Origin of the sequence: Amycolatopsis sp. NPDC088138 (assembly GCF_044741685.1) — a bacterium.
Taxonomy (GTDB): domain Bacteria; phylum Actinomycetota; class Actinomycetes; order Mycobacteriales; family Pseudonocardiaceae; genus Amycolatopsis.
This window is the reverse complement of the sequence record NZ_JBIUTB010000012.1, coordinates 1-56630: the sequence shown is the minus strand read 5'-3', so window position 1 is coordinate 56630 and position 56630 is coordinate 1. Positions and strand designations below refer to the sequence as shown.

52 protein-coding genes, 1 rRNA gene and 2 pseudogenes (1 of these 55 running past the window's edge) are annotated in these 56630 nt (G+C 71.8%); 22 read left to right on the top strand and 33 right to left on the bottom strand.

The genetic code is table 11. The annotated features are described in order from the left end of the window. Window positions 1-227, top strand: partial view of a hypothetical protein gene (locus tag ACIOD2_RS48755; protein ID WP_400552867.1) — the end only. Its footprint begins 1075 nt before the window's first position; the window shows 227 of its 1302 coding nt (coding positions 1076-1302); its start codon lies beyond the left edge, outside the window; its stop codon occupies window positions 225-227. A 226-nt stretch (window positions 228-453) separates the two neighbouring features. Here the strand turns inward: ACIOD2_RS48755 and ACIOD2_RS48750 are convergent, their stop codons facing one another. After that, on the bottom strand, window positions 454-1071 hold the full coding sequence (locus ACIOD2_RS48750; protein WP_400552865.1) for a TetR/AcrR family transcriptional regulator: 618 nt from the start codon (window positions 1069-1071) through the stop codon (window positions 454-456). A 67-nt stretch (window positions 1072-1138) separates the two neighbouring features. On the opposite strand from ACIOD2_RS48750, the gene ACIOD2_RS48745 reads away from it, so the two are divergent. The 3 genes from ACIOD2_RS48745 to ACIOD2_RS48735 are packed head-to-tail and all read left to right on the top strand — an operon-like array spanning window position 1139 to window position 3453. Continuing rightward, a complete protein-coding gene (locus ACIOD2_RS48745; RefSeq protein WP_400552863.1) occupies window positions 1139-1765 on the top strand; it encodes an MSMEG_1061 family FMN-dependent PPOX-type flavoprotein in 627 nt (208 codons plus the stop codon). 3 nt (window positions 1766-1768) lie between these two features. Next, window positions 1769-2659: a PDR/VanB family oxidoreductase gene (locus tag ACIOD2_RS48740; protein WP_400552861.1), complete on the top strand. Its 891-nt coding sequence runs from the start codon at window positions 1769-1771 to the stop codon at window positions 2657-2659. Further along, a complete protein-coding gene (locus ACIOD2_RS48735; protein WP_400552860.1) occupies window positions 2659-3453 on the top strand; it encodes a siderophore-interacting protein in 795 nt (264 codons plus the stop codon). Before ACIOD2_RS48740 ends, ACIOD2_RS48735 begins: the two co-directional genes overlap by 1 nt. Here ACIOD2_RS48735 and ACIOD2_RS48730 read toward each other — a convergent pair. Next, window positions 3420-4199 carry a DUF4184 family protein gene (locus tag ACIOD2_RS48730; RefSeq protein ID WP_400552859.1) on the bottom strand — a complete coding sequence of 260 codons (780 nt, stop codon included), beginning with the start codon at window positions 4197-4199 and terminating at the stop codon, window positions 3420-3422. The two genes, ACIOD2_RS48735 and ACIOD2_RS48730, sit on opposite strands and share 34 nt — an antisense overlap. Window positions 4200-4283: 84 nt before the next feature. On the opposite strand from ACIOD2_RS48730, the gene ACIOD2_RS48725 reads away from it, so the two are divergent. From ACIOD2_RS48725 to ACIOD2_RS48715, 3 genes are all read left to right on the top strand, one after another. Continuing rightward, window positions 4284-5156 (top strand): helix-turn-helix domain-containing protein, encoded by an 873-nt coding sequence (locus tag ACIOD2_RS48725; RefSeq protein ID WP_400552857.1) that lies wholly within the window; start codon window positions 4284-4286, stop codon window positions 5154-5156. Between the two features lie 74 nt (window positions 5157-5230). Then, window positions 5231-7000 carry a maleylacetate reductase and hydroxyquinol 1,2-dioxygenase domain-containing protein gene (locus tag ACIOD2_RS48720; RefSeq protein WP_400552856.1) on the top strand — a complete coding sequence of 590 codons (1770 nt, stop codon included), beginning with the start codon at window positions 5231-5233 and terminating at the stop codon, window positions 6998-7000. After that, window positions 6997-8742, top strand: coding sequence for an FAD-dependent oxidoreductase (locus ACIOD2_RS48715; RefSeq protein WP_400552854.1), 1746 nt, complete (start codon window positions 6997-6999; stop codon window positions 8740-8742). Before ACIOD2_RS48720 ends, ACIOD2_RS48715 begins: the two co-directional genes overlap by 4 nt. Window positions 8743-8886: 144 nt before the next feature. Here the strand turns inward: ACIOD2_RS48715 and ACIOD2_RS48710 are convergent, their stop codons facing one another. Next, window positions 8887-9789 carry a peptidylprolyl isomerase gene (locus ACIOD2_RS48710; protein ID WP_400552852.1) on the bottom strand — a complete coding sequence of 301 codons (903 nt, stop codon included), beginning with the start codon at window positions 9787-9789 and terminating at the stop codon, window positions 8887-8889. Between the two features lie 98 nt (window positions 9790-9887). Between ACIOD2_RS48710 and ACIOD2_RS48705 the strand changes: the two genes are divergently transcribed. After that, entirely contained in the window at window positions 9888-10520 is a 633-nt protein-coding gene (locus ACIOD2_RS48705; RefSeq protein ID WP_400552850.1) for a hypothetical protein, read from the top strand. Here the strand turns inward: ACIOD2_RS48705 and ACIOD2_RS48700 are convergent. The 6 genes from ACIOD2_RS48700 to ACIOD2_RS48675 form a co-directional block, all read right to left on the bottom strand. Beyond that, the gene (locus tag ACIOD2_RS48700) at window positions 10517-11932 is read right to left on the bottom strand and encodes a M1 family metallopeptidase (RefSeq protein ID WP_400552848.1); all 1416 of its coding nucleotides are present in this window, start codon (window positions 11930-11932) and stop codon (window positions 10517-10519) included. The two genes, ACIOD2_RS48705 and ACIOD2_RS48700, sit on opposite strands and share 4 nt — an antisense overlap. A gap of 104 nt (window positions 11933-12036) precedes the next feature. After that, window positions 12037-15981, bottom strand: coding sequence for a Pls/PosA family non-ribosomal peptide synthetase (locus ACIOD2_RS48695; RefSeq protein ID WP_400552846.1), 3945 nt, complete (start codon window positions 15979-15981; stop codon window positions 12037-12039). Between the two features lie 364 nt (window positions 15982-16345). Beyond that, window positions 16346-17815, bottom strand: a complete 1470-nt coding sequence (der, locus tag ACIOD2_RS48690; protein WP_400552844.1) for a ribosome biogenesis GTPase Der — start codon at window positions 17813-17815, stop codon at window positions 16346-16348. Window positions 17816-17831: 16 nt separating this feature from the next. Beyond that, complete coding sequence (locus ACIOD2_RS48685; RefSeq protein WP_400552842.1) at window positions 17832-18491, bottom strand: lysophospholipid acyltransferase family protein; 660 nt, start codon at window positions 18489-18491, stop codon at window positions 17832-17834. After that, the gene (cmk, locus tag ACIOD2_RS48680) at window positions 18488-19192 is read right to left on the bottom strand and encodes a (d)CMP kinase (RefSeq protein WP_400553064.1); all 705 of its coding nucleotides are present in this window, start codon (window positions 19190-19192) and stop codon (window positions 18488-18490) included. Before cmk ends, ACIOD2_RS48685 begins: the two co-directional genes overlap by 4 nt. A gap of 465 nt (window positions 19193-19657) precedes the next feature. Then, window positions 19658-20254, bottom strand: coding sequence for a TetR/AcrR family transcriptional regulator (locus tag ACIOD2_RS48675; protein ID WP_400552840.1), 597 nt, complete (start codon window positions 20252-20254; stop codon window positions 19658-19660). A gap of 91 nt (window positions 20255-20345) precedes the next feature. Between ACIOD2_RS48675 and ACIOD2_RS48670 the strand changes: the two genes are divergently transcribed. From ACIOD2_RS48670 to ACIOD2_RS48650, 5 genes are read left to right on the top strand one after another with little or no spacing between them, the layout of a single operon-like run. Then, window positions 20346-20714: a DUF4267 domain-containing protein gene (locus tag ACIOD2_RS48670; RefSeq protein WP_400552838.1), complete on the top strand. Its 369-nt coding sequence runs from the start codon at window positions 20346-20348 to the stop codon at window positions 20712-20714. 36 nt (window positions 20715-20750) lie between these two features. Continuing rightward, window positions 20751-21233, top strand: a complete 483-nt coding sequence (locus ACIOD2_RS48665; RefSeq protein ID WP_400552837.1) for a cation:proton antiporter regulatory subunit — start codon at window positions 20751-20753, stop codon at window positions 21231-21233. 7 nt (window positions 21234-21240) lie between these two features. Further along, window positions 21241-22434, top strand: a complete 1194-nt coding sequence (locus tag ACIOD2_RS48660; RefSeq protein ID WP_323325838.1) for a cation:proton antiporter — start codon at window positions 21241-21243, stop codon at window positions 22432-22434. A 1-nt stretch (window position 22435) separates the two neighbouring features. After that, complete coding sequence (locus tag ACIOD2_RS48655; protein ID WP_400552835.1) at window positions 22436-23044, top strand: hypothetical protein; 609 nt, start codon at window positions 22436-22438, stop codon at window positions 23042-23044. Beyond that, window positions 23026-23163, top strand: a complete 138-nt coding sequence (locus ACIOD2_RS48650; protein ID WP_400552834.1) for a hypothetical protein — start codon at window positions 23026-23028, stop codon at window positions 23161-23163. Before ACIOD2_RS48655 ends, ACIOD2_RS48650 begins: the two co-directional genes overlap by 19 nt. Here the strand turns inward: ACIOD2_RS48650 and ACIOD2_RS48645 are convergent. Then, a complete protein-coding gene (locus tag ACIOD2_RS48645; RefSeq protein WP_400552832.1) occupies window positions 23160-25022 on the bottom strand; it encodes a Xaa-Pro dipeptidyl-peptidase in 1863 nt (620 codons plus the stop codon). The two genes, ACIOD2_RS48650 and ACIOD2_RS48645, sit on opposite strands and share 4 nt — an antisense overlap. A 66-nt stretch (window positions 25023-25088) precedes the next feature. Here ACIOD2_RS48645 and ACIOD2_RS48640 point away from each other — a divergent pair, with 66 nt between their 5' ends. After that, complete coding sequence (locus tag ACIOD2_RS48640; RefSeq protein ID WP_400552830.1) at window positions 25089-25904, top strand: SAM-dependent methyltransferase; 816 nt, start codon at window positions 25089-25091, stop codon at window positions 25902-25904. Here the strand turns inward: ACIOD2_RS48640 and ACIOD2_RS48635 are convergent. From ACIOD2_RS48635 to xerD, 6 genes are all read right to left on the bottom strand, one after another. Next, window positions 25883-26635: a pseudouridine synthase gene (locus ACIOD2_RS48635; RefSeq protein ID WP_400552829.1), complete on the bottom strand. Its 753-nt coding sequence runs from the start codon at window positions 26633-26635 to the stop codon at window positions 25883-25885. The two genes, ACIOD2_RS48640 and ACIOD2_RS48635, sit on opposite strands and share 22 nt — an antisense overlap. After that, window positions 26622-27455 (bottom strand): SMC-Scp complex subunit ScpB, encoded by an 834-nt coding sequence (gene scpB, locus ACIOD2_RS48630; RefSeq protein ID WP_400553063.1) that lies wholly within the window; start codon window positions 27453-27455, stop codon window positions 26622-26624. The genes ACIOD2_RS48635 and scpB overlap by 14 nt, the downstream gene beginning before the upstream one ends. A gap of 71 nt (window positions 27456-27526) precedes the next feature. After that, window positions 27527-28486 carry a segregation and condensation protein A gene (locus tag ACIOD2_RS48625; protein WP_400552827.1) on the bottom strand — a complete coding sequence of 320 codons (960 nt, stop codon included), beginning with the start codon at window positions 28484-28486 and terminating at the stop codon, window positions 27527-27529. After that, window positions 28486-28902 (bottom strand): cobyrinic acid a,c-diamide synthase, encoded by a 417-nt coding sequence (locus ACIOD2_RS48620; RefSeq protein WP_400552826.1) that lies wholly within the window; start codon window positions 28900-28902, stop codon window positions 28486-28488. The genes ACIOD2_RS48625 and ACIOD2_RS48620 overlap by 1 nt, the downstream gene beginning before the upstream one ends. Continuing rightward, window positions 28899-29870, bottom strand: coding sequence for a ParA family protein (locus ACIOD2_RS48615; RefSeq protein WP_400552824.1), 972 nt, complete (start codon window positions 29868-29870; stop codon window positions 28899-28901). The genes ACIOD2_RS48620 and ACIOD2_RS48615 overlap by 4 nt, the downstream gene beginning before the upstream one ends. A gap of 146 nt (window positions 29871-30016) precedes the next feature. Continuing rightward, window positions 30017-30919 carry a site-specific tyrosine recombinase XerD gene (gene xerD / locus ACIOD2_RS48610; RefSeq protein WP_400553062.1) on the bottom strand — a complete coding sequence of 301 codons (903 nt, stop codon included), beginning with the start codon at window positions 30917-30919 and terminating at the stop codon, window positions 30017-30019. Window positions 30920-31028: 109 nt separating this feature from the next. Between xerD and ACIOD2_RS48605 the strand changes: the two genes are divergently transcribed. Beyond that, complete coding sequence (locus ACIOD2_RS48605; protein WP_400552822.1) at window positions 31029-31559, top strand: DUF1707 domain-containing protein; 531 nt, start codon at window positions 31029-31031, stop codon at window positions 31557-31559. A 79-nt stretch (window positions 31560-31638) separates the two neighbouring features. On the opposite strand, the gene ACIOD2_RS48600 is transcribed toward ACIOD2_RS48605, so the two are convergent. From ACIOD2_RS48600 to ACIOD2_RS48585, 4 genes are all read right to left on the bottom strand, one after another. Next, window positions 31639-32268, bottom strand: coding sequence for an NUDIX domain-containing protein (locus ACIOD2_RS48600; RefSeq protein ID WP_400552820.1), 630 nt, complete (start codon window positions 32266-32268; stop codon window positions 31639-31641). Then, window positions 32265-33965: a CTP synthase gene (locus tag ACIOD2_RS48595; RefSeq protein ID WP_400552819.1), complete on the bottom strand. Its 1701-nt coding sequence runs from the start codon at window positions 33963-33965 to the stop codon at window positions 32265-32267. The genes ACIOD2_RS48600 and ACIOD2_RS48595 overlap by 4 nt, the downstream gene beginning before the upstream one ends. Before the next feature lie 79 nt (window positions 33966-34044). Next, window positions 34045-35205, bottom strand: a complete 1161-nt coding sequence (locus ACIOD2_RS48590; RefSeq protein WP_400552817.1) for an acyltransferase — start codon at window positions 35203-35205, stop codon at window positions 34045-34047. A 214-nt stretch (window positions 35206-35419) separates the two neighbouring features. Continuing rightward, complete coding sequence (locus ACIOD2_RS48585; protein ID WP_400552815.1) at window positions 35420-36751, bottom strand: PLP-dependent aminotransferase family protein; 1332 nt, start codon at window positions 36749-36751, stop codon at window positions 35420-35422. Between the two features lie 63 nt (window positions 36752-36814). Between ACIOD2_RS48585 and ACIOD2_RS48580 the strand changes: the two genes are divergently transcribed. After that, complete coding sequence (locus ACIOD2_RS48580; protein ID WP_400552814.1) at window positions 36815-37429, top strand: DJ-1/PfpI family protein; 615 nt, start codon at window positions 36815-36817, stop codon at window positions 37427-37429. Here ACIOD2_RS48580 and ACIOD2_RS48575 read toward each other — a convergent pair. Further along, window positions 37399-38109: a GntR family transcriptional regulator gene (locus ACIOD2_RS48575; RefSeq protein WP_400552812.1), complete on the bottom strand. Its 711-nt coding sequence runs from the start codon at window positions 38107-38109 to the stop codon at window positions 37399-37401. The two genes, ACIOD2_RS48580 and ACIOD2_RS48575, sit on opposite strands and share 31 nt — an antisense overlap. A gap of 128 nt (window positions 38110-38237) precedes the next feature. Between ACIOD2_RS48575 and ACIOD2_RS48570 the strand changes: the two genes are divergently transcribed. The 5 genes and pseudogenes from ACIOD2_RS48570 (at window position 38238) to ACIOD2_RS48550 (ending at window position 43787) form a co-directional block, all read left to right on the top strand. Then, window positions 38238-39659 carry an NCS1 family nucleobase:cation symporter-1 gene (locus tag ACIOD2_RS48570; RefSeq protein WP_400552810.1) on the top strand — a complete coding sequence of 474 codons (1422 nt, stop codon included), beginning with the start codon at window positions 38238-38240 and terminating at the stop codon, window positions 39657-39659. Further along, a pseudogene (locus ACIOD2_RS48565) lies at window positions 39656-39886 on the top strand (aspartate/glutamate racemase family protein); the annotation flags it as partial. The gene ACIOD2_RS48570 and the pseudogene ACIOD2_RS48565, both read left to right, overlap by 4 nt. A gap of 138 nt (window positions 39887-40024) precedes the next feature. Further along, a pseudogene (locus ACIOD2_RS48560) lies at window positions 40025-40501 on the top strand (aspartate/glutamate racemase family protein); the annotation flags it as partial. A 98-nt stretch (window positions 40502-40599) separates the two neighbouring features. After that, window positions 40600-41871, top strand: a complete 1272-nt coding sequence (locus tag ACIOD2_RS48555; protein WP_400552808.1) for an alginate lyase family protein — start codon at window positions 40600-40602, stop codon at window positions 41869-41871. A 206-nt stretch (window positions 41872-42077) separates the two neighbouring features. After that, window positions 42078-43787, top strand: a complete 1710-nt coding sequence (locus ACIOD2_RS48550) for a glycosyl hydrolase family 18 protein (protein ID WP_400552806.1) — start codon at window positions 42078-42080, stop codon at window positions 43785-43787. An 87-nt stretch (window positions 43788-43874) separates the two neighbouring features. On the opposite strand, the gene ACIOD2_RS48545 is transcribed toward ACIOD2_RS48550, so the two are convergent. The 4 genes from ACIOD2_RS48545 to ACIOD2_RS48530 all read right to left on the bottom strand — a co-directional run bounded on the left by ACIOD2_RS48545 (window position 43875) and on the right by ACIOD2_RS48530 (window position 48257). After that, window positions 43875-44825, bottom strand: a complete 951-nt coding sequence (locus tag ACIOD2_RS48545) for a copper transporter (protein ID WP_323325802.1) — start codon at window positions 44823-44825, stop codon at window positions 43875-43877. Further along, complete coding sequence (gene steA, locus ACIOD2_RS48540; RefSeq protein ID WP_400552804.1) at window positions 44822-46006, bottom strand: putative cytokinetic ring protein SteA; 1185 nt, start codon at window positions 46004-46006, stop codon at window positions 44822-44824. The genes ACIOD2_RS48545 and steA overlap by 4 nt, the downstream gene beginning before the upstream one ends. A gap of 86 nt (window positions 46007-46092) precedes the next feature. Beyond that, window positions 46093-47268 carry a DUF1266 domain-containing protein gene (locus tag ACIOD2_RS48535; protein WP_400552802.1) on the bottom strand — a complete coding sequence of 392 codons (1176 nt, stop codon included), beginning with the start codon at window positions 47266-47268 and terminating at the stop codon, window positions 46093-46095. Then, on the bottom strand, window positions 47265-48257 hold the full coding sequence (locus ACIOD2_RS48530; RefSeq protein WP_400552800.1) for a zinc-binding alcohol dehydrogenase family protein: 993 nt from the start codon (window positions 48255-48257) through the stop codon (window positions 47265-47267). Before ACIOD2_RS48530 ends, ACIOD2_RS48535 begins: the two co-directional genes overlap by 4 nt. A gap of 67 nt (window positions 48258-48324) precedes the next feature. Between ACIOD2_RS48530 and ACIOD2_RS48525 the strand changes: the two genes are divergently transcribed. Continuing rightward, window positions 48325-48771, top strand: a complete 447-nt coding sequence (locus tag ACIOD2_RS48525; RefSeq protein ID WP_400552798.1) for a MarR family winged helix-turn-helix transcriptional regulator — start codon at window positions 48325-48327, stop codon at window positions 48769-48771. Here the strand turns inward: ACIOD2_RS48525 and ACIOD2_RS48520 are convergent. The 8 genes from ACIOD2_RS48520 to rrf form a co-directional block, all read right to left on the bottom strand. Continuing rightward, window positions 48746-48907: a hypothetical protein gene (locus tag ACIOD2_RS48520; protein ID WP_400552796.1), complete on the bottom strand. Its 162-nt coding sequence runs from the start codon at window positions 48905-48907 to the stop codon at window positions 48746-48748. The two genes, ACIOD2_RS48525 and ACIOD2_RS48520, sit on opposite strands and share 26 nt — an antisense overlap. Window positions 48908-48986: 79 nt before the next feature. Further along, window positions 48987-50765, bottom strand: a complete 1779-nt coding sequence (gene recN, locus ACIOD2_RS48515; protein WP_400552795.1) for a DNA repair protein RecN — start codon at window positions 50763-50765, stop codon at window positions 48987-48989. A 99-nt stretch (window positions 50766-50864) separates the two neighbouring features. Then, complete coding sequence (locus ACIOD2_RS48510; RefSeq protein WP_400552793.1) at window positions 50865-51791, bottom strand: NAD kinase; 927 nt, start codon at window positions 51789-51791, stop codon at window positions 50865-50867. Continuing rightward, window positions 51788-52621 (bottom strand): TlyA family RNA methyltransferase, encoded by an 834-nt coding sequence (locus ACIOD2_RS48505; protein WP_400552791.1) that lies wholly within the window; start codon window positions 52619-52621, stop codon window positions 51788-51790. The genes ACIOD2_RS48510 and ACIOD2_RS48505 overlap by 4 nt, the downstream gene beginning before the upstream one ends. A gap of 4 nt (window positions 52622-52625) precedes the next feature. Then, window positions 52626-52823: a hypothetical protein gene (locus ACIOD2_RS48500; RefSeq protein WP_323325788.1), complete on the bottom strand. Its 198-nt coding sequence runs from the start codon at window positions 52821-52823 to the stop codon at window positions 52626-52628. A 17-nt stretch (window positions 52824-52840) separates the two neighbouring features. Beyond that, window positions 52841-53830 (bottom strand): HAD-IIA family hydrolase, encoded by a 990-nt coding sequence (locus ACIOD2_RS48495; RefSeq protein WP_400552789.1) that lies wholly within the window; start codon window positions 53828-53830, stop codon window positions 52841-52843. Continuing rightward, on the bottom strand, window positions 53823-56441 hold the full coding sequence (locus ACIOD2_RS48490) for a hypothetical protein (protein WP_400552788.1): 2619 nt from the start codon (window positions 56439-56441) through the stop codon (window positions 53823-53825). Before ACIOD2_RS48490 ends, ACIOD2_RS48495 begins: the two co-directional genes overlap by 8 nt. 95 nt (window positions 56442-56536) lie before the next feature. Then, window positions 56537-56630: ribosomal RNA gene (gene rrf, locus ACIOD2_RS48485) — 5S ribosomal RNA — on the bottom strand; the annotation flags it as partial.

The window sequence follows — 56630 nt, the reverse complement described above, 5'->3', positions numbered from 1 at the left end:
GCGCGGCTTACCACGGCGTCTTCCGGACGTGCGCGGACGGGCTCGACGTCCGCCGGGCCCACACCCTCATCCGGGGAAGCCACAGCATGGAGGCCGAGCGTTACACCGGCGGAGGCCGCTGGGAACCCACGACGTTGCTGCGCAGCCTCGAGACCGGCGGCTGGTCGGACGAGGAACTCCCGGTCAGCTGGGAGGAAGCGGAAATGATCATGAAGCTGCTCGACTGACGCACAGGCGGTGGTGCCGGGCCCGCCCCGTGCGAGCCCGGCACCTCTCCCCGTTCGCCCTCGAGCCCCCCGGCCCGTCGAGGACGTGCACGACGCTCCCTCGCGTGCACCGGGGAAACCTCCGCCGCCCGGCCGCGTGACGCCGGGGCGGCGCCCGGTCCCCCGCGCGGAGGACGACGAAAGTCTTGTACGCCGTTCACCCGCCGCGACGACGCCGCGCTCGCGGTCACCCCCTGACGTAGCGGGTCAGCATCGCGACCAGCTCGTTCTCCAGCTTCCCGAGGTCCACCGGCTCGTGGTCGGCCACGAGCTGGTGGATGACCAGCTCGGCCGTCGTGACGATCAGCCGGGCCGCGGTCTCCGTGTCGGTGACCCGGACCTCGGGGTGGTCGTCCAGCAGCTCCCGCATGTAGGCGACCAGGTTCTTCTTGAGCAGCTCGACCCGCTCGAGCACGTCGGTCGACTTCGGGGCCTGCTCCAGCAGCACCCGCAGCAGCCGCGGCTCGTCGAGGTGGCTTTCGATCGCGCCGCGGACGAAGAGGCGGAAGATCTCCTCGATCGGGCCGGGCAGCTCCTCGCGCTGGACCCGTTCGGCGATCGCCGCGCCGTCGTCGAGGTGGCGGACGAGCAGCTCGGCGAGGATCGCGTCCTTGTTCGGGAAGTACTGGTACAGCGAGCCGATGGAGATCCCGGCCCGCTCGGCGATGCGGTTGGTGGTGCCCGCGGCGTACCCGTGCTCGCCGAAAACGTGAGCAGCCGCGGTCAGGATCCGCTGCCGGGTCAGCTCGGCGCGGACCTGACGCGGCTGTTTACGTGGCTGGATGCGGCGCTGGTCCGACGGCACGGCGCTCCCCTCCGCGCGCCTCGAAAGCGAGTAGCGCAAGACCTGAGTATTTGCTCATAATTGTGGCATGACCAGCACAGATACGCTGCACCGAGTCTCCATGGCCGAGGTGCGGGCCCGGCTGGGCGACCCCGAGCCGATGATCGAGGCCAAGGTCGGCGACCACGTCGACAAGCACGCCCGCCGCTTCATCGCCCACTCCCCCTTCCTCACGCTGGCCACCGCCGACGCGGCGGGCCGCGCCGACTGCTCGCCCCGCGGCGACTACCCCGGCTTCGTGAAGGTCCTCGGCGAGCGCACGCTCGCCATGCCCGACCGCACCGGCAACAAGATCGCCGACTCGTTCCGCAACATCGCCGAGAACGACGGCGTCGGCATGCTGTTCTTCGTCCCCGGCATGCGCGAAACCCTGCGGGTCAACGGCCGCGCGTACGTCACCGACGAGCCCGACGTGCTCGCCCGCATGCGGACCGAGGCGAAGGAGCCGATCCTGGCGATCGTCGTCGAGGTCGAGCAGGTGTACTTCCACTGCGGCCGCGCGCTGATCCGGTCACGGCTCTGGGATCCCGCGAGCCAGGCTCTGGCCGAGGAGCTGCCGTCGGCCGGCGAGATCGTCACCGACCAGCTCGGCATGGACATCGATCCGGCGCGGTTCGAGGCCATGCTCGAAGCCGGCTATCGGAAGCTGTACTGACCCATGCAGAAGACGATCCTCGACCGCGTCGAGCGGGTCGCCGACGACGTCGTTTCCCTGGTCCTGCACGGAGATGAAGGGCCACTGGCGCCGTGGGAACCGGGCGCGCACGTCGACCTGGCGCTGCCGAACTGGCTGACCCGGCAGTACTCGCTGTGCGGCGACCCGGGTGATCTCACGAGCTACCGGATCGCGGTCCGCCACGACCCGCTCAGCCGCGGCGGCTCGGAGTACGTCCACCTGTACCTGCGCCCGGGCCGGACCCTCGAAGTCTCCTTGCCCCGCAACCACTTCCCGCTGGAACCGGCCCCGGAGTACCTGTTCCTGGCCGGCGGGATCGGGATCACGCCGATCGTGCCGATGCTGCGGGCGGCCGTCGCGTCCGGTGCCGCGGCGACGCTCGTGTACGCGGGCCGGTCCCTGTCGACCATGCCGTTCGCCGCGGAACTCCTTGCCGAGTACGGCGAACGCGTGCGGCTGTTCCCCACGGCCGAGCGCGGCCGGCCGGACTTCGCGAGCCTTGATCCGCGTGCCGAGGTCTACTGCTGCGGCCCGGCGTCGATGCTCGCCGCGGCCGAGGCGGTGTTCCCACGGGTGCACGCCGAACGCTTCCAGCCCACCCGCCGCGTTTTCGGGCCCGACACGGCGTTCGAGGTCGTCTGCGCCCGCTCCGGGCAGACGATCCAGGTCCCGCCGGACGAGTCCCTGCTCGACGCGCTGACCCACGCCGGGCGCCCGGTGCCGTCCGGCTGCCGCGAAGGCGTCTGCGGCAGCTGCGAAGTGGCGGTCGTCGACGGCGAACCCGAGCACCGCGACGACATCGGCGCCCCGCCCGGCCGGATGTACGCGTGCGTGTCGCGCGCGCTCTCGCCCCGGCTCGTGCTGGACGTCTGATGATCCCGAAGGTGCGCCGCGCCAAGACGCGGAAGATGGTCACGCTCGAGGTCCTGGCGAACACCGCCCCGAGCCCGGCGTTCCGGACCGTCACCCTCGGCGGGCCGGACCTGGACGCGTTCGAGCCGGCGGGGGACGACCAGGCCGTCCGGCTGTTCTTCCCGCGCGCCGGGCAGGACGGGCTGCGGATGCCGACCCTGGACCACGAGGGCTGGATGGCCGAGGTGCTGATGATGCCGAAGAGCCGCCGCCCGTGGGTCCGCAACTACACGATCCGGCGGTCACGCCCCGGGGAGATCGACATCGAGTTCGCCCTGCACGACGGGGACGCGCCGGCCGCCGACTGGGCCCGTCGCGCCCGCCCGGGCGACCCGGCGGGGGTCTTCGACCTCGGCGTGAGCTACCTGCCGCCGTCCGGGGTGTCCTGGCAGCTGCTCGCCGCGGACGAGAGCGCGCTGCCCGCGGCACTGGCGATCCTCGAGAACGCCGCCGCCGACCTGGTGGCGGAGGTGTTCCTGGAGGTGCCGTCGAAATCGGACGTCCGGGAGGTCGAAGCGCCGTCCGGGGTGAACGTGCATTGGCTGCCCCGGGACTCCGGCCGCCTGCCCGGCACGCTCGCCCTGGAGACGATCCGGTCGGCGCCGCTACCGGACGGCCCGTCGTACACGTGGGTCGCGGGCGAGGCGAAGCTGGCGACGGGCGTGCGACGTCACCTCGTGCGCGACCGCGGCCGGCCGAGATCGGACATCGCGTTCCTCGGCTACTGGCGCCACGGCCGCGCCAGCCCGGGCTGAGCCACCCGAGCCATTCGCGGCAGCCGGGGCCAGCACAGGACGTAGAGGGCGGCCGCGACCGCGGCGCCGCGCACCGCGCCGAGGAGCAGGCACCGGACCCGGTCGTACTCGCTGACCCCGCTGACCGGATCCGTCAGGCCGAGCAGCGCCCCCGCCACCAGCCCGGCGCCGAGACCGGCGGCCACCACCACCCGGGCGGCGGGCGGCAGCGCCGGCCAGGAGCCCTCGGCCCGCGGCGCGCGGCGGTACCACCGAGTCACCAGGACGCCGAGCAGGAGGAGGCCACCGGCGGAGGAGACGTAACCGAGCACGTTGTACAGCCGGTGCGGGCCGACGACGGACACGTGCAGCACCGCCCAGTGCCGGACGGCGAAGCCGCCGGTCTGGGTGAAGGCGTCCCAGAGCAGGTGGGTCGCCGCCCCGACGACCACCGAGAGGAGGGAGACCAGCGCGGCTCGCGGCGTCCGCCACGGCGCGAGCACGTCCGGGCGCGGCACCCGCTCCCGCCACCCGGCCGGGCCGAGCGCCAGCACCGGCGCGAGCACGAGGTAGCCGACGGCCACCAGCACCAGCCCGAGCAGCAGGTCGATGCCCGGCAAACCGGCGACGTCGTGCGTCACCTCGCCGCCGGGCACCGGCAGGTAGTAGGCGACGTCCGGGGCCAGCGAGCCCGCGACGAGCCCGGGCAGCCAGAGGCGGCGGGCCAGCGGCAGCACGGCGGCCGGGTGGGCGAAGGTGAACGGCAACGGACTCGCCCTGCGTCTGCGTGACCGGAACGCCAGCCTAGGGCGGGTACGATCGCGGTCGGCCTCGACGTCGAGGAGGCAGGCGTGGGCGAATTCGGGCTGGCCGACACCAACGGCATCCTCGCGCTGCCCTGGGTCCACCCGGAACGCACCAGCGAAGGCCTCGGCTGGGACCGCCTCTACCTCTCCAAGCAGCGCGAACGGCCCTATCGTGCCCAGTTCGGCGCCGCGCGCAGCCACCAGCTGATCCTGCACCTCGGCGGGCCCGTGACGGTCCGGCGCGGGGTCGGGACCCCGCGCGAGCAGAGCCGGCGGATGCCCGCCGGCGGGCTGTTCCTGCAGCCTTCGCACGTGGACCTGTCCGTCGAGCTGGGCGGTGAGCTGGACACCGTGCACGTCTACGTCGCCGACGACGCCGTGCAGGAGGCCGCCGGCGACGGCACGCCGGTGCGGCTCGCCGAGGAGTTCGGCAGCGACCCGCTGCTGGAGCAGCTCGTGCTGAGCCTCGACGGCGTCGTGCGCGACTGGGAGCCGGGCGCGCGGACCTACGCCGACCAGCTGGGCGCGCTCGTCGCCGCGCAGCTCGTGCGCCACCACCAGGCCGGGCGCGCCCGCGGCCCCGAGCCGTCCCGCGGCCTGTCCGACCACCAGTTCGCGCGGGTGCGCGACCGGATGGCGGACCGGCTGGCCGAGCCGGTGCCGCTGGCCGACCTGGCCGCGCTCGCCGGGCTGAGCGTCAGCCAGTTCTCCCGGCAGTTCAAGGCGCGCACCGGCCTGCCGCCGCACCGGTTCCTGCTGCGGCTGCGCGTCGAGCAGGCCGGGCTGCTGCTGCGCACGGGCACCGACCCGATCGCCGAGATCGCGCTCCGCTGCGGCTTCTCGCACCAGGAGCACCTGACGCGCGTGCTGCGCGCCCAGCTCGGCACGACACCCGCGGCGCTGCGCCGGGCGGGCTGAGACGCGCGTTTTGTGCCTCGGCGCAGCACGAACGTGCAGGACCCGCCGCCGCCGAGCCGCTGATACTGCGTCACATGACCTCGTTCAGCTACGCCGCGAACCCCGTCCGGGTGGTGTTCGGTTCCCTCGACGACGTCGGCGACGAAGCCGATCGCCTGGGCCTCGGGCGTGTCCTGCTCGTCGCCGGCCCGCGCTACGGCGACCGGGCCGCGCGGCTCCTCGGCCCGCGGCTGGCCGCGCGGTTCGAGGACGCGGCGATGCACACCCCGGTCGACGTCACCGAGCGCGCGCTGAAGGTCGTCGCCGAGCACGACGTCGACGGTGTCGTCGCGGTCGGCGGCGGCTCGGCCACCGGGCTGGCCAAGGCGATCGCGCTGCGCACCGACCTGCCGCAGCTGATCGTGCCCACGACGTACGCGGGCTCGGAGCTGACGTCGGTCCTCGGCGAGACGGCCGACGGCCGCAAGACCACGCAGCGGTCCCCGAAGGTGTGCCCCGAGGTCGTGCTCTACGACGTCGCTCTGACGCTCTCGCTGCCCGGGCCCGTTTCGGCCGCCAGCGGGATCAACGCGCTCGCCCACGCCGTCGAGGCCCGCTACGCCCCGGACGCCAACCCGATGACCGACCTGCTCGCCGCGGAAGCCGTCCGGCTGCTCACGGACGCCCTGCCGCGGATCGTGGCCGATCCGTCCGATGTGGACGCCCGCGCCGCCGCGCTGCGGGGTGCGTGGCTGGCGGGCTCGTGCCTCGACAGCGTTTCGATGGGCCTGCACCACAAGCTGTGCCACCACCTCGGCGGCAAGTTCGGGCTGCCGCACGCCGAAACCCACGCCGTCCTCCTCCCCTACGTCATGGCGCACCTGGGTGTCGACGACGCGAGCGACGTCTTCGAGCTGACGGCGTCGCTCCCGATCCCGCATTCGCTGGCCGAACTCGGGCTCACCGAGGCCGACATCGCCGACGAGCCGGAGGCGGAGTTGCTGCGCCAAGCGGTGAACGGCACCCGGCCGACCGCCCCGCCCAGCCTGAAAGCGCTCACGAGGCAGGTCGTCGAGAGCTTCGCGGGCGCGCCGGACCGCGTGCGCGAGCTGCTCACCGACCTCGTCGAGACGCTGCACGGGTACGCGATCCGCACCGACCTCACGCAGGAGGAGTGGGAGTACGCGATCGGCTTCCTGACCCGCACCGGGCAGATCTCCAGCGACACGCGCCAGGAGTTCATCCTGCTGTCGGACACCCTCGGTGTGTCGAGCGTCGTCGACGTCCTGACGAACTCGCGCACGCCGGACACGACGCCGTCGGCGGTGCTGGGCCCGTTCTACGTCGAGGGCCCGCCGGAGACGCCACAGGGCGCCGATCTGGCCGACGGCCTTCCCGGTACTCCACTGTGGACGGATGTCCACGTGGTCGACACCGAGGGAAACCCGGTCCCGGACGCGGTCGTGGACGTCTGGCAGTCCAATGAGGACGGCTTCTACGACGTCCAGCTCCCCGACGTCGACGGCCCGGTGCTGCGGGCGCGCTTCCGCACCGACGCCGGCGGGCGGCTGCGGTTCGCGACGATCGTGCCGAGCGCGTACCCGATCCCCGCCGACGGCCCGGTCGGGCACATGCTCGACGTCGTCGGGCGCCACCCCTACCGGGCCCCGCACGTGCACTTCATGATCGCCAAGCCCGGTTACCGCACCCTGATCACCCAGCTGTTCGTCGCCGGGGGCGAGTACCTCGACTCCGACACCGTGTTCGGCGTCAAGGACGGCCTGATCGTCGACTTCACCGAGCAGCCCGGCGAAACCGGGCGGCGGCTCGAGTTCACGTTCCGCATCTCAGGGAGCAGCGCATGACCTACGACACCGACGTCATAGTGATCGGCAGCGGCCCCGCGGGTGGTTCGGCGGCGCTGCTGCTCGCCACCTACGGCGTCCCCACCGTGCTCGCGACGAAGTACGGCTGGATGGCCAACACGCCCCGCGCGCACATCACCAACCAGCGCACCATGGAGGTCTTCCGCGACCTCGGCGTCGAGGACAAGGCCCTCGCCGTCGGCACGCCGCCGGACCTGATGGGCGACACCGTGCTGTGCACGTCGCTGACCGGGCCGGAGATCGGCCGGATCGCCAGCTGGGGCACCGGGGCCGGGTCGGCGTCCGAGTACGGCGCCGCGAGCCCGTGCCACATGATCGACCTGCCGCAGACCTACCTCGAGCCGATCCTGGCGAGCGAGGCCGCCGCGCGCGGCGCGAAACTGCGGCTGGACACCGAGTTCCTCGACTTCACCCAGGACGAAGACGGCGTCACCGCGCGGTTCCTCGACCGCGTCCGGGGTGACGAGTTCACGTTGCGCGCCAAGTACCTGATCGGCGCGGACGGCGCGCGCAGCCGCGTCGCCGAGCAGGCCGGGCTGCCGATCGCCGGGCAGACCGGCAAGGCGGGCAGCATGAACATCACGTTCACCGCCGACCTCGCGCCGTACGTGGCCCACCGGCCGAGCGTGCTGTACTGGGTGATGCGGCCGGGCGCGCACCTCGGCGGGATCGGGATGGGCCTGGTCCGGATGGTGCGGCCGTGGAACGAGTGGCTGCTGACCTGGGGTTACGACATCGAGCAGGCGCCGCCGGAGGTCGACGTCGAAGAGGCGACGCGGCTGGTGCGCGACCTCGTCGGCGACCCGGGCCTCGACGTCGAGATCACCTCGACGTCCCTGTGGACGGTCAACCACAACTACGCGACGGAGTACCGCAACGGCCGGGTGTTCTGCGCCGGGGACGCCGTGCACCGGCACCCGCCGTCCAACGGGCTCGGCTCGAACACGTCCATCCAGGACTCGTACAACCTGGCGTGGAAGCTCGCGATGGTGCTGCGCGGCGAGGCGGGCGAAGGCCTGCTGGACAGCTACACCGCCGAACGCGCGCCGGTCGGCAAGCAGATCGTCGACCGGGCGAACCTCAGCCGTGACCAGTTCGGGCCGATCTTCGCCGCGCTCGGCATCTCCGGCGACACCGACTCCGACGGCATCACGGCGGGCCTCGAAACCTGCCTCGCGCCGACGCCCGAGGGCGCGCTGAAACGGCGTGAACTGGAGAAGGCGATCGAGCTGAAGCACTACGAGTTCAACGCGCACGGCGTCGAGATGGACCAGCGGTACGTCTCCGGCGCGGTGCTGCCCGACGGCGTCGCGTCGGCGGATTCGCCGCGCGATCCCGAGTTGTTCCACCGGCCCAGCACCGAGCCGGGCGCGAAGCTTCCGCACGCGTGGCTGGTCGGCGCGCACGGCCGCCGGGTGTCCACTTTGGACGTCGCCGGCGGCGGCCGCTGGACGGTCCTGACCGGCCTGACCGGCACCGCCTGGCGCGACGCCGCGGCCAAGGCGGGCGCGGAACTCGGCCTGGACCTGCGAGCGGTCCTCATCGGCGCACCGGAGCTCCGCGACGCCTACGGCGACTGGTCCCGCCTCAGCGGCATCGCCGAAGACGGCTGCCTCCTGGTCCGCCCGGACGGCTACATCGCCTGGCGCCGCCGCACCACCTCCCCCACAGCGACCCCCACCCTGCTGAGCGCCCTCCGCGAACTACTGGCCCGCCCGTAACCCGTGATCAGAGAGTCGACACGCGTGATTGAAGGGTCGACTCACGTGATTGAGGAGTCGACCCGGCCGGCATCGGCACCGCCCGCCGTGTCGGCTCTCCAATCACGCGTGTCGGCTCCCCAATCACGCGTGTTGGCGCTTTGATCACGGGGTGGTGATGGCGGTGAAGGTGACCGGGGTTTTCGGGGGGCCGCTGCCGTCGCCGATGCCCGGCTTGGACGGGTCGACGCCGGCGGCGGCGACCTTGTCCAGCACCGCGAGGCCGGCGTCGTCGATGCTGCCGAACACCGTGTACTCCGGCGGGATTTGCGTGTCGCCGAAGACCAGGAAGAACTGGGAGCCGCCCGAGTCGGGTTCGGACGTCTTGGACATCGCGAGGATGCCGCGGCCGTACGTCAGCCCGGGAAACGTCTCGTCCTTGATCGTGTAGCCCGGGCCGCCGGTGCCGTCGCCGACCGGGTCGCCGCACTGCAGCATCCGCAGCCCGTCGGCCACCGAGAGCCGGTGGCACGACATGCCGTCGTAGAACCCTTGCTTGGCCAGGCTCAGGAAGTTCACCACCGTGCACGGCGCCAGCGCGCGGTCCAGCGTCAGCCCGATCCCGCCCGCGCTGGTCGCGAGCCGCACCGGGACGGTGCCCGACGACGGCGCCGGGCCGTCCGGCGGCGGGGTGGCCGTCTTCGGCGCGGGTGTGCCGGGGGCGGGCGTGAACGCGCAGGTGATCGGGTCGGCGAGCGGTGTCGTCCGCTTCGGCATCGCGGCCCGGCCGCCCGGCGGCGGGGCGGGCGTGGTCGTCGTCGGGACCGGGGACACGAGTGTCGCCGACGAGGCAGGCAGGACCCCGATCTCCGTTTTCGCCTCCTCCTCACGCAGGAATCCGGGATAACCCCAGGCCAGGAACGCGAAGGCCATCAGCACGACCACGACGACCGAAGCGGTGATCAGCACGACGGCGGCCGGCGACGTCTTTTTCGGCGGCACCGGCGGCTGCCACTGCGGATACCCGTAAGGCGGCCGCTGACCGGGCCCGCCCCCTGGCTCGCTCATCGGCGCTCCCCTCGTCGGGCCCCATTCTGCCGGGAAGACCACCCGTCCGGGCCGGAACGGCCGAGGAACTCCACCGCCCGCCCGGTCGTCTACCGGGTATGGCCTTTCTCCGGCGGCCCCGCCCGGTCGCGCCGCCAGGGACGTTCGACCGCATCGACGACGTCCGGGCCGCGATCCGCGAGCTCCACACGAGACTGTCCCGCCCGGTGATCGAGGCCTTCGGCACGTGGGAGCCCGAGCCCGGCGGAACCGTGGCCGCGATGACCCGCCACCTCGGCATCGGCGACACCCGGGTGACCGTCACCTTCGACGCGCTCGGCGGGCACGTCGGCGAGGTCGAGCTCGGCCCCGGCCCGGAGTACTTCGTGACGCTCGGCGTGCACGACCCGCGTGACGTCCCGGCGGTCCTGGCGCACGAGGTGACGCACATCTTCCTGCACCGCAACGACATCCGGTTCGACGGCCGCGCGCGCAACGAGATCCTCACCGACACCGCGGCGCTCTACCTCGGCCTCGGCCGCCCGATGCTCGCGGCCTACCGCGTCGAGGTGACGCAGGGGCGGTACACGCGCCGCCGGACGACGTTCCGCGTCGGGTACCTGTCCCCGCCGGAGATGGGGTACGTGCTGGCGCGGCGGGCGCTGGAGTTCGGCGAGGCCGAGCCGGAGTTCGCGGGCGACGCGGCCGGCGCGTACCGGCTCGGGCGCGCCCAGGCCGTCTACGAAACCTAGGGCAGTGGCGGCAGCGCCGGGGTGTCCAGCCAGCGCGTGAAGAACGTCCCCAGCGAACGGGCCGCGTACGCCTCCGCCATCGCGACGAACCCGTCGGTCGTGACGAGCCCGTGCCGGTGGTCGGTCGTCCACGCCTTCAGCAGCGCGAAGAACGCCTGATCGCCGATCTCCGCCCGCAGCGCGTGCAGGGTCAGCGCGCCGCGCTTGTAGACGCGCTCGTCGAACATCCGCGCCACGCCGGGATCGGCGACCCGGACGTCCGCGGGCCTGGCCTTCATGCGCGTGTGCCAGGTGCGGGCCAGCGACTGCGCGGACTCGCCGCCCGACTCCTCCGACCACAGCCACTCGGCGTAGGTCGCGAAGCCCTCGTTCAGCCAGATGTGGCGCCAGTCGGCCACCGTCAGGCTGTTGCCGAACCACTGGTGCGCCAGCTCGTGCACCACGAGCCGCTCGTACGTGCGGCGGCCGTCGACGTGGTTGGCGCCGAAGATCGACATGCCCTGCGCCTCGATCGGGTCGTCGAGGGCGTCGTCGGCCACGACGATCCGGTACTCGCCGAACGGGTACGGGCCGAACAGCCGCTGCAGGACCTCCATCATCCGGCCCTGCCGGCCGAAGTCGTGCTCGAACAGCCGGCGCAGCCGCGGCGGGACGGCGGCGCGCTGCGGCACGGTCGCGAAGACCGACTCCACCTGCCCGCTCTCACGGCCGAAATCGACACTCAGCCGGCGCGCGGCCGCGCCCACGCGGGCGAGCCAGCCCCCGCCGGTCAGGTCGATGTCGTCGTACCGGCCGATCTGCACGCTCATCAGGTAGGTCGCCGTCGGCTCGTGCCGTTCGAAGACCCACTTCGTCGTGCTCGCCGAGGTGTAGCGGTCGACCAGGTCCCCGGTGACGGCGACCAGGTACGGCGACGACGTCGTCACGGCGACCCGGTAGGTCGCCTTGTCGGACGGGTGGTCGTTGCACGGGAACCACGACGGCGCGCCGACCGGCTGGCTCGCCACGAGCGCGCCGTCGGTCAGCTCGTCCCAGCCGACGTCACCCCAGCGGCTCCCCACCGGGCGCGGGTTGCCGACGTAGCTGACCTCGACGACGAACGCGCTGCCGGCGGCGATCGACTTCTGCGGCTTGACCTGGAGCTTCCGGACGCGCTTGAGGTACTTCGCGGGCTTGCCGTCGACCAGCACGCGGTTGATCCGGAACTCGCCGAAGTCGAGGGTGATGCGCGAGAGCGCCTGCGTCGCCTCCGCGGTGATCACCGCCGACGCCGACAGCCGGTTCGGGGCGACCTTGTAGTCGAGGGTCAGGTCGTAGTGCTTGACCCGGTAGCCGCCGTTGCCGTGCGCGGGGAGGTAGGAGTCGCCGGAGGTGTCCGCGCCGGGTGCGGGAGCGGAGGCCTTCGAAATCACCCGTCGCGAACCTTTCCTCGTACCTGCTTCACAAGTGCCTACGTCAAACCAGGCTCGCACGGAGGGGTGATTCCGTGCGAGCCGGGTGGGTACTTCGTGACCTTCTACTTACCCGTCCACGCGGAGATCGGGTTGCCGAGCCAGCGGGTGTCGGCCGGCACCTCGTCGCCGCGGGTCACCAGGGACCCCGGGCCGACCGTGGTGCGCGCGCCGATCCCGGCGCCCGGCAGCACGATGCCGTGCGGGCCGAGGGTCGCGCCCTCGCCGAGGGTCACCCGCGACATGCTCATGATCCGGTCGTGGAACAGGTGGGTCTGCACGACGCAGCCGCGGTTGATCGTCGCGCCGTCGCCGAGCTCGACGAGGTCGGACTCCGGCAGCCAGTACGTCTCCAGCCACACCCCGCGGCCGATCTTGACGCCCATCGTGCGCAGCCAGGCCGTGAGCAGCGGGGTGCCGCCGATCGAGCCGATCAGCCACGGCACCGCGAGCGCCTCGACGAACGTGTCGGCCAGCTCGTTGCGCCAGACGAACGAGCTCCACAGCGGGTGGTCGACCTCGCGGAACTTCCCGACCAGCAGCCACTTCATGACGGTGGCGGTCAGCGCCGCGACGATCCCGGCGGCCAGCAGGGCGGGCCCGGCCAGCAGCACGGCGACACCGAACCCGAACACCGACGCGGCCCACAGCAGGCCGAAGGCGACCGAGACGGTCAGCGCGACCCCGCACATGACCGGGATGATCCGGCACAGCTCGACCAGCGCCCGCGCCGCCTTGAGGTGCAGCGCCGGGGTGTAGGTGCGGCTCGTGTCGGCGTCGCCGATCGCGCGGCGCACCGGCAGCGGCGGCATGCCCAGGTACGACGAACCCTTCTTCGCCCGCAGCGGCGTCGAGGACAGCACACCCACGAGTCCGCGCTTGGGCACCGAACGGCCGGGCGCGGTCATCCCCGAGTTGCCGAGGAAGGCCTGCTTGCCGATCCGGGCCGGGGCCACGTGCAGCCAGCCGTGGCCGAGCTCGTAGGTGGCGACCATGGTGTCGTCGGCCAGGAACGCGCCGCTGTCGACCTTGGTCATCTTCGGCAGCGCGAGCACGGTCGAGGCCTCGACGTTGCGGCCGACCTTCGCGCCGAGCAGCCGCAGCCACACCGGCGTGAACAGGCTGGCGTACAACGGGAACAGGCCTTCGCGGGCCATGCTCATCAGCCGCTCGGTGGCCCAGACCTGCCACGCGACGCGGCCGTGCACCGGGTGGTAACCCTCGACCATGCCGATGCTCAAGCACCGGACGCCGACGAGCACGAGCAGCATGTAGGTCAGGAAGTACGCGGCGGTCGCGACCGGCACGAAGATCAGCGCCTGGGTGAACGCGTCGAGCAGCGTCGGCGCGCCGGCGATGGCGTAGCCGAGCACCACCACGCCCGAAAGGGCGGCGAGGCCCGGCAGGAAGCCGAGGACCACCGAGGTCACGCCGTAGACGCCGGCCCAGAAGTGCGAGCGCGGCGGGCGGCTCGACGGCCACTTCAGCGCGTCCTTCGCGTCCTTGCCGTCCTTGCCGACGGGGGCGGCGGGCGAACCGGCCCAGTGCTGGCCGGCCTTCACCGCGCCGCGGACGGTCGACCCGGCCGCGATCTCGGCGCCCTTGCCGATGCGGACGCCGGGGAACAGCGTGCTGCGCGCGCCGATCCGGGCCTCCGCGCCGATGCGGACCTTGCCGATGTGGACGAGGTCGCCGTCGACCCAGTGCCCGGTCAGGTCGACCTCGGGCTCGACGGCGGCACCGCGGCCCAGCTTGAGGAACCCGGTGACCGGCGGCGGCGAGTGCAGGTCGACGTCCTTGGCGATGCGGGCGCCGAGCGCCTTGGCGTAGGTCGTCATCCAGGACGCGCCGGCGATGCTGTCGGCGCCGGAGAACTCGGCGAGCTTTTCGGCCGTCCACAGGCGCAGGTGGACGCTGCCACCGCGCGGGTAGGTGCCGGGCCGCACGCCGGAGAGCAGCACGCGGGCGCCGCCCGCGGCGATCGCGATGCGCCCGGCCGGGCTGAACAGCACGACCCAGGCCAGGCCGATCCAGGCCCAGTGCAGTGTCGGCGCCCAGGCGAACCCGAGCAGGGACAGGATGTTCGACAGCGCGGCGGCGAGCGTCGCCCAGCGCAGGCCGACGAGCCCCATGAGCGGGACCGTCAGCAGCGTCTGGATCACGCCGGCGCGGCGCTTGGTCGGCTGGATGTCGCGGCGTTCGGTGGCCTGGCCGCTCAGGGCGTCCAGCATCGCGGCCAGCGCGCCCAGCTTCGGGTACTGGTAGATGTCGGCGACCGACACCTGCGGGTGGCGGGTGCGGATCCGCGCGACGACCTGGGCGGCGGTCAGGCTGCCGCCGCCGTGGGTGAAGAAGTCGGCCTTCGGGTCGTCGACGGACACGCCGAGGATCTCGGCCCAGCCTTCGGCGAGCCACGCCTGGGTCGGCGACAGCCCGGCCGCGGCGGCGTCCACAGTGGACAGCGGCCACGGGAGGGCGTTGCGGTCGACCTTGCCGGAGGTGCGGGTGGGCAGGTCTTCGACAACGGCGAGCAGCGGCACCAGCGCGGCGGGCAGGTGCTCGCGCAGCCGGGTCGCGGCCTGCTCGTGGTCGAACGACACGCCTGCGGCGGGGACGACGTAGCCGACGAGGACCTGGTTGCCCGCCTTGGTGCGGCGGATCGCGGCGGCCGCGCCCTGCACGCCCGGGAGGGCCTGCAGCGCGGCGTCGACCTCGCCCAGCTCGATGCGGCGGCCGCCGAGCTTGACCTGCTCGTCGAGGCGGCCGAGGAACAGCAGGCCTTCGGTTTCGGCGCGGACCATGTCGCCGGAGCGGTAGGCGCGCTGCCAGCCCAGGGACGGCAGGGCCGCGAACTTCTCGGCGTCCTTCTCGGCGTCGAGGTAGCGGGCCAGGCCGGCGCCGCCGATGACGAGCTCGCCGGTTTCGCCCATGGCGACCGGCTGTCCCTCGTCGTTGACCACGGCCAGCTGCCAGCCCGCGAGCGGCAGGCCGATGCGGACCGGGCCTTCGCCGGTCAGCTGTGCGGCGCAGGCGACGACGGTGGCTTCGGTGGGGCCGTAGGTGTTCCAGACTTCGCGGCCTTCGACGGCGACGCGCTCGGCCAGCTCCGGCGGGCAGGCTTCGCCGCCGAAGATGAGCAGGCGGACGTCTTCGAGGGCGTCGGCGGGCCACAGGGCGGCCAGTGTCGGCACGGTGGAGACGACGGTGATCTGCTGCGCGACCAGCCAGGGGCCGAGGTCGACGCCGGTGCGGACCAGCGCGCGGGGCGCCGGGACCAGGCAGGCGCCGTGGCGCCAGGCCAGCCACATCTCTTCGCAGGAGGCGTCGAAGGCGACGCTCAGCCCGGCCAGCACGCGGTCGCCCGGGCCGATCGGCTCTTCGGTGAGGAACAGGCGGGCCTCGGCGTCGACGAACGCGGCGGCGGAGGCGTGCGTGACCGCGACGCCCTTGGGCTTGCCGGTGGAACCGGAGGTGAAGATGATCCAGGCGTCGTCGGCCGGGCCGGGGGTGCCCTCGCGGCCGCCCGGGGTGCTGTGGACGTTGATCCTGCCGTCGGTGGCGACGGCGGCGACCTGGGCCTCTTCGAAGACCAGCTCGGCGCGCTCGTCGGGGTCGTCCGCGTCGACCGGCACGTAGGCGGCGCCGACGGACAGGGTGGCGAGGATCGCGACGTACAGCTCGGCGGTGCCGGAGGAGATCCGGATGCCGACCCGGTCGCCGACGCCGACGCCGTACCCGCGCAGGCGGCGGCCGTAGGCGTCGATCTCTTCGAGGAGCCGGCGGTAGGTCAGGGTGGTGGTGCCGTCGTCGATGGCGGCGGCGTTGGGGTGACGCTCGGCCGTGGCGGCCAGGATGTCGAGCAGGGTGCGCTCGCTCGCGCCGAGGCCGGACCAGAACAGGGCGCGGTCGGCGACGGGGGACGTCGACGGCGCGTGGGTCACCTCGGCGACGCAGGGCAGCGGCGCGGTGATCTCGGCAGCCGTTTCGGCCGGCTCGATCGTGACGGTCATCGCCCGGTCACCTCGAGCGCGACTTCGAGCGTGGTGCAGACGTGCAGGAACGAACTATGGGCGGACAAGCCCATCACTCACCTTCCGCGAGCCTCTATCGGGCTTGCTCTCCGGAATGAGGCGCCCGCAACGACCCTCCACTGTAACCGAAGATGAACGAAAGATATCTCGTGGGTCACGGCGGAGTGTCGGACCTCACGCCCCGGACGGACCCCCGTGATCGAGGCGCCGACACGCGTGATTACGGGGTCGACACGGCGTCTTGCCGAAGATTCGCCGTGTCCTCCCCGTGATCAGGCGTGCCGGCTGCGCAATCACGTGTCGGCCGTTCAGTCCCGCGGGTTCGCCGGAACGGGCCAGGAAATCACCGGGATTTGGAGGGACGTGCCGCTTTTCCGCCCGCCTTCGGCTTTGCGTTCTTTTCGCGAACGCGCACATTCACCCGGACGGGGCTGCCTTCGAAGCCGAACTGCTCGCGGAACTTCCGCTCGATGAACCGGCGGTAGCCCGCCTCGAGGAAGCCGGTGGTGAACAGCACCAGCGTCGGCGGCCGGATGCCCGCCTGCGTCGCGAACAGCACCTTCGGCTGCTTGCCTCCGCGCACCGGCGGCGGGGTGGCCGCGATGAGGTCGGACAGCCAGGCGTTGAGCTGGCCGGTCGGCACCCGCTTGTCCCACGACGCCAGCGCCGTCCGCAGCGCCGGGGCGATCTTGCGCACCGAACGGCCGGTCAGCGCGGAGACGTTGACCTTCTCCGCCCACGGGACGCGGACCAGGCCGCGGTCCAGCTCGCGGACCATGGCGTGGCGGCGGTCCTCGTCGACCAGGTCCCACTTGTTGAACACCAGCACGCACGCGCGCCCGGCCTCGACGACCATGCTCAGCACCCGCAGGTCCTGCTCCGAGATGGGCTCGCCGGCGTCCAGCAGCACGACCGCGACCTCGGCCGCGTCGATCGCGGTCTTGGTGCGCAGCGAGGCGTAGTACTCGGCGCCCGCGGCGAAGTTGACCCGCTTGCGCAGGCCCGCGGTGTCGACGAACCGCCAGGTCTCGCCGTCCAGCTCGACCAGCGAGTCGACCGGGTCGACCGTGGTGCCGGCCACCGAGTCGACGACCGAGCGCTCCTCGCCCGACAGCTTGTTCAGCAGGCTCGACTTGCCGACGTTCGGCTTCCCGACCAGCGCGACGCGCCGCGGGCCCGACGTCGCGGCGGCACCCTCGCGCGGCGCCTCGGGCAAGGTCTTGAGGATGGCGTCGAGCAGGTCGCCGGAGCTGCGGCCGTGCAGCGCGCTGACCGGGTGCGGCTCGCCGAGGCCGAGCGACCACAGCGACGCGGTGTCCGCGAGCAGCCGGTCGTCGTCGACCTTGTTCGCCACGAGCAGCACCGGCTTCTTCGAGCGGCGCAGCACCTTCGAGGCGGCTTCGTCGGTGGCCGTGGCCCCGACCGAGGCGTCGATCACCAGCAGGATCGCGTCCGCGGTCTGCATGGCCAGCTCGGCCTGGGCGGCGACGGAGGCCTGCAGCCCGGTGGCGTCCGGTTCCCAGCCGCCGGTGTCGACCAGGGTGAACTTGCGCCCGCCCCAGTAGGCGTCGTAGGCGACGCGGTCGCGGGTGACACCCGGCACGTCCTGCACCACGGCTTCGCGGCGGCCGATGATGCGGTTGACCAGCGTGGACTTGCCCACGTTCGGCCGGCCGACCACGGCGAGCACCGGCTGCGCGAGCGCGGCCTCCTCGGCCGCTTCGGCCGCGTCGATCTGCGCGTCGATCCTGGCGAACTCGGTCTCGTCCGACCAGGTGCCGTCGACTTCGCCGACGCTGTCCAACTCTTCCATCACTACCCAATTTCCCTTATGGCGTACCGAAACCGTTTTCGGCACGCCAATCGTCCAAAGTCTTCACGAGCGCCGCGAGCTCGCCGCGCAGCTCCTCGGTGCCCTGGTCGAGCCCGGTCTTCCCGGGTCCGACCTTCGGCGAGAACGGCTCCCCCACGAGGATGTCCACGCGCGGGCGCCAGCGCCTCTTGCCGTTCGCGGGCTTGAGCGTCCCGCGCGTCGCCACCGGCAGCACGACCGCGCCGGACGCCCGGACCAGCCACGCCGCGCCGCGTTCGGCCGCGCCGACGTCCCCGGCACCGCGGGTGCCCTCCGGGAAGATCCCGACGACACCGCCGTCCTTCAGCACGCCCACCGCCGTCATCAGCGGTTTGCGGTCGATCGCGCCGCGCTTGAGCGGGATCTGCCCGATCGCCAGGAAGAACTTCCCGACGATCCCGGCGAACAGCTCGGCCTTGACCAGGAACGCCGAGCGCCGCGGCAGCATTCCGAAGATCAGCTGCGGTTCGACGAACGAGCTGTGGTTGGCGACCACCAGCACCGGCCCGGACGCGGGCATGCGCTCGCGGCCGTGGACGCGGATCCGGAAGACCGCCCGCAGATGGTACCGGCCGAAGAGCCGCCCGGCGTCGTGGAGCCAGCCGACGGAGCCCTCGGGCAGTCCGTCAGCTTTCATCGAGCTACCTCGGCGTTGCACCCCACCAGCAGGCCGCGGTGGCTGGCCAGTTCGCTGAGCGCCACGATCACCTGGTCGATGGACAGTTCCGAGGTGTCCACGTGGACGGCGTCCTCGGCCGCGCGCAGCGGCGAGGTCGCGCGGGTCGAGTCGAGGTGGTCGCGGCGCTCGACGCTCGCCAGCGCGTCCGAGACCGACGACTTCCGGCCGGCCGCGGAGTCCTGGGTGCTGCGCCGCGAAGCGCGGACGTCGGCCGACGCGGTCAGGTAGACCTTGAGCGGCGAGTCCGGCGCGACGACGGTGCCGATGTCCCGGCCTTCGACGACGATGCCGCCGACGCCGCCGAGCACCTCGTCGATGATCCGCCGCTGCCGGGCGACGAGCAGCTCACGCACGTGCGGCACGGCCGAGACGGGCGAGACGGCCTTGGTGACCTCGGGCCCGCGGATGTCGGCGGCGACGTCCTGGCCGGCGAGGCGGATCTCGGGCCGGTCGGGGCTGGTCCCGATGGCGAAGTCGGCGTGGTCGGCGAGCTTCGCGACGGCCTGGGGATCGGCCGGGTCGACGTCCGCGCGCAGCACGGCGAGGGTGACCATCCGGTACATCGCGCCGGTGTCGAGGTAGCCGGCGCCGAGGCGCTGGGCGAGCTTGCGCGCGACGGTGGTCTTCCCGGTCCCCGACGGGCCGTCCAGCGCGACCACACCACGTAGGGCTCCCGTCACCGGCACTCTCCTCGCGTTCTCGTCTCGTTCGGGCCGTACCCCATTCTGCCGGGCGGGGTACGGAGGAGATCAGTCGGCCCGCGCCCCACCCCCGCGCGCGACGCCATGAGGGGCACCTTCACGGCCCTTCCGTCCCTGAGGGTGCCCCTCACGGCACCAGCGGCAAGGCGGGAACCGGCCGACGCGGCCGACTCCCACCGTGTCGACCCCCCAGACACACGTGTCGTCGCCCCAATCACGCGTGTCGACCCTCCAGACACGCAAGCCGACCCTCTGAGTACGCGAGTCGTCCAGTTGGGCACGCGAGTCGTCCATCTGAGTACGCGAGCTGCCCGGCCCGGCCGCCCCGCGCCGCCGACGTGTGCGAAGCCGTGAGGGGCACCCTCATGGCTTTTAAGTCCCTGAAGGTGCCCCTCACGACTCACCAAGCCCTGAAGGTGCCCCTCACGGCGTCGGAGTCGGCGGCGTGGGCGGCGAGGCGGGAAGCGCGCCGAAGCGGGCCACCACCACCGCCAGCCGATCCGCGTGGTTCTCCGGGGAGAGACGGTGGCCGCGGTCCAGCGTGATCAGGCCGTGGAGCGCGCCCCAGAACACCTCGGTCAGCGTGCCCGGCGCCTGCCCGCCGGCGACCGGCTCGACCACCGCGTACAGGCCCGCGAACGCCTCCTGGAGCACGGGCGGGGTGTCGTCCTGGGCGAAGGGCAGGTCCGAAGCCAGCGTGAACATCGCGTCGTAGAGCGCGGGCTTGGCCTCGGCGAAGGCGACGTACGCCCCCGCGACCCCCGCGACACCGCCTTCGCGGGCCGAAGCCAGCACCTCGGCCAGCTCGGCGAAGCCCTCCAGCGCGGCCGCCGCCATGATCGCGTCCTTGCCGCCCGGGAAGTGGCTGTAGAGCACCGGCTGGCTGTACTCGATCAGCGCCGCGAGCCGCCGGGTGGTGACGGCGTCCCAGCCCTCCGCCTCGGCCAGCTCTCTGGCCGCGGAGACGATCCGCTGTCCGCGTTCGGATCGGTCGCGCACACGGCGCTGTCGCTGGGTCATGCCGCCGATACTAGCACTGCTAGACAATCTAGCGTCGCTAGGTTAGCGTTGCTAGTATCGCTAGCAACGCTAGAAAACTGGAGGGAACCCCATGCTCGTCGCCGGATACGTCCTCGTCGCGATCGTCTCGCTCGGGATCATCTACGTCGGCCTCAACTACCTCTTCGCGCCGGCCAAGATCGCCGCGGGCTTCGGGTTCACCGAGGTCCCCGAAAACGCCGAAAGCTTCCTCAACGTCAAGGGCGGCCGTGACATCGGCGCGGGGCTGATCCCGCTGGCCCTGATGATCTACGGCGACCCGCACGCGCTCGGCTGGGCCTTCCTCGCCGCGGCCGTCTGGCCCGTCCTCGACATGCTGATCGTCCTGCGCCACGGTGGGAAGAAGGCCATCGCGTTCGGCGTCCACGGCCTGACCGCCCTGGTGATGGTCATCGCGTCGGGCCTGCTCCTCCTCGGCTGAACGTCGCGAATCGGACACGTGGGTTACGGTGGTTAGGTGAACGTCGAAGTAACTCCCCTGCCCGGCATCGGGGTCCGCAAGGACTTCGCCACCCGTACCGGCCGCCGCATCGGCGTCGTCACCCAGCGGGACGGGCACATCGAGCTGATCGTGTCCAAGACCGACGATCCCGACACCTGCGTCGCCTCGATCCCGCTGACCGCCGACGAAGCGGGCGCGCTGGCCAACCTGCTCGGCGCGCCCCAGCTGGTCGCGCAGCTGACCGAGGAGCACCGGGACCTGCCCGGGATCAGCACCCGGCAGCTGCCGATCAAGCCGTCCGGGCCGTTCGACGGCCGCACGCTCGGCGACACGGCCATGCGCACCCGCACCGGGGTTTCGGTGGTCGCGGTGGCGCGGGCCGGCCAGGTGCACCCCTCACCGGCGCCGGACTTCACCCTGACCGGAGGCGACCTGCTGGTCGCGGTCGGCACCGGCGAAGGTCTCGAGGCCGCCGTCAAGATCCTGAAGTACGGCTGAGCGCACCATGGACCACACCGCGCTGTCCCTGATCGAACTGGGGGCGGTCTTCTTCGTGCTGGGCGCGCTCGGGCGCCTGGCCGGGAAGATCGGCCTCTCCCCCATCCCCCTCTACCTGCTCGGCGGCCTCTGCTTCGGCTCCGGCGGGCTGATCCCGCTGACCGACATCGGCGGCTTCACGCACCTCGCCAGCGAAATCGGCGTCGTGCTCCTGCTCCTGCTGCTCGGCCTCGAGTACTCGGCGGCCGAGCTGTTCACCGGGCTGCGCCGCTCCTGGACGGCGGGACTGCTCGACATCGTCCTCAACGCCGCCCCCGGCGCGGCCGTCGCGTTGCTGCTGGGCTGGGGCCCGGTCGGCGCGATGGTGATGGCGGGTGTCACGTACATCTCGTCGTCCGGGATCGTCGCGAAGGTGCTCGGCGACCTCGGCCGGCTCGGCAACCGCGAGACGCCGGTGGTGCTGTCGATCCTCGTGTTCGAGGACCTCGTGATGGCCCTCTACCTGCCGATCCTCACCGCCGTGCTGGGCGGGGTCTCGCTGCTGGGCGGCATGGAGGCCGTCGGGATCTCGCTGCTGGTGATCACCGTGGTCCTGGTGATCGCGCTCAAGTTCGGCCGGTACGTCTCGGCCGCCGTCGACAGCCCGGACCGCGAGGTGTTCCTGCTCAAGGTGCTCGGCGCGGCGCTGCTGGTGGCCGGGATCGCGTCGGCGCTGCAGGTGTCGGCCGCGGTCGGCGCGTTCCTGCTGGGCATCGCGATCTCGGGTTCGACGGCGGAGAACGCGACGCACATGCTCGAGCCGCTGCGGGACCTGTTCGCCGCGGTGTTCTTCGTGGTGTTCGGGCTCAACACAAACCCGGCGTCGATCCCGCCGGTCCTGGGCTGGGCCGTGGTGCTCGCGGTGGTGACGACGCTGACGAAGGTCGCCACCGGCTGGTGGGCCGCGCGCCGCCAGGGCATCGGGAAGATGGGCCGGGCCAGAGCCGGGGCCTCGCTGGTCGCCCGCGGCGAGTTCTCGATCGTCATCGCCGGCCTGGCGGTGACGGCGGGCGCGGTGGACGGCGAGCTGGCCGCCCTGGCGACGGCCTACGTCCTGCTGATGGCCATCCTCGGCCCGACGGCCGCGCGCGTCGTCGAGCCGGTCGCCCGTGCCCTGCAACGGAAGTCGGCCGCGAAGACCGCACCCGCCGAGGCGAGCTGACGTGAACTCCGCTCTCGCCGCCGTCCTCGACCGCGAGGAACGGGACGGGCCGCAGATCCTCGCCGCGCTCGTGGACCACGGGGTGTACGTCCCGGTGCGCCCGGACGGCTCGGTGCTGTTCCTCAAGGGCGAGGACGGCAAACCCGTGCTGCCCGGCTACGTCAGCGAAACGTGCTGCGCACAGCTGCTGCCCGCTGCCGACGGGGCCGTCCGCTGCGACGCGCTTCGGCTGCTGGACATCACGGGCGACACCGGCGTAGACGTACTGGCCCTGTTCTCCACCGGCGGCTGGGCGCGCGTGCCGGTGCCGCTGCTGCGGGAGACGCTGCAGGAGCGTGGTCAGCAGGCCCCCGGCGAGCAGCTGGAGCTCAGCTGGTCGCGGCACCCGGTGGCGGTGGCCCTGCGCGACGGCGCGGTCCGGCGGATCCGGGAGTTCCCGGCGGTGCGCACGGTGTGGGTCTCGAACGCGCGGCGGCTCGCCACGGGCGCCGAGCACCTGATGGTGCACATCGCGGTCGACGAGGACCTGCCTTCGGCGACGGCGGACCGGCTGATGCAGTCACTCCTCGCCGACGCGGCCGGGACGTCCCGGTGGGCATGCTCGCGCTGAACACGACCACACACGCCGAGACGATCGCCGGACTGGACTCGATGGGCCTGGACACCGTGCGGGCCGACCCCGGCACCGGCCGCGTCGACGTGCTCTCCCGGGAGTACGACCCGGATTAGCCCAGGCCCGCCCGGCTCGCGGACGGCACGAACGCGCCGCCGCCGAGGGTCGGGTGGGTCGACGCCGCCGGCAGGACACCCGCCAGCGGGACCGACGCCGACGTCTTCGCCAGGTCCAGCGTCACGCGCCCGGGACGGGCCGGGCCGCTGATGAAGCTGCCGTCCGTGCCGCCGATGATCAGCGCCAGCGCGTGGCCCTTCGGCACGACGTGGTCGGTGGACGCCAGCCGGAACGTCATCGTGTACGCCGTGCCCGGCGTCAGAACCCGTTCCTGCGCAAGGGAAGCGTAGTTCGCGAGGTCGGCCCAGCCACGGCTGAGGATCGTGTAGTTCACCTTCTTCGGATCCGCGGAGGTCACGCGGTAGCAGGCGTCGTCACCCGTCGCCGACGAGCCCCAGCAGTTCTCCGCTGTGCCCGTCTTGATGCCCTCGCCGCTGCCCGCGAAGTTGCGGATCGTCGCCGGGCCGAGGTCCACCAGCAGCGCCGAAAGCCGCGCCGACGACGTGCTCGGCGTCGCCGTGACCGTGAGCGAAGACGTCCCCGACACCTGCAGGTCCGACGCCAGCGTGCCGGTCGAGTAGGTCAGCGCCGCGCTGCCCGGGTTCGTGACCCAGGTGTCCTCGCCGACGTTCGGGTTGTCGGTGAACGACGCCGTGCCGGACGCCGCGGCCGTGCCGAGCTTGCCGCCGGCCTGCGGGCGCAACGCCGTCGCGACCGCCTTCGCGGCCGGGTAGGCGGGCTGGTCGGCCCACTGGTCCGGCTGCCGCTCGACGCTGGCCATCGGGCCGTTCTGCACGCCGTTGTCGACGCCGAGCAGGTAGTGGTCGAACCACCGGTGCAGCAGGTCGACCCAGTCGGAACGCCGGTAGTCGAACGGGTCGACGTGCCCGGTCTGCGCGAGCCAGATCTTCCGCTCGACGTGGTTCGCGGCCAGCGCGTCCCACCACTGCCCGAAGTTGATCGTCTTGACGTTGAGGTCGTTGACACCGTGGGAAACCAGCACGCTGGCGTGGACGTTGCGCGCCTGGGCGACGTAGTCCCGCGCGGCCCAGAGCGGCCCGTAGTCACCGTTGGCCGTCGCGCCCGTGGCCAGTTCCTGGTTCTGCGCCGCGCAGTTCTGCCCGCTGTTGTTCGCCTCGACCGTCTGCGCCAGCCCGGCCGGGTCGAAACCGAAGGTCGCGCCGTCGGAACGGTAGTAGTCGTACCAGGAGCTGATCGCGGAGATCGGCACGATGGTCTTCAGCCCGGCGACCCCGGTCGCGGCGACGCCGTTGGCGATCGTGCCGTCGTAGGACTTGCCGATCATGCCGACGTTCCCGGTGCTCCAGCTCGCGCTCACCGCACTGCCGCCGGTCTTCGCGCTGTAGCCGGTCGCGCGGCCGTTGAGCCAGTCGACGACCTTGCGGGCCGAGCCGACGTCGGACGCGCCGCCGACGTCCGCGCACCCGGCCGAGCGGTTCGTCCCGGCCAGGTCCACGAGCACCGCCGCGTAGCCGCGCGGCACGAAGTAGTTGTCGTAGAACAGCGGGAACTTCACCGGTTTACCGGCGCTGTCGTAGGTCTTCAGCTCGCTCTCGTTGCCCCGCCCGCAGCACGAGTAGTACGGGCTGGCGTCCATGATCACCGGCACCTTGGTGCCCGCCGCCGCGGGTTCCGACGGGCGCACGATGTCGGCGGCGACCCGGTCGGGCTTGCCGTCGCCGTCGCCGTCCCGGCCGATGTCGACCCAGACGGTCTCGCGGATCGCCTTCGTGTAGTCGTACACGGGTTCACTGCTCCGGGGCGCCGCGGCCACCGCCGGGGCGAGCGCGCCGAACAGGACCACCGCGAGGACTCCGCACACCAGACCGGATCGCATGCGGGTCACGCTACGAGGCGGAGATCGTTCCCGCCACGGCGGAAAGTCGGGGGTAGCTTGGCGGTCATGACGGAGTCCCTGCCCGCGGTCGGCCGCACGGCCGTCGGCGTGGCCGCGTTACGCGCCCTGGAAAGCCGCCGCCCGGATCGGCTGTTCGACGACCCGTACGCCACCGCGTTCTACGCCGCGGGCCGCTCGGTGCTGCCGGCGACCCGTGACGGACTGGGCCAGATCTTCGCTTCGCAGGTCGCGATCCGCACCCGCTTCTACGACGACTACCTGCTCGACGCCGGGTGCCCCCAGGTGGTCCTGCTCGCCGCGGGCCTCGACGCGCGGGCGTTCCGGCTGCCCTGGCCGCCCGGGACACGGCTGTTCGAACTCGACCTGCCCGAGGTGCTGGCGTTCAAGGACCGGGTGCTGGCCGGGCAGGGCGCGCAACCGTCGTGCGAGCGGGTCGCCGTGGGCGTGGACCTGCGCGGTGACTGGGCGGCCGCGTTGCGCACCGCCGGGTTCGACGCGCGCGTCCCGGCCGCGTGGCTGGCCGAAGGCCTGCTCGTCTACCTGTCCCGCGAGGACGCGGACCGGATGCTCACCACGGTGAGCGAGCTGTCCGCACCGGGCAGCCGGGTGTCGTTCGAGCACGGGACGACCGACACCCCGGACAGCCTGCTGACCCGGGCCAAGGCGACCCCCGACGGCGAGCACGTCACGCGCCTGTGGAAGGGCGGCCTCGGCGACCAGGCCCCGCGGTGGCTCGGCGAGCACGGCTGGGAACCCGCCACGGTCACCCGCTCCGCGCTGGCGGCGCGCTACGGCCGCCAGGACGAGCAGACCCCGGACGGGTTCGTCACCGCCGTGCGTCAGAGCTCGACGTTGCGGTAAAGCGTTCCGACCTCGACCTTGGTCAGGCGGCGGATCGAGCCGACGCGCTGGTTGCCGAGCTGGACGTCACCGACCGCGGTGCGGACCAGCTTGAGCACGGGGTGCCCGGCGTCCTTGAGCAGGCGGCGCACGATGTGCTTCTTGCCCTCGTGGATGACCAGCTCCACCAGGGACTTGCCGGAGTGCATGTCCTTGACCCGGAACTGGTCGACCTTGATGATGCCGTCCGGCAGCTCCCAGCCGCTGCGCAGCTCCTTGCCGAGCCCGCGCGGCACCAGGCCGTCGACCTCGGCGAGGTAGGTCTTGAGCACCCGGTAGGACGGGTGCATCAGCCGGTGGCCGAGGTCACCGTCGTTGGTCAGCAGCAGCAGGCCCTCGGTGTTCTCGTCGAGGCGGCCGACGTGCACGACGCCGGGCGTCTCCTCGTAGCGGCCCTTGAGGTAGTCGCCGACGCAGGGGCGGCCGCGGTCGTCCGACATCGTCGAGTGCACGCCCTTGGGCTTGTTCAGCGCCAGGTAGATCAGGTCGTCGCGCAGGTTCACGCGGGTGCCGTCGACGTGGATGATCGCCCCGTCGGGGTCGACGCGGCGGCCCAGCTCGGTGACGACCTCGCCGTTCACCTCGACCCGGCCGGCGACGATCAGGTCCTCCGCCGCACGCCGGGACGCGACCCCGGCCTGCGACAGCACCTTCTGCAGCCGGATGCCGTCGGGGTGTTCACTGGAAGTCATCGATGGTGTCCACTTCGGGTAGCAACGGAGCGATGGCGGGCAGGTCGTTCAGTGACGACAGCCCCAGTCGCTCCAGGAACAGCTCGGTCGTCACGTACAGCGTCCCGGTCGTCTCGGGGTCGGTCCCCATCTCTGCGATGAGGCCGCGCGCGAGCAGCGTCCGGATCACGCCGTCCACGTTCACGCCGCGCACCGCGGCGACCCTGGAACGGGTCACCGGCTGCCGGTACGCGATCACGGAGAGGCTCTCCAGCGCGGCCCGGGTCAGCTTCGACCGCTGGCCGTCCAGCAGGAGCTTCTCCACGAACGGTGCATAGACGTCCCTAGTGTAGAACCGCCACCCTTCACCGACTCGCCGCAGGTCGATCCCGCTGACGCGGTCGGTGAACTTCTGCGCCATCGTCCGCAGCGCGACGACGATGCGCGCCCGCGGTTGCTGCAGCGTCTCGGCGAGGGAATCTTCGCTGGCGGGCGAGTCGACGACCAGCAGCAACGCCTCGAGCGCGGCTTCGAGCGCCTCGTCGGAGCTGATGTCGGGCATCGAGTCGACGTCCCCGGCGGCGACGAGGTCCGACTCGGGATCGGCGGGGCCCGGCTCGGCCGGGGCGTCTTCACTCGCTTCCGCGGGAGCGTCACTTTCACGTGAAAGTGACGCTTCCGGCTCCGGCTCGGCAGCCGCCTCTTCGGCGGGTACCGGCTCCACCAGCGGTTCCTCCGGCCGGCCGTCCTCGGTCACCGGTTCGCCGGACAGGGCCTCGTCGAAGGCCGGCTCGGCCGCGGCGGACGCAGGCGGTTCCGGGGCCTCGACCTCTGCGACCACGGTCTCGGCGGTCTCTGGCGCAGCGGTCTCGGCCGGCGTGGTCTCCTCGTCCGGCGTCGTGTCTTCGGGGGTCACCCGTACTCCTCTTCGTCTCCGGCGGTCAGGTCCTGCTCGGCCGCCACGGAGGCTTCTTCCTTCGAACCGCCGGTCCAGCGCACGTGCAGCTCGGCCAGCGCCTCGGACTGCTCGAACTGCACCGTCGCCTCGCGGTAGAGCTCCAGCAGCGCCAGGAACCGCGCCACGATCTCGACGGTGTGCTCGCAGTCGTCGACCAGCTCGCCGAACGTCGCCTGGCCGCGCTCGGCCAGCATCACCCGCAGCAGCGCCGCGTGCTCGCGCACCGAGACGCGGCCCATGTGGATGTGGGCGATCGACACCGTCGGCGGCGGCTTCGGCTTGAACACCGCCACGGCGATCTCGGCGAACTTCTCCGGCGTCACGCCCAGCATCACTTCGGGCAGCAGCCCGACGAACCGGTCCTCCAGCGCCACCGACCGCGGGTACCGCCGCAGCGCGCCCTGCTCCAGCTCGCCGAACAGCGCCGCCACCTGCTTGTACGCGCGGTACTGCAGGATCCGCGCGAACAGCAGGTCACGGGCTTCGAGCAGAGCGAGGTCGTCCTCGTTCTCCACCTCGGCCGACGGCAGCAGCCGCGCGGCCTTGAGGTCGAGCAGGGTCGCCGCGATGACCAGGAACTCGGTCGTCTCGTCGAGGTTCCAGTCGGTGCCCAGCGCCCGCGTGTAGGCGATGAAGTCGTCGGTGACGCGGTGCAGCGCCACCTCGGTGACGTCGAGCTGGTGCTGCGAGATCAGCTGCAGCAGCAGGTCGAACGGCCCTTCGAAGTTGGCCAGCCGCACCTTGAACTTCGACGTGCTCAGTTCCTCGTTGGCCAGGCCTTCGGGAACCATGCCGCCGTGCACCGTCTCGTGCTCGTGCGGCGGTTCGTCCGGTACCTGTGCTTCCGGTGCCAGCTCTTCCGGGGCCTCTCCAACCGGCTCCGGCGGCACTTCGGCCGATGCCGGGGTGTCCATCAGCCCTCGGTTTCGCCGCCGTCTGAGCCGACCACCCGCAACCTCTGCACCAGCACCGAGTCTTCGCCGTTCGCGTCGAAGTCGGCCAGCAGCACCGCGACGGCCTCGCGGACCAGCCGGCCGCGGTCGACGACCAGCTCGTGCTTGGCCCGCAGCGTCAGCCGGGCCTGCTCCATGGCCACGAGCTCGTCACCGGAGACGTAGACGGTGATCTTCGCGTCGTGCTTGGTCCGGCCGGAGCCGTGCGGGGCGTCGCCGCTGCGGGCGAGCTGCTCCGTGCGACCGTGGCCCTTGCCGTTGCCGTTTTCGACGGGTTCGGCGGGCGCCGACGACGTCTGGGGCGGGAGATCGAGAGCGGGGCTGGAGGTGATGCGGAAGAGTTCCGACGCTCCGGGCAGGGAGGCGCGCCTGCTCACCGAGCGATCACCTCGCGAGCCAGCTGACGGTACGCCGCCGCGCCGGCCGACTTGGGGGCCCAGGTCGTGATCGGCTCACCCGCGACCGTCGTCTCGGGGAACCGCACCGTGCGGTTGATGACCGTGTCGAACACGGTCTCGCCGAATGCCTCCACCACGCGAGCCATGACCTCCTTCGAGTGCAGGGTTCTCGGGTCGTACATGGTGGCGAGAATCCCGACTATGTCCAGTTTGGGGTTGAGGCGTTCCTGCACCTTCTCGATCGTGTCGATCAGGAGCGCTACACCTCGCAGACTGAAGAACTCGCACTCCAACGGGATGATCACGCCGTCCGCGGCGGTCAGCGCGTTCACCGTGAGAAGGCCGAGCGAGGGCTGGCAGTCGACAAGAACATAGTCGTAGTCGTTCATGACCGGACGAAGGACCCGTAACAACGTGTGTTCGCGCCCTACCTCAGCGACGAGCTGGACCTCCGCCGCGGACAGGTCGATGTTGCTCGGCAGCAGGTCAACGCCGTCGACGCGGGTTTTCAGCAGCACGTCGGTGGCGCTGACGGCCCGCTCCATGATGGCGTTGTAGACCGTGTGGTCCAGTTCGTGCGGCTGGATGCCGAGACCGACGGCGAGCGCGCCCTGCGGGTCGAAGTCGACGAGCAGCACCTTGCGGCCGTACTCGGCGAGGGCGGCGCCCAGGTTGATGGTCGACGTCGTCTTGCCGACGCCGCCCTTCTGGTTGCACATCGCCATGATCTTGGCCGGGCCGTGGCGCTCCAGCGGGGCCGGATCGGGGTGCTCGCGGATCGGGCGGCCGGTCGGCCCGATACCCTCGAGCTTCACCTTCTTGCCGTTGCGCTCTCTCGGTTCGTCGCCGTCGTGGTTCGCGGGGGTGGCGATCGTGACGTGCTGGAGGTTCGCCGCGGCCGACCCGGCGGACGCGGCCGGTACGGCCGGCTGGTTCGGTGTCGACATGGCGAGAAGGCTCCTTGTCCGTGGCGTCCGGGGCAGCCTATGCGCGGACTCCGAGCCCCGGCAAAGCAACGCGCCGGACCCGAGGGGGCAATGTCAGTCGGCCGTCGGTCCAGCGTAGGAAGGCCCTGGACCCTTTATAGGGCCGTCTAGCCCAGCGCCCGGGGGTGCGCCGTGGCGTACACCTCGCGCAGGGTGTTGACCGTGACCAGCGTGTACACCTGCGTCGTGGTCACCGACGCGTGGCCGAGCAGTTCCTGCACGACCCGGACGTCCGCGCCGCCTTCGAGCAGATGCGTGGCGAAGGAGTGGCGGAGCGTGTGCGGCGAGACGACGGCGGCGATCCCGGCCCGTTCGGCGGTGTCCTTGAGGACCTGCCACGCGCTCTGCCGCGAAAGCCTGCTGCCGCGGACGTTGAGGAACATCGCCGCGGTGCCGCGGCCGTGCGCGGCGAGCACGGGCCGCGCGCGGACGGTGTAGGCGTGCAGCGCGGCGATCGCCGGGCGCCCGATCGGCACCAGCCGCTGCTTGCCGCCCTTGCCGTCGAGCAGGACGGTGCGCTCGTCGTCGTCGACGTCGTCCAGGTCGAGGCCGACGGCTTCGGAGATCCGGGCGCCGGTCGAGTAGAGCAGCTCCAGCAGCGCCCGGTCGCGCAGCGCGCGTTCGCCCTCCGGCGCCGGCGTCTCCAGCAGCCGCAGCACGTCGCCGACGGGCAGGGCCTTGGGCAGCCGTTTCGCCGGGGTCGGCGGCCGGACCTCGCGGGCCGGGTTGTGCTCGGTGACGCCCTCGGCGTGCGCGAACTTGTGCAGGCCCCGCACGGCGACCAGCGCCCGGGCGGCCGACGACGCCGCGAGGGGCATGTGCTCGCCGTCGCCCTCGCGCAGCGCGGCACCGAACGACGTGACGTGCGCGGGCGTGATGTCGGCGATCTTCGCGATGCCGGCGCCGTCGAGGTGGGCGGCGTAGCGGCGCAGGTCGCGGGCGTAGCTGTCCAGCGTGTTGCGCGCGGTCCCGCGTTCGACGACCAGGTGGTCGAGGTAGGCGGCGATCACGTCGGCCGTGCTGTGCGGGCTGGAGGCCACGGCGGTCACCTTAGGCCGTGCGGGCACCGTGACCCGGGAGAAACCCCGTTCTCGGCCGGACGCGGTTACCTTGGATTTCATGGAGACGGACGAGCTCCGCATCGGCACGGCCGAGCGGGAAGAGGCGGCGCGGCTGCTCGCCGACCACTTCGGCATGGGCCGCATCACCCCCGACGAGTACGAGACGCGGGTGACGGACGCCTACAGCGCGACGACGCTGGGCGACCTGCGGCCGTTGTTCCGCGACCTGCCGCAGCCGCACCCGGGGTTCCTGACCCCGCCGCAGGTGCCCCAGCTGCCGACGTACGCGCAGCCGACGATGCAGCTGCCGATGTACGGCCCGCCCCCGCCGTCGATGCCACTCCCGATGCCGTACGCGCCGTCGATGCCGATGCCGGTGTCCTACCGGTCCAAGACCACGGCCGGAGTGCTCCAGATCGTGCTGCCGTTCGGCGTCGGCCGGTTCTACACCGGCCAGACCGGGCTGGGCCTGCTCCAGCTCCTCGTCGTGCTGATGACCGGCGTGGGCGTGCTCTGGCCGATCATCGACGGCATCATGCTGCTGGCCAACGGCGGCCTCGACGCCGAAGGCCGCCCGCTGCGCCCCTGACCAGAAGCCGTGAATGGCCCATTGAGGGACTTGAAGTCCCTCAATGGGCCATTCACGGACCTGCGCTGGACCCGGGCGCTCAGCCTTCGCGGCGCTTGGCGAACGCCGTCGGGCGGTCGGGCCACGGGGCGTCGGCCGGGCGGGGCTCGGCCACGCCGCCGACGACCGCGTGCGCGGCCAGCACGCCCGACACCGCGGCGCCGTTCACCAGCTCGCCCGCCAGGGCCATCCGGACCGCCTCGGCCAGCGGGAACTTGCGGACGACCAGGTCCGCCTCCTCCTCGCCGAGCACGTCACGCTCCACATCGGACAGTCCGCGGGCGAGGAACACCCGCACCACCTCGTCGGTGAAGCCGGGTGACGCCGCGACGTCGACCAGGGTCACCCAGTCCTCCGCGGTCTGCCCGACCTCCTCCACGAGCTCCCGGCGAGCCGCGCCGACCGGGTCCTCGCCGAGGTGGTCGATCAGGCCGGCGGGCAGCTCCCACAGCCGGTGCCCCATCGGGTGCCGGTACTGGTGGATGAGCGTGATCCGCTTCTCGTCGTCGAGGGTGACGATCGCGACCGCGCCCAGGTGCTCGATCACCTCGCGGACGGCGGTGTTCCCGCCCGGCATCACGACGTCGTCGATCCGCAGGCCGACGACCCGTCCGATGTGGACGTCGCGGCTGGAGGCGACGGTGAACTCGTGCTCGCCCGGCGCGGTCACCGGGCCGCCACGGGGGCCTCGGGCAGCGCGACCGGCAGCCGCTCGGCGACCTTGCGGTCCACCACGGCCTTGACGAACGCGCTGAACAGCGGGTGCGGCCGGGTCGGGCGGCTCTTCAGCTCGGGGTGCGCCTGCGTGCCGACGAAGAACGGGTGCTTTTCGGCGGGCAGCTCGACGAACTCGACCAGGCGGTCGTCCGGCGAGGTGCCGGAGAACACCAGGCCCGCGTCGGTCAGCTGCTTGCGGTAGGCGTTGTTCACCTCGTAGCGGTGCCGGTGCCGCTCGGACACCTCGGTGGTGCCGTAGGCCTTCGCGACCTGCGAGCCCGCCTTGAGCTTCGCCGGGTACGCGCCGAGTCGCATGGTGCCGCCCATGTCCCGCTCGCCCGCGACGACGTCGCGCTGGTCGGCCATCGTCGAGATCACCGGGTGCTTGGTGTTCTCGTCGAACTCCGACGAGCCGGCGTCCTCGATGCCCGCCAGGTTCCGCGCGGCCTCGATGACCATGCACTGCAGGCCGAGGCACAGGCCGAGCAGCGGCACGCCGCGGGTGCGGGCGTACTCGATCGCGCCGACCTTGCCCTCGATGCCGCGGATGCCGAACCCGCCCGGGATCAGCACACCGTCCACATCGGACAGTACGGAGGCCGCGCCGGACGCGGTCTGCGCGTCGTCGGAGGCGACCCAGACGATCTCGACCTTGGCCCGGTGGGCGAACCCGCCCGCGCGCAGCGCCTCGGTGACCGAGAGGTAGGCGTCCGGCAGGTCGATGTACTTGCCGACGACCGCGACCTTCACCGTCTCGCTCGGGTTGTGCACCCGGTCGAGCAGGTCGCCCCACACCGTCCAGTCGACGTCGCGGAACGGCAGGCCGAGGCGGCGCACCACGTAGGCGTCGAGCGCCTCGCTGTGCAGCACCTTCGGGATGTCGTAGATCGATCGCGCGTCCGGGCAGGCGATGACGGCCTCGGTGTCGACGTCGCACATCAGGCCGATCTTGCGCTTGAGGTCCTCGGGGATCTCCCGGTCGGCCCGGCAGACCAGCGCGTCGGGCTGGATGCCGATGTTGCGCAGCGCGGCGACCGAGTGCTGGGTCGGCTTCGTCTTCAGCTCGCCCGAGGGCGCCAGGTACGGCACCAGCGAGACGTGCAGGAAGAAGCAGTGGTCCCGGCCGACGTCGTGGCGGACCTGGCGGCACGCCTCGAGGAACGGCAGCGACTCGATGTCGCCGACCGTGCCGCCGACCTCGGTGATGACGACGTCCGGCGTCTGGCCGGCCTCGTCGGGCTCGGCGGCGGCGGTGATCCGGGACTTGATCTCGTCGGTGATGTGCGGGATGACCTGCACCGTGTCGCCGAGGTACTCGCCGCGGCGCTCCTTGGCGATCACCTCGGAGTAGACCTGACCGGTCGTGACGTTGGCCTTGCCGTCGAGGTCGCGGTCGAGGAAGCGCTCGTAGTGCCCGATGTCGAGGTCGGTCTCGGCGCCGTCGTCGGTGACGAACACCTCACCGTGCTGGAACGGGTTCATCGTCCCGGGGTCGACGTTGAGGTACGGATCGAGCTTCTGCATCGTGACGCGAAGCCCGCGCGCGGTAAGGAGTTGTCCCAGGCTCGAGGCCGTGAGTCCCTTACCCAGAGAGGAGGCGACGCCTCCGGTGACAAATACGTACTTGGTAGCCCGCGACTGAAGTCCCACGGGCCGCCAGCATATCCGAAGCTCGCGGATCCGCTCGCTGTGACATGCCCGAACGGCGTTTTGTGCTCCTGACCACGCGTCAGGCGGCGGCCTTCGCCAACTTCAGCCGCGGACGGCCGGTGAGCGCGCGGCTGCCGGGCAGCCGCCGCAGCACCTCGACGAAGGCGATCGTCAGCGCGATCGTGGCGAAGTAAATGATCACACTGAGCCACGGCGCGCCGAAGTGGTCCGCCACGTGCGGGATCACCGGGCCGAGCAGGGCGAGCGCGAGCGGGTGGACCAGGAAGATGCTGAACGACCGGTTCGCCGCCCACGAGACCAGGCGCGCGCCGCGGCCGCCCTCGGTGCGGCGCGCGGCCCACCACGTGGTGAACGCGTAGATCGCCGCGATGACCGTGAGGAACCACGGGATCAGGTACGGCTGGAACGGGTCGCTGGCCACCTGCGGGAACGTTCCACTGTGGACGGTGCGGAGGTAGTACCACTCGGTGCCGGCCAGCACCGCCACCAGGGCGCCGCCGAGCAGCAGCCGGTGCCGGCCCACCCAGGCGTGCACGGTCTCGAAGTGCATGGCCACCAGCGCGCCGAACAGTGTGTAGAACTGGTACGGCAGGATCGTGGCGTAGAGGTGCGTGATCGTCTCGTAGCTGACGCCCAGCGGCTGGTAGGTCATGAACGCGACCACGCCGACCTGCAGCAGCCCGCTGCCCAGCAGCAGCCACTTGTGCTTGCCCGCGGTGGCCCGCAGGAGCTTCATCAGCACCGGGAAGAGCAGGTAGACCTGCATCGTCACGAGCAGGAAGTACAGGTGGTACCAGGCGCCGCCGGTGAGCAGGTCGGTCAGGAGCAGGCGCATCGACGCCTCGAGCGAGCCGGGCTGCTGCCCGCCGGTGACCAGCGAATACGCCCAGAAGAACATCGTCCACGCGAGGTAGGGCGTCGCGACCAGCGGCAGCCGGCGGCGCCAGAACGTACCCGCGGTGAGCTCGCGGCCGCGGTTCTGGAACACCAGCACGAACCCGGTCAGCGCGAAGAACGCCTCACGCGTGAAGTGCAGCGGGGTCTCGACGGCGTTCGCGCCGACGTCCTGCGCGAAGTTCGTCGCGCCGACCACGTGGATGAGGATCACGCAGGCGAACGTGATCAACCGGAACAGGTCGATCTGGTGGAGGTAGGGCGCTTTGCCGCCCGGTCTCGCGACGCGGGCGGGGGCCTCGAGCGTGGCCTGGGCGGTCGTCATCGTGCCACCTTCACGGCACCGGTTTCGGCGTTGATCACGGTTTCAGGTTTGCCGCCCATTCTGTGAATTTCCCATGAAGCCACTGGGAACCGCCTGTTGGACCAGCTCCCCCGCGGTGTCGGATATGCCACGTCCGTTCAGGGAGCGGGGAGCCGGTGATCATGTTATCGCGTGAGCTTCCGGGTACTCAATGTGACGCTCACGCTAGGCCGGTTCAGCGACGCGCGTCCGCCTCGACCTCCTCGCGGACGGCTTCCAACGCGGTGCGTAACTCGCCGGGCCCGACCGAGCCCAGGGCCAGCCGCAGCGCGCGCGGCACCGCCGGCGTCGTCGCGAACGGCTCGGCGGTGGACACCGCGACCCGCCGCCGGGCCAGCGCCGCGGCGATCCGGTCCGGGCGCGTGTCCGGTCCCAGCGGCAGCCACCGGAAGTACGACACCGGGTGCCCGGCGCCAGGCAGGCCGGCCAGCACCTCCGACGCGACGGCTTGGCGCGCGCGGGCGTCTTCGCGCTTGCGCGCCTCGAGCCGGTCGACGGTGCCGTCGTCGAGCCACCGGCGGGCGATCGCCGCGGTCAGGGCCGGGGTGTTCCACGTCGTGGCCCGGATGGCGCGCTCGATCGCCGGGACGAGCGGCACGGGTGCGGTCACGAACCCGATCCGCAGGCCGGTCGCGACGCTCTTCGACAGGCCCGACACGTGCACGGTCACCTCCGGCGCGAGCATCGCCAGCGGCGGCGGCGCGTCCTCGGCGAGGTAGGCGTACGAGGCGTCCTCGACGATCGTCAGGCCGTGGCGGCGGGCGAGCGAGACGAGCCGCGCCCGCTGGTCGCCACCGAGCACCCAGCCGAGCGGGTTGTGCAGGGTCGGCATCGTGTAGACCGCGCGGACCCGGCGCCCGCGGCACAGCCGGTCGAGCGCGTCGAGGTCCGGCCCCTCCCCGGTCACCGGCAGCGGGGCGAGCTCCAGCCCGAGGGTGCGGGCGAGCACCCGGAACCCGGGGTAGGTGAGGGCGTCGACGGCGACGACATCGCCGGCGCGGAACAGCGCCATGGCCGTCACGGCGAGGCCGTGCTGCGCACCGTTGACGATCAGCACCCGTTCCCGGCCGGTGTCGAGCCCGCGACGGCGCAGGTACCGGGCGACGGCCTCCCGGTCGTCGGCGCGCCCGCGGTGCGGCTGGTAGCGCAGCAGCGCGTCGAGGTCCCCGGAGGTGGCCAGGTCCCGCAGCGCCTCGCGGAGCAGGTCGGCCTGACCTGGGACCGAGGGTGAGTTGAAGCTGAGGTCGACCGCGTCGGCCGCGACCGCCCGCTCATCGACGTCGTCGGCGGCAGCCAGATCGCGGACGAACGTGCCCCGCCCCTGCTCGCAGCTGACCAGACCCATCGCTTCGAGTTCGGCGTAGACCCGCGACGCGGTCACGACGGCGATGCCCTCGTCGGCCGCGAGCCGCCGGTGGGTGGGCAGCCGCGTGCCGACCGGCCACTGCCCGCCACGGATCTTCGCCGCGAACGCGTCCACGATCACCTTGTACTTCGGCACCCGCACGCCGCGATTGTAGGCAGGACAATTTGTGGACTGTCCTGGATCGGCCGCCTTAGCGTGCAGGTCATGAACATCGCGATCCTCACCTTCGACGGCTACAACGAACTCGACTCGCTCATCGCGCTGGGCGTCCTCAACCGGGTGCCCGGCTGGCGGGTGTCGATCGCGAGCCCGGCACCGCGGGTGACGTCGATGAACGGCGTCACGATCGACGCCACGATCGGCTTGGAAGAGGCCTGCACGGCCGACGCCGTCATCGTCGGCAGTGGCTCGAAGACCCGCGAGGTCGTCGAGGACCCGGCCGTCATGGCCACGCTGCGCGGCCTCGATCCCGCCCGGCAGCTGCTGGCCGCGCAGTGCTCGGGCACGCTCGTGCTGGCGAAGCTCGGGCTGCTGGACGGCGTGCCCGCGTGCACCGACCTGACGACCAAGCCGTGGGTGCTCGCCGCCGGGGTCGAGGTGCTGAACCAGCCGTTCTTCGCCCGCGGTGACCTCGCCACCGCCGGCGGCTGCCTGGCCTCGACCTACCTCGCCACCTGGGTCATCGCGCGGCTCCAGGGCGTCGAGGCCGCCGAGCACGCCATGCACTACGTCGCGCCGGTCGGGGAGAAGGACGACTACGTCGCGCGTGCCCTGCGCAACGTCACGCCCTACCTCGAACCGGCCGTCGCCGCTTCCTGATCCCGCTCGTCACCGAAGAGGGACTTCAAGGTCACCTCGCGGTTGACCCGCACGTGCTCGACGGCTTCGGCGTGCGCGCGCTCGGCGTCCCCCGACGCGATCGCGTCGTAGAGCCGGCGGTGCTCGTCGAGCAGCTCGGTGAAGTGCTCGTTCTGGCTGGTCAGCCAGCGGAGCCTGCCCTGCAGGGGCTGCAGCATCGTGGTGAGCAGCGTGTTGCCCGCGAGGGCCACGATCTCGTCGTGGAAGCGCGAGTTGAGCACGGTGATCTTGGCCGCGTCGCCCCGGGCCGTCGCGCGGGCGGCGTCGGCGAGCGTCCGCTCGAGCCGCTTCAGCTCCGGCGCCCCCGCTCGCTCGGCGGCCCGCCCCGCGGCGAGCCCCTCCAGGGCCTCGCGGACGTCGAACAGCTCCTCGACGTCGACCCGCGCGAGCTGCCGGACGACGATCCGGCGGGCCGACTGCTCGACGAGGAACCCTTCGGCCTCCAAGCTGCGGATGGCCTCACGCACCGGCACCCTGGACACCCCGAGGTCCTCGGCCAGCTCGCGCTCGACCAGCCGGTCGCCCGGGCGGAGGCGGCCGGTCAGGATCCGTTCGCGCAGCTCGTCGCGCACCCGCTGGCGGGTGGCCGCGAGGGGCTGCCGCTCGCTCGCCGACGTCACGGGTCCCCTCTCGTTCAACACGCCCGTAACCGGACGTAACGCGAGTTTATCCGCCGGAGGGTTGACGGACGCGGACGTCGGGGTGATATTTGGGATACCAAATTTTGGTATCCCAAATCTCCGTCCCCGCACGTCGACCGGAGGCTCGTATGACGGCCGCCCCGCTCACCGAAACCGGACAAGAGACACCAGCCCCGCCGGATCCCCGGCTCTGGAACGAAGACCTCGCCCCCGTGCAGGACCGCCGGTGGAAGGTCTACGACATCTTCGCGCTGTGGATGTCCGACGTGCACAACCTGGGCAACTACACCTTCGCGGCCGGGCTGTTCGTGCTCGGCCTCTCGGCCTGGCAGGTGTTCACCGCCCTGCTGTTCGGCTTCGTCATCATCTACGTCGGCATGAACCTGATGGGCCGGATCGGGCAGCGCACCGGCGTGCCGTTCCCGGTCGTCGCGCGGCTGAGCTTCGGCACCTTCGGCGCCAACCTTCCCGCGCTGATCCGCGCGGTCATCGCGATCTTCTGGTACGGCATCCAGACCTACCTCGCGAGCGTGGCCATCACGCTGCTCGTGCTCGCCATCGACCCGGGCCTGAAACCGTTGACCGAACACGGTTTCCTCGGCCTGCACGCACTCGGCTGGATCTGTTTCATCGCCCTGTGGGCGGCCCAGGCGCTGATCCTGACCCGCGGCATGGAGTCGATCCGCAAGTTCCAGGACTGGTGCGGCCCGGCGATCTGGGTCGTGATGATCGCGCTCGCGGTGTGGATCCTCGCCGCCGCCCACTGGAACATCTCGTTCACCAGCAGCCCGAAACAGCTGTCCACGGGTGAGCAGATCCGGCAGTGGTTCGGCGCCGCCGGGCTGATCCTGGCCACCTACGGCACGCTGATGCTCAACTTCTGCGACTTCTCCCGCAACGCACCGGACCAGAAGACCGTGCGGCGCGGCAACTTCTGGGGCCTGCCGATCAACTCGACGGCGTTCGCGCTGCTGTCGGTCGTCGTCACCGCGGGCAGCATGCAGGTGTTCGGCGAGGCCATCACCGACCCGGCCGAGCTGCTGTCCAAAGTGCACAACACGCCGGTGCTCGTCGTCGGCGCGCTGACCTTCGCGATCGCCACGATGGGCGTCAACATCGTCGCGAACTTCGTCTCCCCCGCCTACGACCTGGCCAACATCTGGCCGAAGCGGATCACGTTCACCATCGGCGGGATGATCAGCGCGGTCGCCGCGCTGTGCGTGCTGCCGTGGAAGCTGTACTCCTCGCCCACGGTGGTCAACTACTTCCTCGGCGGGCTCGGCGCGTTCCTCGGGCCGCTGTTCGGGATCATGATCGTCGACTACTACCTGATCCGGCGCGGCAAGGTCGACGTCGCGCAGCTGTTCGTCGACGGCGGGATCCACCCGCGGGTGAACCCGCGCGCGCTGGTGACGTTCTTCCCGACCGCCGCGCTGGCCGCGGTGATCGCGCTGGTGCCGTTCTTCGCCCCGGCCGCGCCGTACTCGTGGTTCATCGGCACGGCGTCGTCCGCGGCGCTGTACTTCGTGGTCTCGCGGAACCAGCGATGAGGATCGTCGTCACCAACTGCAACACCACCGAAGCGATGACGAAGGAGATCGGTGCCGGTGCCCGCGCCGCGGCGAGCCCCGGCACCGAAATCCTGGCCAGGACCCCGAAGTGGGGCCCGGAGTCGGCCGAGGGCTGGCTGGACAGCTTCCTCTCGGCCGCCGCCGTCCTCGATCTGTTGCGGGGCCTGGAAGAACCGTTCGACGCGGTCGTGGGGGGGGGGGGGGGGGGGGGCGGGGGCGGCGGCGGGGGGGGGGGGGGGGGGGGGGCCGGGGGGCGCCACCACCCCCCCGCCCCCCCCCCCGCGCGCCGCCGGGGGGGGGGCCCCCCCCCGGGGGGGGGGGGGGGGGGGGGGGGGGGGGCCCCCCCCCACGGCCGCGAGGGGGCCCGCGAACTCCTGGACGTCCCGGTCGTCGACATCACCGAGGCCGCCGCGCACCTGGCCTGCCTGCTGGGCCGCCGCTACGGCGTCGTGACCACATTGGACCGCACGTGCGGGCTGATCGAGGACAGCCTGCACTCCGCGGGGGTCGCCCAGAACTGCGTGACGGTCACGGGTGCCGGCCTCGGCGTGCTGGAGCTGACCGACGAACGCCGGACGGAGTCGGCGCTGCTGACCGCCGGCCGGCGCGCCCGTGACGCCGGCGCGGAGGTCCTGGTGCTCGGCTGCGCCGGGATGACCGGGCTGGACCGCCGGATCGCGACGATGCTCGACATCCCGGTGATCGACGGTGTCGCCGCCGCCGTCCGGCTCGCCGAGTCGCTCGTCGGGCTGGGCCTGAAGACCAGCCGGGCCGGTTCGTACGCCAAGCCGCTGGCCAAGAAACGCACCTGGCCCGTTTGACAGCCGCCGCACCGGAGAGCCAGAATCGCCGACGCCACTGCCGTACCGCCGCCCGGTGACGAGTGGGGATCCTGGCGTCCCCGAAAGGGCGGTCGAAGGTGCGAAGGCAGTTACACGTTCTCGGGGCGGCGGTGCTGGCCGCGTGCCTGGCCATGGTCCCGGTCAGCGGGACGGCGACGGCCGGGCAGGCGCCGCGCACCGTCGTCACCGACGGCAAGAAGCTCGCGGACATCCAGTCGGCGCTCAAGCACGGCCACGCGACCCGCGCGCAGCGTGACGCGCTGAAGGTGGTGCTGGACAAGGCGAACACCGCGCTGAGCGCCGGGCCGTGGTCGGTCATGGACAAGCCGACCGCGCCGCCCAGCGGCGACAAGCACGACTACATGAGCCAGGCGCCCTACTGGTGGGCGAGTGAAAAGACCCCGGAGAACCCGCAGGGCTGCCCGTACGTCAACAAGGACGGCCAGCGCAACCCGGAGGCCGACGCGATCACCGACCACACCTACCGGATGGTGGCGTGGGACGCGATGTACTACCTCTCGCTCGCCTGGTACTACACCGGCGACACGAAGTACGCGAAGCGCGCGGCACTGGACATCCGGACGTGGTTCCTCGACCCGGCCACCCGGATGAACCCGAACATGACGTACTCGCAGATCATCCCGTGCAAGAACACGATCAGCGGCACCGGCATCATCGACTCGACGCAGTCGTTCAGCCAGGTCCTCGACGTCTTCGCGCTGCTCGACACCGGTGCACCGGGCTGGACGAGCAAGGACCGCACGGGCATCAAGGCGTGGCTGTCGCAGTACCTGAACTGGATGCAGACCAGCCCGCAGGCGAAGCTGGAACTGGCCGCCACGAACAACCACGGCACGTTCCTCGACATGCAGAACGCGACGATCGCCGCCTACCTCGGCAAGCGGGACACGGCGAAGAAGATCGTGCTGGACGCGGAGAAGAACCGGTTCCCGGTGCAGTTCGCCGCCGACGGCAGCCAGCCGCTCGAACTGTCGCGGACGATGTCGTGGCACTACGTCAACTTCAACCTCACCGCGTGGGGCCGGATGGCGGAGCTGGGCAAGAACCTCGGCGTCGACGTCTGGAAGTACACCGCGCCGAACGGGGCGACCCTGCGCAAGGTCGTCGACCAGCTGATCCCCGGTGCGCTGCAGGGCGCGGCGGGCTGGCCGCACCAGCAGATCGGCGTGTTCGACCAGTCGATCGCGGCGGACATCTTCCACGCCGCGGCCGAGGAGGCGCACGACCAGGACGCGGCCGCGGCGCTCAAGAAGATGCCGCTGCCCGCCGGCGGTGACACGTGGCCGGTGCGCGTGTCGTGCTTCCCGCTCGACCCGCCGCTCAAGTAACCCCTACTAACGCTGGGAAATCCGGACACCGCACCCCATAGCGCACACACTCCGAGATTGGTCTAGTCCAAAGTATTGACACTCGGTGTGCGCACGCGCACATTCATGAACGGGCCGGCACCTGTTCGTGAAGAACCATCGCGTACCGCCCCCTCTCGCGCCGTCGCGGCCCGGGAGGGGGCCGTCCGCCTGCGCGAGGAGACAGCATGCAGAGGGTTTCCCGAAGATTGGCGATGTTCGCCGCCGCCGCGGCCGCCGTGGTCGTGGGCGCGCTGACGGTCGCCGGCCCGGCCGCGCCACCCGCGTCCGCCGCGACGTCCGGCGGGGTCCGGATCGCCTACTTCGACCAGTGGAGCATCTACCAGAACGCGTACTACCTGAAGAACGTCGACTCCATCGCCAACAACCTCGACTACCTGCTCTACGACTTCGAGAACATCGATCCGACGAACCACACCTGCTTCGAAGCGACGAAGGCGACCACGCCCGACCCGGGCGGCGAGACCGACCCGAACGCCGGTGACGGCGGCGGCGACCAGTTCGCCGACTACCAGAAGTCCTTCGGCTCCGACATCAGCGTCGACGGCACCGCCGACGTCTGGAACCAGCCGGTCGCCGGCAACTTCCACCAGCTGCAGGAGCTCAAGGCGCGGCACCCGAACCTCAAGGTGCTGCTGTCGATCGGCGGCTGGACGTACTCGAAGTACTTCTCCGACGCCGCCGCGACCGACGCGTCGCGCAAGAAGTTCGTCAGCTCGTGCCTGGACATGTTCATCAAGGGCAACATCCCGGCCGCCGGCGGGTACGGCGGCCCGGGCACCGCGGCGGGCATCTTCGACGGCATAGACATCGACTGGGAGTACCCGGGTTCCCCGACCGGGCACGTCGGCAACCACTACGGCGCCGCCGACACCGCGAACTACACCGCGCTGATGGCGGAGTTCCGCACCGAGCTGGACGCCTTGGGCGGCAAGCACTACGCGCTCTCGGCCGCGCTGCCGGGCGGGCAGGACAAGATCGCGAAGATCCAGACCGACAAGATCGGCCAGTACCTGGACTTCGGCAACGCGATGACCTACGACATGCACGGCGCGTGGGACGCGACCGGGCCGACGAACTTCCAGGACCCGCTGTACTCCGCGCCGAACGACCCGTCGGGCACGATCCCGCCGGGCACCGAGAAGTACACGATCGACTCGGTCGTCAAGGACTACCTGCACGGCAACAGCGCGTACGGCATCGCGGGCGGGTTCCCCGCGGGCAAGCTGACGCTGGGCATCCCGTTCTACTACCGCGGCTGGACCGGTGTCCCCGCCGGGTCGAACCACGGCCTGTACCAGTCGGCTTCGGGGCCGTCGGCGGGACACACGCTGAGCGGCAACGTGCCGGGTGTGGCGATGTACAAGGAACTCACCGGTATCGTCGACAACCCGTCCGACACGTTCTGGGACCCGGTCACGCAGTCGGCCTGGTTCTACGACGGCACGAACTTCTACGGCGGCTCGTCCGCGCAGTCCATCAAGGCCCGCACCGACTACATCCACTGCACCGGCCTCGGCGGCGCGATGATGTTCTCGCTCTACGACCTAGACCCGGGCTCGACGCTGTTCCACGCCGTCGTGAACGGCCTGGCCGCCTCGACGCCGAACTGCTCGACACCGCCGCCCACCACGACCCCGACCACTCCGACCACGCCCACCACCCCGACGACCCCCACCACGCCGACCACCCCCACGACCCCGCCGACGACCACGCCCACCACGCCGCCGTCGGTCCCCGCGTGGGCGCCGAACACGGCGTACGCCGCGGGCGCGAAGGTGACCTACAACGGCGTCACGTACACGTGCCGCCAGGCCCACACCTCGCTGGTGGGCTGGGAACCGCCGAACGTCCCGGCCCTCTGGCTCGCTAGCTGAGGCCAAAATCCGTGAAGGCCACCTTGAGGGACTCTGAGTCCCTCAAGGTGGCCTTCACGGCATTACCTGCACCGCGGGAGCGGAGGGTCAGTTTCCGGTGGGGCTGGCGACGCCCGGCGCGGGAGCCTGGGCGTTGCCGGCGATGCCGTAGCGGCCGGCGGCGCCGTCGAGCTGTTCCTTCAACGCCAGCACGGTGCTCACCCGCCCGGCGGAGGTGTCCACGTTGTCCACAGTGGACAGGATCGACGTCGACGACGTGTCGGCGCGGACGACCCCGAGCGCGCCGGTGCCGTCGGCGGAACCGGCGTCCCCCGCGAGTACCGTGCCCGCGCCGGTGCGGTCGAGCTGCGTGGCGAACCGCGCGATCGTCGCCGCCCGGTCGCCCGCGCCGTCGCCGGTCGCCTGCGCGCCGGTGAGCACCACGGCCAGCTGAGCCGGCTTGACGTCGGGGCCCGCCTTCACGAACCCGCCGTCGGTGAGCCCGCCGAGAGCCGCGGCCAGTTCCTCACCCGAGGACTGCGGTTTGGCGGAAGTCTTGTCCAGCAACAGCACCGAGCCGAGCAGCGCGCCGGCGAGCGTGCCGGTGTCCCCCGCGGTCGGGAACTTCGACCCGGCGGGCTGCAGCCGCGTGACGACGTCACGGAGCTGGTCGGCCTTGTCGGGATCGGCGAACGCGGCCGTCAGCTGCACCTCGCCGGTCACGGTCGCACCGGACTGGCCGATCAGCTGCTTGAGCGCGTCCCGGTCGGCCGGGCGCGCGTCCTCGGTGGTCACGAGCACCACCGACCGCTTGTCCAGCACCCCGGCGACGACCTTCGGCCCCATGGCGCCGGCGAACGCGTCCGCGTCGGCGAGCCGGGCGTTGAGCGCGTTGCGCTGCGCCTCGAGGTCGGAGACCTGGCTGCCCAGGTCCTTCTTCTCCCCCGCCAGCCCCGAAAGCAGCGAGCCGTTCAGCGCGGTCGAACCGAGCACGACGCCGACGGCGAGCGCCAGGAAGCAGGCGGCGATGGAAACTACGTGGTAGCGCAGCGAAATCACGTGAACAATCCCTTGACCCAGGCAGCGAACGTATTCCAGGTGTGCCGGAGCCAGTCCAGGTAGACCGAGCCGACGTCGGACACCAGCAGGGCCGCGGCGACGACCACGACCGCGGCGAGCACGAGCAGGACGACCGCGCCGATCGACACCCGGCTGCGGTGCAGCGTCGCCACCGCTTTCCCGTCGACGAGCTTCGTGCCGAGCTTCAGCCGGGTCAGGAACGTCGACGGGTTGGAACCGGACCGGCCGTGGTCGAGGAACTCGCGCAGGGTGGCCTGGAAGCCGACCGTGACCACCAGGCTCGCGCCGTGCGCGTCGGCCAGCAGCAGGGCGAGGTCTTCGGCGTTGCCGGACGCGGGGAACGTCACCGCGCCGATGCCGAGGTCCTGGATCCGCTCGACACCGGGGGCGTGCCCGTCCGGCTGCGCGGGCACCACGACCTCACCGCCGCTGCGCAGCGTGGCGGTGCCGATGCCGGTGGGGTCGCCGACCATGACGTCCGGCAGGTGGCCCTGCGCGCGCAGGGTGTCGGCGCCCGCGTCGACGCCGATCAGCACCGGCCGGTGCTCGGCGATGTACTTCTTCAGCTTCTTGAGGTCCTCGGCGTGCCCGTTGCCGCCCGCGACGACCAGCACGTGCCGGTCGCGCAGCTGCACCTTCAGCTCCGGCACGCCGACGCCGTCGAGGATCAGGGTGCGCTCGCGGCGGAGGAACTCGATGGTGTTCGCCGAGAACGCCTCCAGCTGCGTCGACATCCCGGCCTTGGCCTCGATCATCTGGTCCGCGACGCTGTCGGCGGTCTGCTCGATGCCGGAGGCGACCTGCCGCTCGCCGACGTACACGACCCCGTCGAGCAGGCGCAGCTTGGTGCCGTCCTTGATCGAGCGCAGCAGCTCACCGCCGACCGAGTCGACCAGCGGGACGCCGGCGGCGATGAGGATCTCGGGGCCCAGGTTGGGGAACCGGCCGGAGATCGACGGTGACGCGTTGACCACGCCGGCGACCTCGGCGTCGACCAGGGCGTCGGCCGTCGCGCGGTCGAGGTCCAGCTGGTCGAGCACGACGATGTCGCCCGGACTGATCCGGCGCAGGAGCTCCCGGGTGCGGCGGTCGACCCTGGCGACCCCGGTGATGCCCGGCAGGGGTTCGGAGTTCCGCGTGAGCAGACCGGTGAGCTTCATGTGGCCGATGGTGACAAATTTGCTCGTGGGACTGCGCACGCCACGCCGTAGCAGAGGTGACTCGTTGTGGTGAGCCACGCCGCGCCTCAAGCGTCGGACTCCTCCGAAAGAGACCCGAAATCGAGGTTCACCCAGGGGCTGCCCGGGTCCTGAAGGAGCTGGTGGTGGACTCGCACGGCCGCGGGGTACCACTCGCCGAACTCCTCGTCCCGGCTGTGCAGCACCCGGCCCATGAGGTAGCCCGCCGACAGGTCGGCCCATGACTGGTGGTAGCGACGCGCGAGCGAACCGGCCTCCAGGACCATCAGCTCGGCGGTCAGCGCGTCGCAGTAACCGGCGGCCAGCCCCCACCGCGCGATGTTGACGGCGCGGCCGACGTCCCAGGACAACGCCGTCGTGACAAAACCCTCGGCGTCGAGCAGGCCGTCGGCTCGGAAGCGCTGCTCGTAGCGCGACACCCGGCGCACGGTGTCGCGCAGCTCGTCGGCCTGGTCCTCGGCGTCGTTCTCCGCGCACCAGCGGCTCACGACCTCCGCCCAGGTCAGCGGGTCGAACTCGCCGTTGCGCGGCCCGTACTCCGCGGCGAACCGCAGGCGCAGCATCAGCACCAGGTTGCCGGGCGTCAGCGCGTACCCGTCACCGATGAGGTCGGCCATCGTGGCCCGCCAGGCCGGCGGGTCGGGCACGCCCCACCAGTCGCGCAGGCCGCGGACCTCGGCCACGTAGTCGTGATAGCGGGCGTCGAGCAGGTTCCACGGCGCCGCGTTGAGCACGGCCAGGTGCGCGCCGCAGGCCAGCGCGTGCGCGATCGGCCCTTCGAGGTGCCCGTACGGCGCGGTGATCAGCCGTTCGACCTGCTCTTCCAGAGGCGTGACGTCATCGAGGTGCGCGTCCAGCCACGGTTGCAGCGTCGCGCCCGGCAGCCGCCACTCGCCGCGGGTGCCGCGGTTGAACACGACCCGCTCGTGCCGCCCGACACCGTCGACCGCCCAGTCCAGTGCCCCGCTCATGAAGACGACGTCCGAGCCGAGGTCGGGCAGCGCGCCGCGGGTGAAGACCTGCAGGAACTCGTCGCCGCGGGTTTCGTAATAAACGTTCGGGAACGTCTCGGCGCGGTCCTCGAGGATGCTCTCGGCGTCGGCCCGCCGGATGGGGACGAACAGTTCCTCCCCGGCGAGCAGCCCGAGGTAGGCGTCGAGGTCACCCTCCCGGCGGGCGGCGGCCAGCTGCGCTTCGACGTCGGCGGGTGGCGGCAGGATCAAGGGGCGGCTCCCTCCGCTCGGCGGGTCAGCACGACGAGCTTGCCCGCCGTCCGGTTGTGTTCCAGGTCGTCGTGCGCCTGCCGGATCGCCTCCATCGGGTACACCCGGGCCGGGCCGAGGCTGACGCCGCCGGCGGCGATCCGGTCGAGGTACCGCTGGAGAACCGATGCGGGCAGGTCGTCCGCCTCACCACCATAAGCGGTCAGGCGCACGCCGGAAGGGAGGAATCCGATGGGATAGAAGTTCGGAATGATCCACTGGTTCGAGAGCATGCCCGTGAAGCACACGGTGCCGTGCACGCGGGTGGCCGCGAGGGTGTCCGGCAGGGTCGGCGTCCCGACCAGTTCGAGCGCCGCGTCGACCCCGTCCGGCACGATCTCGCGGACCTTCGCGGCGACATCGCCGTCGTCCAGGAGCGGGTGCTCGACCCCGTGGTCGGCGAGAGTGTCCAGGCGGTCCGGCTGCCGCGTCGTCGCGAAGACGGTGGCGCCGAGGTCGCGGGCGAGCGTCGCGGTGGCGAAGCCGAGCGCGGACGTGCCGCCGCGGATCAGCAGCGTCTGGCCTTCTTTCAGGTCCAGACCGGTGGTCAGGGAGCCGTACGCGGTCTGCAGCGTCTCCGGGACCTGGCCGAGCACCTCCCACGGCAGGTCCGAGCGGAACGGGACGACCTGCTCGCGCGGCACGAGCGTGTACTCGGCATAACCGCCGTCGAAGGTGCGGCCCATCCCGCCCATCATCGTGGCGACCTGCTGCCCCACCTCGAAGTCCCCGTCCGGCGCGGCGTCGACGACACCCACGGCCTCGATGCCGGGCACCCGCGGGAACGTGACGCCGTCGGCCAGGCCGAGCCGGGTGTGCAGCTCGGAACGGTTGAGGCCGAACGCCCGGACGGCGATCCGGACCCAGCCCGGTTTCGCCTCGGGCAGCGGGATGTCTTTCAGTTCGAGGTTCTCGACCGGCCCGGGTTCACGAAGTACCACCGCGCGCATCATGGGTTCCTTTCTTCGCATGCGAACAGTCCGCACAACAACTGTCCGCACGAGTACTATTCCCGGGGTGACCCTGTCCCGAGAACACGACGCGGCGTGGCGCGGCTTCCTGCGCTCGTCGGCCCTGCTGCTGCGGGTGCTGGACGCGGACCTGCGCGCCGCGCACGGGATGTCGCACCGCACGTACGACGCGCTGGTCCAGCTCTCGGAAGCGCCCGATCAACGGCTGCACATGAAGGACCTGGCCGACGCTCTGGTGCACAGCGCAAGCGGCCTGACCCGCCTGGTCGACGGCCTCGAGCGCGACGGTTACGCACGGCGCGAAGTGGATCCTGCGAACCGCCGGGCCACGTTGGTGGTGTTGACGCCTGAGGGGTTGGCGGCGCTGGAGAACGCGTGGCCCACGCATGTCCGGGGGGTGGAGCGCTACTTCGCGGGCCACGTGAGCCACGAGCAGGCCCGGGTACTCGCGGAGGTGTTCCGCGACATCAACGCGGACCTGGACGGCCACTGACTTCAGCGGTGCCCGGCTTTCCCGTCACCGGCGAACCGCGATTCCTTCTTCTTGGCCCGCTTGCGTTCCGTTCGAACTCGGCCTTGTCCTTCGCCGCGGCGGCCAGCAGCTCCTCGTGCGCGATCAGCTCCACCACCGGCGTCCGAACCCTGACCAGTCCGCACACCACAAACCGACCGCCCGCTTGCTCGGTCTGCTACCCGACCGGCGACCGGCTACTTCTTCTTGGCCCGCTTGCGTTTCGGCTCGAACTCGGCCTTGTCCTTCTCCGCCGTGGCCAGCAGCTCCTCGGCGTGGGCGCGGCCGGTCTCGTTGTCCATGCCGGCGAGCATCCGGGCCAGCTCGCTGACCCGCTCGGCCGGCGCGAGGTTCTTCACGCCACTGCGCGTCACCCCGCCCTTGTGGCCCTTGTCGACCACCAGGTGCTGGTCGGCGAACGCCGCGACCTGCGGCAGGTGCGTGACCACCAGGACCTGGTGGGTCCGCGCGAGCCGCGCCAGCCGGCGGCCGATCTCGATCGCCGCGCGGCCGCCGACCCCGGCGTCGACCTCGTCGAACACCAGTGTCTGCACCGTGTCGGCGTGCGCGAGGACGACCTCGATCGCCAGCATCACCCGCGACAGCTCACCGCCGGAAGCGGCCTTGTGCACCGGCAGCGGCGGCGCGCCGTCGTGCGCGCGCAGCAGCAGCTCGACGTCGTCGATGCCGTCCGAGCCCGCGTGCACCGCGTGGCCGTCGATCGCGAGCGCGTGCGTGTCGCCGTGCTCGGCCGGGCGCTGCTCGACCGTGACCTCGATCGCGGCCTGGCCCATCGCCAGGCCGGACAGCTCCCGCGTGATCTCCGCGGCCAGCTCGGCCGCCGCCTTCTCGCGCGCCGCCGAAACCTCGACGGCGTGCGCGGCCAGCTGGATCGCGAGCTGGTCGCGCCGCAGCGCCAGCTCGGCCAGCGCCTCCTCCGAAGTGTCCATGGTCTCGAGGCGGCGCCGGGCGTCGTCGGCCCAGGCGAGCACACCGTCGACATCCGCCGCGTACTTGCGGGTCAGCCGCTTGAGGTCACCCTGGCGGGCCAGCACCTTCTCCAGCAGCGCCGGGTCGGCGTCCAGCGTCTCGACGTACCCGCCGAGCTCGGCCCCGACGTCGGCCAGCAGCACCGTCGCCTCTTCCAGCCGCGGCGCCAGTTCGCGCAGCACGGCGTCCTCCGACGTCGACAACCGCCGCAGGGCTTCGGAAACCAGGCCCATCGCGCCGGGCGCGTCCGGGTCGCCTTCGGCCGAACCCGACACCGCGATGTGCGCCTCGGTCGCGGCCGCGCGCAGCTCGTCGGCCGCCGCGAGCCGCTTGATCTGCGCGGTGAGCTCGACGTCCTCACCCGGTTCCGGCACGACCGCGTCGATCTCGGTGAGCCCGTGCTTGAGCAGGTCCGCCTGCTGCGCCATCTCGCGCGACCGCGTCGAGCGCTCGGTCAGCTCGGCGATCACCGCCAGCCACTCGGACCGGATCTCCTGGTAGGCACGCAGCGGCTTGGTGACGGCGTCCCCGGCGAAGCGGTCGATCACCGCGCGCTGCTCGGCCGGGCGCAGCAGCCGCAGCTGGTCGTTCTGCCCGTGCACCGCGATCAGCTGCTCGGACAGCTCCGCGAGCACGCCGACCGGCACCGACCGGCCACCGAGGTGGGCCCGGGACCGCCCGTCGACGGCGATCGCGCGCAGCGCGATGACACTGCCGTCCTCGTCGACGTCGGCACCGGAGTCGGTGACGATCCGCTCGGCGCCTTCGACACCCGAATAGGTGAATCTTCCTTCCACGAACGCCTTGAGCATCCCCGTTCGCACTTTGGAGACCTCGGCCCGGCCACCGGAGAGCAGGTGCAGCCCGGTGACGACCATGGTCTTCCCGGCACCCGTCTCACCGGTGACGACGGTGAAGCCCGCGTGCAGTTCCAGCAGGGCGTCCTCGATGACTCCGAGGCCCTGGATGCGCATCTCGGCCAGCACGCCGCCTACCGTAGCGGCCACCACCGACGAACCACGCACCCGGAGCCCCGGCGAGTCGCCGATATGTTCGAATTTCGCGCCGAACGGGCCGTTCGCGCCCTATTCGTTCGGGCGGGCGTGGCGCTCGCGCCAGCTCTTCACCGGCAGGGCGAACTTCTGCACCAGACGATCGGTGAACGGGCCGTCCCACAGCCGGACCAGCCGCACCGGCGTGCTGCCGCAGGTGACCCGCACCCGGGCGCCCGGCGGCAGGTCGTGGCTGCGGGTCCCGTCGCAGGTCAGGACGGCGGACGAACCGTCGGGGTCGATCCCGACGGTGATGATCGAGTCGCGGGAGACGACCAGCGGCCGCGAGAACATCGCGTGCGCGTTGCTCGGCACCACCAGCAGCGCCTGCACGTCCGGCCAGATGATCGGGCCGCCGGCCGAAAACGCGTACGCCGTCGAACCGGTCGGTGTGGCGCACAGCACACCGTCGCAGCCGAACGCCGAAACCGGCCGGCCGTCGACCTCGATCAGCGCGTCCAGCACCCGCTCGCGCGTGCTCTTCTCGACGCTCGCCTCGTTCAGTGCCCAGGTGCGGCTCAGCTCGGTGCCGCCGTGGGTGACGGTGACGTCGATCGTCATCCGCTCTTCGACCTGGTAGTCGCCGTCGACGACCCGCTGCACGGTGTCGGCCAGCGCGTCCGAATCGGCCTCGGCGAGGAACCCGACACGGCCGAGGTTCACGCCGAGCACCGGCACCCCGGCCGGGCGGGCGATCTCGGCCGCGCGCAGCAGCGTGCCGTCACCGCCGAGGACGAACACCAGCTCGACGCCGGCGGCGGGGTTGTCGTCCGGGTCCACGACGGTGCAGCTCGCGCCGACGCCGTGCTCGTCCGGGTTGATCAGCGCGCAGACGTCGTCCTCGATCACCCGGATCCGGATCCCGGCCTTGGCGAAGCGCGCGGAAACCTCGCGCGCGGCTTCCCCGGTCGCGTCGCGATCCGGGTGCACCATGAGGAGAACTTCACGTTCGGTGGTCATGCGGGCCCTTCCTCGACGGCGGTTCGGACGAGCCGCTCGGCCTCAGACCTGTCTACCGCGTCCACAGTGGACTCGGCCACGTGTTCTTTGGTGAGCCACACGAAGTACTCGACGTTCCCGGACGGCCCGGGCAGTGGGCTGGCGGTGACCCCGCGCAGCGCAAGCCCCAGTTTCGCGGCCTCGTCGAGCACGGCCAGCACCGACTCGGCACGCAGCTCCGGGTCGCGAACGACACCCCCGCTACCCAGCCTGTCCTTGCCGACTTCGAACTGGGGCTTCACCATCGGCACCAGATCGGCGCCTTCGCGCACGCACTCGACGAGCGCGGGCAGCACGAGCTTGAGCGAGATGAACGAAAGGTCGCCGACCACGAGGTCGACCGGCCCGCCGAGGTCGTCCGGGGTGAGGTTGCGGACGTTGGTGCGGTCGAGCACCACGACCCGTTCGTCGGTGCGGATCCGCCAGTCGAGCAGGCCGCGGCCGACGTCGGCGGCGATCACGGTCGCGGCGCCGTTCCGGAGGAGGACGTCGGTGAACCCGCCGGTGGACGCGCCGGCGTCGAGGCAGCGCTTGCCTTCGACGTCCAGCCCGAGCGGGGTGAACGCCTCGAGCGCGCCGAGCAGCTTGTGCGCGCCGCGCGAGGCCCAGCCGGGGTCGTCCTCGTCCTTCACGACGATGGGCGCGTCGGTCTCGACACCGGTGGCCGGCTTGGACGCGACCATGCCCCGCACGGTGACCTTGCCCCCGGTGATAAGGGCCGAGGCTTGTTCCCGGGAGCGGGCGAGGCCGCGCCGAACCAGCTCCGCGTCGAGGCGGGCCCGCTTGGGCACCGGGTCAGACCTTGTCGATGCTGGACAGGGCGACGGTCAGCTCGGTGTGCACGGCGTCGAAGCGCTCGACGTGCTCGGTGAGCGGAAGCGCGTCCAGGTCGTCCAAGCCGGCGACGGCCTCGTCGATACCGGCTCGCGGGTCGGTCTGCTCGGAGAACGAACCGGGCGGCGGGCCCGGGACGGGGTACGGGTGATCCTGCACGTCAAGAACGGTATCAGTCAGGCCAGGCCGAGCCGCGCCAGCGCGGCCTTCGCGGCTTCGCCGTCACCCTGGACCGTCGTCTTGCCGGACTCCCACGCCGCATGGCAGAGGGCCCGGAGCAGGTCGAGGTCGTCACCTTCGCCGGTCACGACGACGGCGTCGTCTCCGGCCTCGGCCGACCAGCCCGGCCGCGGTCCGATCTTCAGTTCTTCGAGAGTGGACGTGAGTGCGGTGAGATCCGCCGCGAGGTAGGTGCCGCGCTCGGCCGGGATGGCCTTGACCAGCTGCTCCGGCGTCGCGACCCCGGAGAGCACCACGAGCGAGTCGACACCCGCGGCGACCGCGCCGGCGATGTCGGTGTCGAGCCGGTCGCCGACCACGAGTGGATGCTCGGCACCGGCCGACTTCGCCGCGGTCTCGAACAGCAGCGGCTCCGGCTTCCCGGCAACCAGCGGTTCGACGTCGGTGGCGGTCCGCAGAGCGGCGACCATCGACCCGTTGCCCGGCAGCAGGCCCCGCTCGCTCGGCAGCGTCGCGTCGACGTTGCAGGCCACCCACAGCGCGCCCGCCCGAATGGCCAGGCACGCCTCGGCCAGCGCGGCCCACGTGTTGTCGGGCGAGTGGCCCTGCACCACGGCCTGGACGCTCTCGGCGTTCTCCCGGACGGCCTTCAGCCCGGCCTGGGCCACCTCGGCCGCAAGCGACTCGGTGCCCACGACGAGCACCTCGGCCCCGGGCGCAAGCCGTTCGCGAAGCAGCACAGCGGCCGCCTGCGCGCTGGTGTGCACCTCGTCGGTGTCGGCGGGCATGCCGAGCCCGACGAGGTGCTCGACGACCTCGGCCGGAGCCTTGGACGCGTTGTTCGTGACGAACCGCACCGGCGTGCCGTGATCGCGAGCGGCCTTGACCGTCTCCGGCGCACCCGGGATCACCTGGGTGCCGTGGTAGACGGTGCCGTCGAGGTCGAAAAGGACGGCGTCGTAGGCCGCCAGCAGGGAGTCAGTCATCCGACTCGTCGAAGCCGGCGGGCTTGTCGGCCTTGGCCGGGGCCTGGTCGGCCGCCTTGGCGGTCTCAGCCGCCTCGGTCACCTCGGCTGATTCGCCTGCCTCGGCGGTCTCAGCCGCGTCGGCCGACTCGATCGACTCAGCCGCCTTGGTCGACTCGCCTGCCTCGACCGATTCAGCCACCTCGGCCGACTCGACCGGCTCAGCCGCCTCGGTCGACTCGCCTGCCTCGACCGGCGCAGCCACCTCGGCCGTGTCGGCCGCAGCCGCTTCGGTCACCTTGCTCGGCTCAGCAGCCTTGGTCGGCTCCGTCGCTGTGGCCGACCCAGCGGATTCGCCTGCCTTCGCGGGCTCGGCCGCCTCAGCTGACTCCCTCACCTTGGCCGGCGCAGCCGCGTCGGTCTCGGCCGCCTTGGGCCGCTCCGTCGTCTTGGCCGGCGCAGCTGCCTTGGCCGGCTCGTTCGCTTCGTTCGAGAGTTCCGCGGCCCGCTCGGCGGCGTCCGTCTCGTCTTCCGCGTCGGCGTCCGCCGAGTTGAGGAACCAGCGGATGGCTTCGTCCTTGCGCCCGGCCGCGACCAGGTTGTCGGCGTAGGCGTAGAAGAGCCGTGCGCTCCACGGCTCACGCTTCTCGGCCTTGAGGTCGGCCCCCTGCAGGGACACGACCGCGGCGTCGATCTGCCCGAGGTCCCGGCGCGCCCCGGCCGCGACGATCGCCAGCTCGACCTGCGTCGACTTCGCCAGCTTCGCCGTGTCGACCTCCTTCGAGAGGTCCAAGGCCCGCTCGGGCCGGCCCAGCGCGCGCTCGGCGTCGGCGATGATGGCGATGTGCTCGTCGCTGCGGGTCATCCGGCGGACGGCGCGCAGCTCCGACAGCGCCTCCGACCAGTTGCCGGAGTGGTAGGCGACCAGGCCGAGCGCCTCGCGCACGATCGGCACGCGCGAGGCCTTGGCCTTGGCGTACTTGGCGTGCTCGAGCGCGGCCTCGGGGTCGCTGTCCATCAGGCCGCCGGCCGCGACGAGGTGCTTCCCGACGGTCTCGGCCAGCCCCTTCGGCAGCGTCCTCAGCTCGCGGCGGACCTCCTCGTCGAGGTCCGAGAACTCGATGTCTTCGGGCAGCTCCGGCGCTTCCAGGAGCTCCCTGGCCAAGGCCTCGTCGTCGAGCGGGGTGTTGGCGTAGGGCCGCGGGTTGCGGTGGACGCTGTCCTTGCGCTCCGGACGGTCCTTGCGGTCACCTGCGGGCCGCCGGTCGTCCCGCGAACGGTCGAACGGCTTGCTGCCGGTGCGCTCTTCACGGTTGCCCGAGTCGCGCTGCCCACCGCGGTTGTCGTCGCGCCGCTGGTAACCACCGGAATCCCGCGAGCCGGCGGGGCGACGGTCGTCGTCCCGGCGCTGGTAGCCGCCACGGTCACCCCGCGAGTCGGACCCGCCGCGGTTGTCATCGCGACGCTCGTAGCTGCCCTTGCCACGGTCGTCGTCGCGCTTGGTGTAGCTGCTCTTGCCGCGGTCGTCCGGACGGAACCCGCCGCCGGTACGCGCACCGCGGTCGTCGGACCGGGGACCGCTGCTGCTCCGGGTGCCCCGGTCGTCCGAGCGGAAGCCACCGGTACGCGGGCCGCGGTCATAGCTGCCACGGCTGCGGTCGTCGGAGCCGCCGCTACGGGAACCACGGTTGTCCGAGCTGCCACGGCTGCGATCGTCGGACCCGCCAGTGCGGGTTCCACGGTTGTCGTAGCTGCTACGGCCACGGTCATCGGAGCCGCCGCTGCGGGAACCCCGGTTGTCGTAACTGCCACGGCTACGGTCGTCGGACCCGCCAGGGCGGGAACCACGGTTGTCGTAACTGCTACGGCTACGGTCGTCCGAGCCGCCGCTGCGGGAGCCACGGTTGTCGTCACGGCGCTCGTAGCTGCCACGACCCCGGTCGTCGTCGCGCTTGGTGTAGCTGCCCTTGCCACGGTCGTCCGAGCGGAAACCGCCGGTACGCGAGCCACGGTCGTCGTCACGACGGGGGTAACTGCTCCGCTCGCCCGAGCCGGTCCCGCGCCCACGGTCGTCCGACCGGGGGCCACCGGTACGGGAGCCGGAGCCGCCGCGGTCTTCCCAGCGCGGCTTGCGGTCGCCGAACGACGACTTGCCCTGCGGACGGCCACCGCTCGGCCGGCCACCGCGGTCGTCCGAGCCGCGGCTCGACCGGCTGTCCGAGCTCTCGTAACGCCCACCGGAGCGGTTGCCGCCACGGTCGTCGAACCGGCCGCCACCCGAGCGCGCGGGCGCGCCGGAGGACCGGCCGCCGCTGCTGCTGGGCCGGCCTCGGGAGTCGTCGCGGTCACCGGAGGTGCGGCTCGTGTCACGGCTCTGACCTGCGTAACCTCCGCGCTGGTCGCGGTCGCGAGGACCGTCACCGCCGCGGAACGGCTTGCCGCCGCCGCGGACGCCCTGGTCATCACGGCGAGGCCGGCCCTGGTAGCCACCGTCGCGGCCGCCTCGGTCCTGCCGGGCACCGCGCTGGGGGTTCCCCCGGGGTGCGTCCGACCGGCTCCGGGAGCCTTCGTCCCGGCGTGCCGACCGGCCGGACCCATCGTCTGCTGAGTCTCGTCGACCGAACTCGGACACCTGGCCTCCTGCCGTGGAAAATCTTGGTCTGGACATACACGTACGGCCCGCTAGGGCAGCCAACTGGCTATCCTAACGGGCCGTACGGACGATGAGTTCGGCGGTGTCCTACTCTCCCACAACCCTTCGGTTGCAGTACCATCGGCGCTGTCAAGCTTAGCTTCCGGGTTCGGAATGGGACCGGGCGTT

Excerpts from the sequence above, each read along its gene's own strand:
- ACIOD2_RS48745 (WP_400552863.1), top strand. The coding sequence starts at position 1,139 with ATGACCAGCACAGATACGCTGCACCGAGTCTCCATGGCCGAGGTGCGG.
- ACIOD2_RS48740 (WP_400552861.1), top strand. The coding sequence starts at position 1,769 with ATGCAGAAGACGATCCTCGACCGCGTCGAGCGGGTCGCCGACGACGTC.
- ACIOD2_RS48735 (WP_400552860.1), top strand. The coding sequence starts at position 2,659 with ATGATCCCGAAGGTGCGCCGCGCCAAGACGCGGAAGATGGTCACGCTC.
- ACIOD2_RS48720 (WP_400552856.1), top strand. The coding sequence starts at position 5,231 with ATGACCTCGTTCAGCTACGCCGCGAACCCCGTCCGGGTGGTGTTCGGT.
- ACIOD2_RS48715 (WP_400552854.1), top strand. The coding sequence starts at position 6,997 with ATGACCTACGACACCGACGTCATAGTGATCGGCAGCGGCCCCGCGGGT.
- ACIOD2_RS48710 (WP_400552852.1), bottom strand. The coding sequence starts at position 9,789 with ATGAGCGAGCCAGGGGGCGGGCCCGGTCAGCGGCCGCCTTACGGGTAT.
- ACIOD2_RS48705 (WP_400552850.1), top strand. The coding sequence starts at position 9,888 with ATGGCCTTTCTCCGGCGGCCCCGCCCGGTCGCGCCGCCAGGGACGTTC.
- ACIOD2_RS48695 (WP_400552846.1), bottom strand. The coding sequence starts at position 15,981 with ATGACCGTCACGATCGAGCCGGCCGAAACGGCTGCCGAGATCACCGCG.
- der (WP_400552844.1), bottom strand. The coding sequence starts at position 17,815 with ATGGAAGAGTTGGACAGCGTCGGCGAAGTCGACGGCACCTGGTCGGAC.
- ACIOD2_RS48685 (WP_400552842.1), bottom strand. The coding sequence starts at position 18,491 with ATGAAAGCTGACGGACTGCCCGAGGGCTCCGTCGGCTGGCTCCACGAC.
- ACIOD2_RS48675 (WP_400552840.1), bottom strand. The coding sequence starts at position 20,254 with ATGACCCAGCGACAGCGCCGTGTGCGCGACCGATCCGAACGCGGACAG.
- ACIOD2_RS48670 (WP_400552838.1), top strand. The coding sequence starts at position 20,346 with ATGCTCGTCGCCGGATACGTCCTCGTCGCGATCGTCTCGCTCGGGATC.
- ACIOD2_RS48660 (WP_323325838.1), top strand. The coding sequence starts at position 21,241 with ATGGACCACACCGCGCTGTCCCTGATCGAACTGGGGGCGGTCTTCTTC.
- ACIOD2_RS48645 (WP_400552832.1), bottom strand. The coding sequence starts at position 25,022 with ATGCGATCCGGTCTGGTGTGCGGAGTCCTCGCGGTGGTCCTGTTCGGC.
- ACIOD2_RS48640 (WP_400552830.1), top strand. The coding sequence starts at position 25,089 with ATGACGGAGTCCCTGCCCGCGGTCGGCCGCACGGCCGTCGGCGTGGCC.
- ACIOD2_RS48635 (WP_400552829.1), bottom strand. The coding sequence starts at position 26,635 with ATGACTTCCAGTGAACACCCCGACGGCATCCGGCTGCAGAAGGTGCTG.
- ACIOD2_RS48625 (WP_400552827.1), bottom strand. The coding sequence starts at position 28,486 with ATGGACACCCCGGCATCGGCCGAAGTGCCGCCGGAGCCGGTTGGAGAG.
- ACIOD2_RS48615 (WP_400552824.1), bottom strand. The coding sequence starts at position 29,870 with ATGTCGACACCGAACCAGCCGGCCGTACCGGCCGCGTCCGCCGGGTCG.
- ACIOD2_RS48605 (WP_400552822.1), top strand. The coding sequence starts at position 31,029 with ATGGAGACGGACGAGCTCCGCATCGGCACGGCCGAGCGGGAAGAGGCG.
- ACIOD2_RS48590 (WP_400552817.1), bottom strand. The coding sequence starts at position 35,205 with ATGACGACCGCCCAGGCCACGCTCGAGGCCCCCGCCCGCGTCGCGAGA.
- ACIOD2_RS48580 (WP_400552814.1), top strand. The coding sequence starts at position 36,815 with ATGAACATCGCGATCCTCACCTTCGACGGCTACAACGAACTCGACTCG.
- ACIOD2_RS48570 (WP_400552810.1), top strand. The coding sequence starts at position 38,238 with ATGACGGCCGCCCCGCTCACCGAAACCGGACAAGAGACACCAGCCCCG.
- ACIOD2_RS48550 (WP_400552806.1), top strand. The coding sequence starts at position 42,078 with ATGCAGAGGGTTTCCCGAAGATTGGCGATGTTCGCCGCCGCCGCGGCC.
- steA (WP_400552804.1), bottom strand. The coding sequence starts at position 46,006 with ATGAAGCTCACCGGTCTGCTCACGCGGAACTCCGAACCCCTGCCGGGC.
- ACIOD2_RS48530 (WP_400552800.1), bottom strand. The coding sequence starts at position 48,257 with ATGCGCGCGGTGGTACTTCGTGAACCCGGGCCGGTCGAGAACCTCGAA.
- ACIOD2_RS48510 (WP_400552793.1), bottom strand. The coding sequence starts at position 51,791 with ATGACCACCGAACGTGAAGTTCTCCTCATGGTGCACCCGGATCGCGAC.
- ACIOD2_RS48495 (WP_400552789.1), bottom strand. The coding sequence starts at position 53,830 with ATGACTGACTCCCTGCTGGCGGCCTACGACGCCGTCCTTTTCGACCTC.